We start from the raw sequence: 57671 nt of genomic DNA on the forward strand, positions 1-57671 counted from the left end.
GACTTAAGAACGGTATCTGCGGCTCTTAAGATGATTACCGACCTTGAAAGAATCGGCGATCAGGCTATTGACATTGCGGAAATGTCAACTTATTTGAAAGACTGCGAAAATATTTATTCAATGACTCATCTTTCTGAAATGGCAGAGCGTTCTTCAAATATGGTAACAACGGCTATTGACGCTTTTGTTAAAAAAGACTTGAAACTTGCAAAGACCGTAGCTACTATGGACGACGCAATTGATGACCTTTTCAATAAGGTAAAACAAGAGGTTATCGATATTATAAACGCAAACAAAGAACTTGATCAGCAGGCTATAGATGTTTTGCTTATTGCAAAGTATTTTGAAAAAATCGGCGACCACGCAGAGAACATCGGTGAATGGGTTGTGTTTTCAATTACAGGAAAGACAGTATAACCTTTGATGATTTTTGTTGCAAATCAAGACTATTGTGATATAATTAGGTTTAAGGCGGAAGTATGTCTGCCTTAAATCTATATCGGGGAGTTAGAATTATATGTTAATTTATATTGTAGAAGACGATACAGACATCAGGGAGCTTGAAACCTACGCACTGAAAAACAGCGGTTATGAGGTTAAAAGCTTTGGAGAAAGCAAGAGTTTTTTTAAAGCGTGTGCGGAAATAAAGCCGCAGCTTGTTATTCTTGATGTAATGCTTCCCGATTTTGACGGATTGTCTGTACTTGAAAAATTAAGAAAAGACAAGTCTACAAAAAATATTCCGGTTATTCTTGTTACCGCAAAGTCAAGTGAGATGGATAAGGTAAAAGGACTTGATATGGGTGCCGACGATTACCTTACAAAGCCGTTCTCCGTACTTGAACTTATTTCAAGAGTAAGGGCAATTTTAAGACGCTGTACGGTAGAAGAAAAGCCCGAAACCGTGGAACTTGGCGGAATTGTTCTTGACGATTCAAAGCATATTGTAACTTCAAACGGAGAACAGTGCAGCCTTACATATAAGGAGTACGAATTGCTAAAATACCTGCTTAACAATAAAGGTATGGCGCTCACAAGAGAGAACATTATCATTAATGTTTGGGGTTACGATTTCGAGGGAGAGAGCCGTACGGTTGATATGCACATTACAACTCTAAGACAAAAACTCGGAGAATGCGGCAATCTTATTAAAACCGTGCGTAATGTAGGATACAAGGCAGGAGAATGATAAATGAAACTAAGAAAAATTCTTTTAAAAAGATTTATAATCACCGCTGGTGTATCCATTCTTTTGACGGCTGTTTTTTCAACAGCCGCTTTCTGGTTTATTTTTTCTTCTTCGGAAAAAACAACATTAAAAGATTATGCAAATATAGCCGCAAATCTTTATAATAAAAACAGCAGCTATGAATTGCTGCACGATTTAAGTTCATCACGAATAAGAGTTACATTGCTCGACGGCAACGGAAATGTTCTTTTGGAAAGCGATGACGGCGTTGATGTTACAAAAATGGGAAATCACTCCAATCGTCCCGAATTTATAAATGCAATGAAAAACGGATACGGCGATGACAGCAGAAAATCAGAAACACTCGGCAATGTTACATATTATTATGCTGTAAAAACTTCAAACGGAAATGTTTTGCGATTGTCTGAAACTATGGAAAACGGCTACTCCATTTTTATGCACCTTGTTCCGATTTTGTTTGCCGTAATAATTATTGTATTTATTCTTTGCTGTGTGCTTTCAAAAAGGTCAACGAAAAAAATTATTGCGCCTATAGAAAATTTCGAAAGCAATGTTGACGGCAATCAATATGAAGAATTAAGTTCAATTTCCCGCACCATTTCAAGTCAGCAAAAGCAGATTAACAAGCAGGTTTCACGCTTACAGCTTGAAAAAGACAGAATAGACACGCTTATTCAAAATATGTCCGAGGGCTTTATAATGCTTGATATGGATAAGAATATGCTTATGTGTAATCATTCCGCTTCAAAATATCTCGGCACGGATTCAGAGGGCACTGTTGGCGAAAGTCTTATTTCATTTTCACGCAATGAGGTTTTGTGCGAATGTGTTGACAAGGCTTTCAGCGGTGAACGCAGCAGCAATGAAGGCAATATAAACGGCAGAGTATTGCAGATAATTGCAAGTCCGGTGTATTCCAACAGCGAACAAAAAGGTGTAATCTGTCTTATAATTGATATTTCGGCTAAACGAAAAGCCGAAAAAATGAGGCGTGAATTTACCGCAAATGTTACACACGAGTTAAAAACTCCGCTCACTTCAATTTCGGGTTATGCGGAAATTATAGAAAGCGGAATTGTTGCACCGGAAGATATTGAAAGATTTGCCGGAAAAATTCATAAAGAATCAGGCAGACTGCTTTCTTTGATTGGCGATATTATAGAGCTTTCCGAACTTGACGAAAACACAAGACCCGTAAATTACGATAAGGTCGATTTGTCGGGACTTTCAAGAGAAGTAGCGGAAGATTTACATACAAATGCAAATAAACACGAGGTTGTCATTAAAGTTAATGCGGAAGATAAAATTTTAATAAACGGCAATCGTAACCAACTTTATGAACTTGTTTATAACCTTTGTGACAATGCGATAAGATATAACCGCAAGGGCGGAAATGTTACCGTTACTGTTAAAAAAGAGGACGAAAACGCCGTTCTCAGTGTTGCGGATACGGGAATCGGTATTCCGTTAAAACATCAAAAACGAGTTTTTGAGCGCTTTTACAGAGTTGACAAAAGCCGTTCTAAAGAAACCGGCGGCACAGGTCTTGGACTTGCAATTGTAAAACATATTGCCGAAAGACATGACGGTACTATTACATTAAAGAGTAATGAAAACGGTACGGTATTTACATTTAAAGTAAAAGCATTGTAAAAATTATAAAATGTACTTTTAGCAAAATTAAATATTAATATTTAATATTACGGCTGCGTCTTGTTTAAGTCTTACTTATAAACAGGCGCAGTTGTTGTTGTGTAAAAAACTTTACATAGATTTTACAAATGCAAAATAAAACTTTGACTTAATACTAATATCATTACAAAGGAAAAGGAGAGTTTAGGGATATGGATATTTTTTCGATTCTTCAGCTGTTGGGTGGCTTGGCACTCTTTTTGTATGGTATGAATACAATGGGTGACGGCCTTGAAAAATTCTCGGGCGGTAAACTTGAAAAAACTCTTGAAAAAATGACTAACAATACTTTCAAGGGATTTTTGCTCGGTGCAGCCGTTACAGCTGTTATACAGTCATCATCCGCTACTACGGTTATGGTAGTCGGCTTTGTAAACTCCGGTATTATGAAGCTAAGACAGGCAATAGGAATTATTATGGGTGCTAATGTCGGCACAACAGTTACAGCGTGGATTTTAAGCCTCTCGGGTATTGAGGGCGACAGCGTATTTATGCAGCTGCTTAAACCGACATCTTTTTCTGCTGTTTTTGCTTTTATAGGCATAATTCTTATTATGTTTACAAAGAGCGACAGTAAGAAAAACCTTGCGTCTATTCTTTTGGGATTTGCAATTTTAATGTTCGGTATGGATTCTATGAGTTCTGCGGTAGCACCTCTTTCTGACGATCCTAACTTTGCAAGTCTTCTTACAGTCTTTAATAACCCTGTATTCGGTATTATTGCAGGTGCATTGCTCACAGCAATTATCCAGAGTTCAAGCGCATCGGTCGGAATTTTGCAGGCACTTTCAAAAACAGGTGCGATTACATACTCAATGGCAATTCCGATTGTAATGGGTCAGAATATAGGTACTTGCGTAACTGCCTTGATTTCTTGTATAGGTGCAAAGAAAAACGCTAAGCGTGCTGCTTTGGTACACCTTTATTTTAATATTATAGGTACACTTGTAATTTGTGCGCTGTTCTACGGTTCAAATTTAATATTCCAATACGGATTCCTGGACGATGTAGTTGTCGAGGCAAATATCGCTGTTATCCATACAGCATTTAACATTGCAGCAACAGCTATGTTACTTCCTTTTACACGCCAGCTTGAAAAACTCGCTTGCCTTACAATTAAGGATACGGAAGAAGAAAGTGAAGCACCTTTCCTCGACGAGCGTTTCCTCAACACACCTTCACTTGCAACAGACCGTGCTTTAAATGTTACGGAAAAAATGGCAAGACTTTCGGAGGGTACACTTCTCGGCGCACTTGAAATGGTTGGTAATTATAACGAAAAAGCGGCTGACACACTTTCTGAAAACGAAGACACAATTGATATGTACGAAGATGTAATTTCGACATATCTTGTAAAACTAAGTCAGAAAAATCTTTCTGAAAACGACAGTAAAAGTGTTCAGAGAGTTTTGCACGGTATAGGTGATTTCGAGAGAATCAGCGACCACGCAATGAATATTGTCGGTGCCGCAAAAGAGATTGAGGAGAAAAAAGCGGTTTTCTCCGAAGGGGCTATGGCGGGTCTTAATGTTATGATGGACGCTATAAAAGAGATTATAAATAATGCAACGCTTGCATTTATCAATAACGATGTAAAACTTGCGGCGAAAGTTGAACCTCTTGAACAGGTTATTGACCGCATCAGAGATAAACTTAAAGAGGCTCATGTTAAGCGTCTTACAAACGGCGAATGTACAATAGAACTCGGATTTATTTTCTCTGACCTTATTACAAGTATGGAAAGAGTTTCCGACCATTGTTCAAACATTGCGGTCGGTGTTATTGAAATCAACAACAACGGCTACGATGCACACGAATATTTGCACGAGCTTAAAAATTCCGATGATATTCAGTACAACGCAGACTATAAGGAATACAAGAAAAAATATGCACTCCCTGCATCCGCTCTTGTTAAAAAATAATTTATTTAACCCACAGCAAATTTCAGCTGTGGGTTTTTTATTATGCAGATGACAAAATGCGAATTTTGTGTTATTATATATTATTATGATTATTGTTGAATAGGAGTAGATTAGTTTGGCAAAAGCGGTCCCGCTTTTTAGCGGCAGTAAAGGTAACAGTTATTTTCTGGGTACGGCAACACAGGGCGTGCTGATAGACGCAGGTCGTTCATGCAAACAGATTGAAAATGCATTACTTACAAATTCAATAGATCCACGTATAATAGGTGCGGTATTTATTACCCACGAGCATACAGACCATTGCAGTGCCGTAAAAGTGCTTGCATCACGCTATAATTTTAAGGTGTATGCAAGTCAGGGTACACTTGAGGCGCTTGAAAGGGCAAATCGTCTGGATAAACGCTTTGAAACCGAGGTTATCGAAAACGAAGTTGCGGTAGGCGATATGCTTATTAAAAGAATCGATACTCCGCACGATGCCGCTGAAAGCTGTTGCTACTCTGTAACGCTTGCAGACGGTAAAATCGCCACTGTTGCTACCGATATGGGATATATGACCGATGATGTAAGAAATGCCGTTGCACACAGCAATTTTGCGGTTATTGAGTCAAACCACGATGTTGATATGCTGAAAAACGGCCCGTATCCGTTTGTACTCAAAAAGCGAATACTCTCTAAATACGGTCATTTGTCTAATCCCGATTGTGCCGCCGAGCTTGCGGGACTTGTGCAGTCAGGTACTTTAAGACTTATGCTCGGTCACTTAAGTGAGCAAAATAATACTCCGTCAATAGCGCTTAATACAGCTGTAAACGAACTTTCAAAGTACGGAATGAATAGGGGAATAGATTATACTCTCGATGTAGCGCCCGTAGAAACTAATGCTAAATCGGTAATTTTTTAATGGTGAAAGATGATTAGAATAAATATAATTTGTATAGGAAAAATTAAAGAGAAATATTTTACAGACGCAATTTCCGAATACGCAAAACGACTTACTGCCTTTTGTAAATTTGCGGTAGTTGAACTTGCGGAAGAAAAAATAAGAAATAACAATCCGAACGAGGCTGAAATTTCAGAGGTAATTGAGGCAGAGGGAGAAAGAATACTTAAGAAAATCGGTGCAGGTGATTATGCGGTGGCAATGTGCATCGAGGGCAAACAGCTTTCAAGCGAAGAACTTTCTGCAATGCTCGACAATGCGGCAATTACAGGAAAAAGTACGGTGGATTTTATTATCGGCGGAAGTTACGGACTTAGCAATAAGGTGAAAAACAGAGCGGATTTCAAACTTTCTATGAGTAAAATGACATTTCCTCATCAGATGGCAAGAATGGTACTGTCGGAACAGATTTACCGTGCGTTTGAAATTTCTACCAACGGCAAATATCATAAATAGAGGTAAAAGATGGCTTTAGACGGAATTTTTTTAAGATATATAAAACACGAAATAGAAACCGAGGCGCTCGGTGCCAGGGTATCGCAGATTTATCAGCCGAACAGAGATGAACTTGTATTTGCGATGCGTACCTTTAACGGCAATAAAAAACTTTTGCTTTCGGCAAGGGCAAATTCACCGAGGGTGCATTTTTGCGGCAATACACCTGAAAATCCCGCTTCACCGCCTATGTTTTGTATGCTTTTGCGTAAGCGTATCGGCGGCGGAAAGCTGGTTGCGGTTCGTCAACAGGAATGCGACAGAGTGCTGTTCCTTGATTTTGAATGTGTAAACGAACTCGGCGATACCGTTCTAATAACAGTAGTTTGCGAAATTATGGGAATGTACAGCAATATTATTATTGTGGATTCAAACGGAGTAATTATTGATTCCCTCAAGCGTGTTGACCTGACTATGAGCAGCCGTAGACTTGTGCTTCCGAATATAAAATACGAACTTCCCGAGGCGCAGGATAAACTTTCAATTCTTAAACATTCGGCAGAAGAAATAGCGGAAAAAACAGTTGATTTTGACGGCGAAATGATGCTTAACAAGGCACTGCTAAGGGCAATTCAAGGTGTATCGCCTCTTGTGTGCAGAGAACTTGAGTACAGAGTGGGCGAGGGCACAACTACCCGTATGGATAAACAGCATTATGACAGACTTATTGGTGTGCTCAATAATTTGTATGTAAATGTTAATAAATATGCAGGCAAACCGTGTATGGTTATAAGAGATGACGGCAAGCCGATTGATTTTACATTTACAGATATTGAGCAATACGGAAATTTTGCTCAAATAAAGCACTTTGACACATATTCACAACTTCTTGACAGCTTTTACGAAACCAGAGATTCAAGAGAGAGAATGAGGGTCAAATCTCAAGACCTTACAAAAATGCTTGTTAATTTAAGCGAAAGAATTTCCCGTAAACTTGCAAAGCAAAAGATTGAACTTAAAGAATGTGCAAATCGTGAACAGCTTAGAATAAACGGCGATTTGTTGCAGGCAAATCTCTACCGTATTGAGCGTGGCGCATCTTTTGCGGAAGTGGAAAATTTTTACGATGAAAATATGTCGCTTATCCGCATAAAACTCAATCCTGCAATTTCTCCGGCAGCAAATGCTCAAAAATATTATAAAGATTATCAAAAAGCGAAAAATGCAGAGCATATTTTGACCGAACAGATTGAGAAAGGCAGGTCAGAGCTTGAATACATTGATTCTGTACTTGATACGGTAAGCCGTGCGGAGAGTGAGCGTGAACTTGCGCAGATAAGGGAAGAGCTTACCGAGCAGGGATATTTACGCAAACAAAAGGGCAAGCAAAGACCGCAGGCGGCACTGCCGCCGCTTGAATTTACTTCAAGTGACGGATTTAAAATTTTGGTAGGCAGAAACAATACTCAAAATGATAAACTTACATTAAAAATTGCAAATAAAAATGATATGTGGCTGCACACAAAAGATATTCACGGTTCGCATACAGTTGTTTTTGCGGAAGGCAGAGAAATTAGCGATACCGCAATTTTAGAGGCGGCACAGCTTGCCGCATATTACAGTAAAGCAAGAGAAAGCAGTCAAGTGCCTGTAGATTACACGCTTGTGCGTTATGTAAGCAAGCCAAGCGGTGCAAGACCGGGTATGGTTATTTATGTAAATAACAAAACTGTTTATGTCACACCGAAAGCAAATATTTCCGAATAAAAAACTCGGCAATCTTTACGGTTGCCGAGTTTTGTGCTGTCAGTTAATATAATCAAGATATTTTAAGAACCGTTTTACGGCAGGTACGAATTATTTCAGAAATCAGATGGTACTTAAAGGCGAAAGCGATAAAGCGGTAAAGCCTGTTCTCAACAATCCGTCAACACCAAAGGGTGTTAAGTATTCGGGTACAATGACTTATGCGGTAGCTCTTACCGACGCTGAATAATTTACCTACACGCTGAAAAAGTTATCTAAACTTTTCCTTCCCTTACAGCAGATCGTTACACTACAGTAGCGGTCTGTTTTTATTTATAATATCTTTAATTTTCTAAAAAAGTATGTTATAATTAAGCAAAATAACAAAATTAGGAATGATGTTATGAAATTTATGCATTTATCCGATCTGCATCTCGGAAAGCGTGTAAACGGCTATTCTATGCTTGAAGATCAGAAATATATATTGATAAAAATTATAAATATAATTGACGAACAAAAGCCACAGGCTGTAATAATTGCAGGCGATGTATATGACAAACCTGTCCCTTCCGCAGAGGCTGTACAGTTGTTTGATGACTTTTTATACAAACTTACTGAAAGAAGTTTGCAGGTAATTGTAATAAGCGGTAATCACGATTCGCCGGAGCGTATTGCGTTTGGTTCTCGTTTTATGGGTAAAAGCGGAATACATATGTCACAGGTGTATAACGGCAGTACGGATTTTGTTTCGCTTACAGATGATTACGGAAAAATTAATTTTTATCTTTTACCGTTTATTAAGCCGTCAAATGTAAGAAGATTTTTTGAAGATGAAGAAATCAATACCTATACCGAAGCAATTCGTGTGGCAATATCAAATATGAACATAGATAAAAATGCCAGAAATGTAATTGTTACACATCAGTTTGTAACAGGCGCAGAACGCTCGGATTCCGAAATTATCGCAGTAGGCGGAACCGACAATGTAGATTCGTATGTTTTTGACGATTTTGATTATGTGGCGCTCGGTCATATTCACCGTCCGCAAAATGTCGGTAAATCTACTGTTCGTTATTGCGGTACACCGTTAAAATATTCGTTTTCGGAAATAAATCACGAAAAATCCGTTACAATAGTTGAAATTAAAGAAAAAGAAGATATAGATGTTACGACAATACCGCTTATTCCTTTGCATGATATGCGAGAAATAAAAGGAAGTTACGATGAACTTGTAAACAGAGAAAACTATGAGGGTACTGCCACAGAAGATTATCTGCATATTATACTTACAGATGAAGATGATGTGCCGTATGCGGTAGAAAGACTGCGCAATATTTATCATAATTTAATGAAACTTGATTATGACAATACGAGGACAAGGTCATCGTATGACATCACGCAGGCGCAGGAAACTGAAAGAAAATCGGAAATTGAATTAGTTTCGGAGTTTTTTGAAAAACAGAACGGAAAGCAAATGACAGAACAACAGCTTGAATATGCAAGTGATTTAATAGAACAGATAAAGGAGGAGTCATTGTGAGACCGATAAGACTTGTTATGTCTGCATTCGGCCCGTATGCGGGTAAACAGGAAATAGATTTTGACAAGCTTGGAGTCAGCGGTCTGTATCTGATTACGGGCGACACAGGCGCAGGTAAAACCACAATTTTTGACGGTATAAAATATGCGCTTTACGGTGAAGCAAGCGGAAACAACCGTGATTCATCTATGCTTCGTTCAAAATATGCGGATAACGATACTCCTACAACAGTTGAACTGACCTTTGTAAACGGCAACAAGCAGTATACCGTGAAACGCAATCCCGAGTATGAAAGGAAAAAGGCGAGAGGAAACGGTTTTACAAAACAATCGGCAGGCGCAGAATTGGTGTTGCCCGACGGCAGAGTAGAAACCAATAAAAAGGTTGTTGATACAAAAATTGAAGAAATACTCGGTGTAAACGACGCTCAATTTTCACAAATTGCAATGATAGCACAGGGAGATTTTCTAAAACTTCTGCTTGCCGATACCAAGGAAAGGCAGAAAATTCTAAGAAATATCTTTAAAACAGACATATATCTTGAATTTCAGGACAGAGTAAAATCCGATTTCAGCAAAATAAAAGACGAACTCAAAATAAAAAAAGTAAGCGTAGATAACGATATAAAAAATATCGGATGCAGTGAAGAAAATGTGCTGTATATAGAAACCCAAAAGGCTAAAAACGGCGAATTATCGGTGGTTGAGGTAATTGAACTTATAAACAAAATTATTGACGAGGATACGCAAAAATCAAAATTATTATATCAGCAGACCGAAAAATCAGAAGAAAAAATCAGCAGTATTACTGAAATAATTTCAAAAGCCGAGGAACAGAATAAAAACCGTGAATTGCTTGCAACGGCAAAAAATAAGTACGAGCAGGCATTGCCGAAATCTGAAGAATTAAAAAAGCTCTATGATATTGAAAAGCAGAAAGAGCCGATTACACAGGAACTTGAAAAGAATGTAACTATACTTGAACAACAGCTTAATGATTATGATGAACTTGATTTGTTGGAAAATAAAATCAAGAGTAATTCAAATAATCTTGAAAAATGCAAAATCGACTGTCAGACAAACGAAACTAAACTTGCGGAATATAATTTAAGTTTAAAGTCATATGAAAAAGAGAGTTTTGAACTTGAAAATTCATCAGAAAATAGAGTGAAATTCAGTACTGAACTTGAAAAAATCGCTGCCAAAGAAACTGAATTTATAAGTCTGCAAAAAGAGATAAAAAATCTTGAAATAATTAAAAAAGCATTTTTAACTGCTCAAAAGGAATACAGCGCCGCTCAAGAAAAAGCTACTGCCAAAAAAGAAATTGCAGATAAAATGCGCCTTGAGTTTAACAGTGAGCAAGCGGGTATAATAGCAGAAACATTGGTTGACGGTGAGCCTTGCCCCGTATGCGGTTCTTGCACTCATCCGCATAAGGCAGAAAAGGCTGTGAACGCACCTACCGAATCAGAGGTAAAAAAGTCCGAAAAAGACGCAAAAGATTTACAGGATAAGGCAAATGTTTTAAGCAGTAAAGCAGGCGAGAAAAAAGGCATTTACGACAATGCAAAAAACACTGCGGAAAATAATTTCGAAAAGTTAAAAACAGATGCTGATTTTGAAAATGCCGAAACGGTAATATCGGAAAAACTCAAAGAAATATCCGAGCAAAAACAGGATTTAAATTTAAAAATTGCCGAAGAAAATAAAAAATTAAGACGAAAAGCCGAAATTTTAAAATTAACGGAAGATACAAAAGAAAAAATCAGCAAAATTAATGAATCAATTACAAATCTTAAGACTGATATATCTTCATATTCTGCGGCTATAGATGAGCAAAATAAACGAAAGGAAAATTTACGGGGAAAACTTAAATTTGAAAACAAAACAGCGGCTTTAAACGAGAAATCGAAACTTGAAAAGAAAATTGAACAAAACAAAGCCGAATTGTTAAAAGCCGAAAATGCGTATAAAGAGTGTGAAAAATCAGTCAATGAATTTAAAACGCAAATAACACAACTAAACGATATTTTAAAAGATGTTGAAGAGATTAACATTGACGATAAAAAACAGGAGAGAGATACTGTTGCAAAAGAGAAAAAACAGATTACGGATTTAAACAATATAATCACACAGCGTATAATAGCAAATAATACCGTTCTTAAAAATCTTTCTGCTCAAGCGGCAGATCTTGCAAAGCTGGAAGAAAGGTGGAAACTTATAAATTCACTTTCCGATACGGTAAACGGCAACATAACGGGTAAGCAGAAAATCACTCTTGAAACTTATATTCAGACTGCATTTTTTGATAAAATAATAGCTCGTGCAAATGTTCATCTTATGAAAATGTCGGGAAGTAAATACGACCTCAAACGAAAAGATGTTGCGGATAATTTAAGTAGTAAAAGCGGACTTGACTTAAATGTTATTGACCATTACAACGGTACGGAGCGAAGTGTAAAAAGTTTATCGGGCGGCGAATCCTTTATTGCATCGCTTTCACTTGCGCTTGGACTTTCCGATGAGATACAGGCATCGGCAGGCGGCATTAAAATGGAAACAATGTTTGTTGACGAAGGATTCGGTTCGCTTGATGAAGAAACTTTAAGACAGGCAATGCAAGCACTGTCGGGACTTTCAGAAAATAATCGACTTGTCGGTATCATATCTCATGTGGCTGAACTTAGAAGTGAGATAGACAAACAGCTTGTCGTAACTAAAGAAAAGTCAGGCGGCAGCAAGGTTGAATTGAAACTTAATTAGCAATTTGCAGGTTTGACATTTTTACACTAAATATGTTATAATCAATTGTAAATATCGGGGAATTGTACGCTGTTTACAATTCCTCTTTTCTATTAAAAAAAGAGGCGGTAAGATGAAAAAAATTATTGCACTTCTGCTTGTTGTGTTAACTGTTTTGCTTTGCGGTTGTTCGATGGGGGACGGAAGTATTCGATTCGGAGCGGCAGGTTTGGGCGGTGTTTATCATCAGGCGGCAACTTCATTAAAACAGCTTGCCGAAAATGACAGCGCTCTTAAGATTGAAGTAAAGACCACAGCAGGCTCTGCGGCAAATGTTCGTTTGCTGTCACAAGGTTATCTTGATGCGGCAATTGCTCAATCTGATATTATAAGCGACGCATATAACGGAGAAAATTCATTTAAAACAGCATATAAAGATTACAGCGCTGTTGCGGCTCTTTACACCGAAGTGTGCCATATTATAGTAAGGGCAGATTCTGACATTAACAGCGTTCATGATTTACTCGGTAAAACGGTCAGCGTCGGTGAAGAAGAATCGGGTTCACAACTCAATGCAAAACAGATTTTATCCGCATACGGTTTGAATGAAAAAATGGTTAAAGAGGAAAACTTTAATTATGCGGATTCAGCCAAGGCACTCGTATCGGGTGAGGTTGACGCTTTGTTTTGGACAGTCGGCATAAACGCCACAGTTGTGGAAGAGCTTTCAAGACAGTGCGACATAAAACTTCTTAGCATTGACAAAGAAGCGTCAGACAAGCTTAAATCAGCGTATTCGTACATTGACTGCAAGGTTGACGGAAACACATACAACGGTCAGACTAAGGATGTAAATACCGTTGGAGTAAAATCGGTACTTATTGTAAGTGACAGACTTTCAAATGATAAGGTGAAAACACTTACAAAACTTGTGTTTGATAACGCAAACGAACTTCAGCTTACTGTTTCGGCTGACCTTGATATTATAGAAAAAGATGCCGTAACAGGTGTAAATATTCCGTTCCACAGCGGTGCGGCAGAATATTACAGTGAAAAAGGCATTGAAGTAAAAACAGCAGAATAACTGCGAAAGGAATGTAAACATTGAGCATTACACTTGATATGTATCAGACAATCGCAGTTGCTGTAGTTGTACTGATATTAGGAGCTTTCCTTAAAAGAAAAATTTCTTTTCTTGAAAAATTCTGTATTCCCGCACCGGTAATTGGCGGATTGATATTCGCAATATTTACTTTGATTTGCTATTCTACAGGAATACTTGAAATTGATTTTGACGATACTTTAAAAGAAGTATGTATGGTATTTTTCTTTACCTCGGTAGGTTTCCAGGCAAACTTAAAGGTACTTAAAAGCGGTGGAAAACCGTTGCTTATTTTTCTTGTACTTGTAATTGTTCTTATAATAACTCAGAACTTCACAGCCATAGGACTTGCAAATCTCCTCGGACTTGATTCGCTTACGGGTATGACAACGGGTTCAATCCCAATGGTAGGCGGTCACGGTACGGCAGGTGCATTCGGTCCGGTGCTTGAGGACTTCGGTATTAGCGGAGCAACAACTGTATGCACTGCGGCGGCAACATTTGGTCTTGTTGCAGGTTCGCTTATGGGCGGGCCAATCGGCAACAGACTTATTAAAAAGCACAATCTTCTTGAAACAATCAAAAATGATGACGATACTCTTCTTGTTGAAGAAGAAGAAAAGCACGAAAGACATTTTTCGATGTATGCGCCGGCTGTATTTCAGCTTATAATTGCGGTAGGTATCGGCACGATATTTTCAAAATTGCTCTCGCTCACAGGTATGACATTTCCAATCTACATCGGAGCAATGATTGCAGCGGCAATTATGCGTAATATCGGCGAATACACAGGCAAAATTACAATTCATATGGGTGAAATTAACGACCTCGGCGGTATTTGCCTTTCGCTTTTCCTCGGCATTGCAATGATTACACTAAAACTCTGGCAGCTTGCTGACCTTGCACTTCCGCTTGTTATATTGCTTGCAGGACAGGTAGCTCTAATGTTCCTATTCTCTTATATTGTGGTTTTCAATGTAATGGGCAGGAATTACGATGCGGCGGTATTAGTAGCCGGTACTTGCGGATTTGGTATGGGCGCAACTCCTAACGCTATGGCAAATATGCAGGCAATCTGTGAAAAGTATGAGCCTTCTGTAAAAGCATATCTGATTATTCCTATAGTAGGCAGCTTGTTTGCAGATTTTCTTAACAGCCTTACAATTACATTCTTTATTAATCTGTTGTAAAATGGAGGTAATATTATGAAGGATAAGGATAAATATTTTGTAGAAACCGAAAACCTTGCTTTTCCTGAAATTCACACAGGTAAGGTAAAGCAAATATCAAGCGAAAAACCTAATGCCGACGAATCTGTTATTTATGATACAGTGGCAGTTCCCGAAATTCATATAAAAAAGAAAAAAGATAAGCACAGCAAATAATAACAAAGAGCCGTACATTAATTTGTGCGGCTCATTTTGTCAGTCTTTAAATAAAATTTGATAATTTAGCATATATGACAAAAAGTGATTGACAATGCTTGTTATATATAGTATAATGATAGTCTAAAAACAGGCTAAACTTTGTTTATATCCGGGGATGTAAAGGCTTCGACGGGGAGCGTGAACCTCGGTAAGCGAGCAGTGGTGCGGAGAGCCACTATAAAATCCGCAACTTTTAAAATAACTGACAAAACTACAGTTAGATTAGCAGCGTAAGCTGCTCGTTCCTGCACAGAGTACCACGGCTGTGTAAGGGGCGTCGATTAGTGGTAAATGTGAATACAGCAATGCTTCGGGCTGTGTCACACATTAGAAGCTACCGAGCCGTATAACCCGTTGTCGGGTGCTGCGGTAAGGGAATTTTAAAACGACAACTACGCTCGTAGAAAGCCTTGGCAAATACTTTTCGGACAGGGGTTCGATTCCCCTCATCTCCACCAAAACAAAAATCCAGCAGATAAGCCATTTTAAAAATTATTGGCTTGTTTGCTGGATTTTTTAGTTTGTGTATTTAATTGTAAAAAACAGAAATTAGCGGTAAAAATAGGTGTTTTGAGTATAAATGCAACACGAAATGCAACACGAATTTATAGAAAAAAGTGGCTGTAAATCGTGTTGCATTACTGTTATTGAATGATTAAGTTTTTTGTTTTTGGATAGCTTGTTGCCTTAAATACTTAACTTAGAATTATGCTTGGTTTTGTAGATTGCTTGAATCAGCGGTAAAATTATTCTGAAAAATGTTTATGATTTTCTTATTCATTTCTTTCTGCTTATCTCTTAGAGTGTGCTGATAGATATTTTGCAGTACTGCAACAGATTTCCAATCTCAGATTTGAGCTATGTGCTTGTCTGGGATACCGCAGGCGTGGAGTTCGGAAGCAAAGTAATGGCGTAGTTTGTGAAAGGATATATGCGGCACTTTACATTGTTGTACAAGTCTGTTGAATGAGTCAGATAGCTTTGCCGGAGAGCAACCAAAGTATTTCCATTCTTTGACCTCTTTTATGATGTGAGGAGGCAAGGGAACAAAGCGATTACCTGCATTCGTTTTTGGCGGCTTTATTACGACATTATTGTTTTTGTCATAGACAGCTGCTTTATTTACCGTTACTCCGAGGTCGCTTACATCGTTAAGAGTTAGGGCACACACCTCGGAACGGCGAAGACTGCCGGAGCTTGCAAGCAGAATTGGCACTCTTATGAAATCGTTTGCGTTGGCGAGCAGAGTATTGATTTCTTCTGTAGTGGGAATTGTGTATGTTGGCTCTACTTTTTGCGGTAGGCGAGTAGTAAGAATTAGCTGGGGCTTGTATGCACGCAGAACCGCAGACAACAGTCCGTGGGAGTTGCGTACTGATTTAGGAGATTTTGTTGCTGACATCTCGTTGACGGCAAGCTGAATATGCTCTTGATTTATATTACTCAGCTTCATAGGCATTAGCATTTTAAAATCATTTCGCAAATTTTTTTCATAGCCGTCTATTGTTGAAGGGGCAAGAACCGATGATTTGCTGTCTATGTAACAGCGGTATGCTTCCTGCAAGGTGAGGTCATTGTATGTTTTAGCACCTCTTTGCTTGTTATGACTGTATTCCTTTGCCATATATTCTGCCTCTTTTTTAGTTGAGGCGGTAAATGACTTGTAATGCCTTTTATTGTTTTCGTCTGTATAATCATATTCAAGTACTCGCCAGTTGCCTGATTTTAATTTTTTTGCGTTTGCCATGATCATCCCTCCTGCAATTGGTATCGGCTCTTGAAGTAAAAATGCCGACACCTTTCAATTTTCCTTGTACTGTTCCAGCAGTACGAGGATTTTTTTATTTTAATTGTTATTTCGCTTTTTTCTATATATAGTGATTTGCAACAGATTTACAACAGAAATCAATAAACCCTGCTGTAAAACCCTACGGCTTTGCCGAGGATACGGACTTTGTTCATTTCTTCTTCCTTTGGCGGTCAAGCTCCTCAAGTTCGTCATCTTAAAATCATAGATAATGATACTATTATTTTTCATATTTATGGACTGCGTAATAATAAAGTGCACCTAAAACAAACCATAGAATAATGGTAATAATGCCAAGATACATATACATATCATAGTCATAATATGATTTTGGCATAAAAAAGAGTGTGTTAATTTCTGCAATTGCTATTGAAACACCGCTGTAAATTGACGGGATCCAATATAAATAATACTCTTCTGTCAGGTGCTTTCCTATTACCGCTAATAATACAGGAATAATTAACCACAAATTTTTTATATCAAAGTATGAACCTATAAGAAAACAAGGAGAGCACAACGAACCATATAAATAGAATCCGCTTACAAAACTTAGAAACATTTTAATTCCTCCGTGTATTATTATAATTGCTATTTCCTTTTGTCTATGATTAGTAATATCAATATTTAAAGGAGTATTATAAAAATGCAGTTTATTATACATTCATTTATAATTGATTAAATCATATATGAATTAATGCCTTGAAAGCTGTCGTCTACATAATAGCCTTCTTTTTCTTCCCTTGTGAGGTTATTATCTCGCCAAAAATTTTGTAATTTTTTTGCATTCGTTTCATCTCTATTATATATACTATAATCAAAAGCAAAACGGATAAAACTGTTAAAAGATAATTTTTGCTTATGAAAGACTGTGAAAGATATGTAAGTTGCAAGCATTTTTTCCATATCATACGGTCTAATAGTGCTTGACTTACTTTTATAATAATAATCAGTTAAGTAGTCTGATACAGTATTACTTATATACTGGCTCGTTAATTGGATTATTTTTTCTTGATTAACAGGATATTCCTTGATTGAATACTCTTGGCAATAAACAAAAAGAGTATAAAACTCACAAAAGCGATAAAGAGAATATTCTTTTGCCGCAAATTCATATTGAAACTTATCGGTTTTACATTTGTCGGAAATAAAGTATTTTGCCATGAACGAATAGTTCATCTTTTCAAAAGAAATAAATCTTTCGTATTCTGCCACTACATAAGAAGCGGAAGCAGAAGAATTAATTGCATTAAGGATAACCTGTACATTTTTTTCGTTAAACCAAAACTTTTGGTATTTGTCGTTTTTAATATTTGCAAATACTCCGAAGACAATCCATGGGACGATTGCAAGAAAAATAATTAATGTACCTGAAAAGTTAAATGCAATTATGTTACTGAATATTATATAGAGTAACATAAATTCGAGTAATGCTAAGAATGCTCCTAAAACGAATTTATATTCATACTTAAAAAAATAAACTATGTTGCCAATAATATTTGAAAAAATTTTTTTCATAATAAAATTCCTTTTTAAACAAATTTGTTAATTATTTGCACAGTAAGTTGTAAAATAAAAAGCTACTTAAAGCTTATATACATAATTTTGCCGACACGCCTATCTTAACGGTAAAAGAAAGAACGACATTGAGGAGTATGCCAAAATCTGTGATGCACTTAATGTGACATATGATTTATTCTTAACCCAAGAACAGACGGCATAAGAATGCAGGTAAGCAGATGTTTACGGAGGCAAGCGAGGAGGGATTAACCACTATTGCCAATACTATGACAGACTGTATTATTAACGGTAATATGTCATCTATAGCACTTGAATACCAGGGGTACATTGATGAGGGTTATACAAAAGATGAAGCAACAGCAAAATGTGCAGAGAATTTTGGAAAACAGGTGTTACTTGATGCAGCAGGCGGTGCTGTAAGCGGCGGCGTGCTCGGCGGTACGGTAAGCGGCATTAGTTATGCCAAAGGCAAAATAAACACCAATATTGATATGAAAAAGAGTGCGGAAGAGATTGGCAAAGAGGTTATGTCAGATGAGAACTTTGACATTAATCTGCTTTTGGAACAAGCAAAAAACAGTAGTAACGAAAAAGCTGAGAATATTGCTAAGTCGATTGAGAAGAAGATGAGCAAAAATGAGAATTACAAGGTTGACAGTGTAGATGTGGGAAACCTTGTTAAGCTGCTCGAAACGGAGAACATCAGCGGTGTAGTCAGCGAGAATACAGACGAAAACAAAGGGGAGAATACCGGTACAGAGGAAAAAGCAGCGGCTAATACCGAGAACAACGAAACTATAAGCAAAGAAAAAATTGAAGAACATAGCAAGTACAAATTCGGAAGTAACCATAAAAACGGCTTGAACGCTACTGACAGAAAAGGAAACAGGGTAGTAATAGTAGGTGTGGAAAGCAGTTCAAGAGCTTATGGTGAAGCAGATAATAAGGTGCGTGTTATTGCAAGTGACGGCAGGGTATATAACACCGACAGCCTTACATTTAACTTGCCTGAATATAATATTCTTATGAATGCAGCAAAGAATTTTGACACGAACGGAGCAGGCACGCTTGTGCAGGAATACGGCGATTATGTTAATTTTAAAGGCAAAGAAAGCAATATTAATAATTATATAGATACATTTACACAATTATACGAAGCGGGAAAAATGGGAGCCCGTTATAACAGAGTAGCCGCAATGAAATATTACGGGAAATATATTGACGCAATCGGTCCGCAGAGAGCAATGCTTGCGGTTGAGGCGGGCAATAAAGATTCTGATTTATTCTTCAACAATGAAGAAAAACTTGCGAGAATAGACAGAAGTTCAAATGTAAAGGCTAATGTGTATGTTGAGAAGAGTGCCGAGGAAACGGTAAACCTTGATGAGGGTACAAGACTTGCACTTGAAAAATTAAGTGAAATGACAGGCAAGGAGATTATACTCACTGCCGATATGGACGAAAACGGAAGAATTGATTTTAGAAACGGTAAAATATACATAAGAGCAAGCCTTAACGGCAATTATATTTTACCTGTTGCAATGCACGAAAGCATGCATTCGTTTCGCAGGGAAAGTCCGAAAGATTACAGGCTTATAAGAAACTTTGTTGTGGACTATCTGTATGCGAGCGGTCACGATGTAATGAAAATGGCTGATAATGTTAAGATTAATTACGGTGACAGATTGACCACAAACGAGGATTGTATAGAAGAAATTGTCTGCAACTCCATTATGGCTATTGCAGGTGATGAAAGTGCAATGCATAAGGCTTTGCAGGTTGCAAAGGCAGATGAGGGGGTTCTTCAAAAACTTGCAAATGCAATAAAAAATCTTGCGAGCAAAATTAAAGAGTTTATCATTACTCATACAACAAACGAAGCAGCTCAAGCATTTGTAAATGATGTAAAGGCGCTTGACAAACTTGCAGAAATGTTTAGCGATGCAGCGGATAACATTAAGGCAAAAAGTGAAGAAGTAATTACAAATGAGCAAAAAAATAACACCGACAAGGGTGTTGAGAGTGGAGATGTTAAGTATTCAATTAAAGAAAATGTAAAAAATAAGGTTTCAGGTGAAATATATGATAAGGTGGTTGTTCTTGATACAAACATATTTAAAGGGATTCCACCACGCAATTGGGGTAAAACTTTTAGAAATTTTATTTCAAAACATCTTACAGGAAAAAAGTTTTTAACATTTGACGAGAACGGTAAAGAAGAAATTATAGAATTTGCAAAGCCGAATGAACGAGTAACTAAAAATGGTGCTAACAACAGTCATAAAGTTATTGATAAATTATCAAGAAAGTCAGACAGAAACAGTAAGTTAGTAATCGTTCATTCTGATGAAGTAATAAATATTTCAGAAAAGCAAAATGAAAATGCAGAACATTCACATCAATGGTTAGATGAAAACGGATGGGAATATAGAAATGCTATTGTAATGGATAAGTATGGCAAGCTATATTCGGTAACATTAAATATTGCAAAGTCTAAAGATGGGCGAAATATACTTTACGATATAAATAAAATAAACGAAGTTGGGTACGGCGTCGTGCTCTCAAATGCCAAAGGCAAGAGGAGCTCGCACATAAACCCCAACTTCGTCACTAACAGTATATCCGAAAACAGAAATAATGTCAATACGAAAAATGACGAAAGTAGCAATGATATCAAATACAGCATGGGAGGATTGAAAGCAGAAACTGCGGACAAGAGTGCACTTGAGAAAGCTATGGAGCTTGAAAAGGACGGTACAGATTCCGAGAAAATCCGTAAGGAAACGGGTTGGTTTAAGGGATATGACGGCAAGTGGCGATTTGAGATAGATAACAGCGAATTAGAGTTTAAAACAGATATCGAAAAGAACAGAGCTGCCGCAATTGAACTTGCGAAAATGAAAGTTAAAAGTGCAGAGCTTGAAGAAAAGATTGTAAATGATACAGCAACAAAAGCAGAGGAAAATGAATACTACAATCTTGACGAAAAAATGATTGAGTACAGAAAAGGAGTGAAATTGAGTGATGTAATAAATCATCCAAAACTTTTTGAAGCGTATCCGCAACTAAAGAATGTAGATGTTTATTACGAGATTTCTTCGGTTAATCGAGGTGTATACAGTTCAAACGGTAATGTGATAATGTTAAATCCGATGCATACGATTGATGAGCAGAAAGAAGCGATTATTCACGAAATTCAGCACGCAATACAGGGAATAGAAAATTTTGCGAACGGAAGTAATTTGGAATACTGGAAAAATCTCGGATACAGCGATGAAGAAGCAATGGCAATGTATTATAACACTGGCGGAGAAAGAGAAGCAAGAGATGTTTCTGCAAGAAGAGATTACAATGCAGAGCAAAGAAAAAACATCCGTCCGGACATTGACAGGAAAGATGTTGTATTTGCTAATAGCGGTGATCCAGTGTATTCGGCGGATGAAAATATAATGCAAAATGATTTTGAGGAGAAAGTTGACCAAATAGAGAATAACACATACAATTCAAATGATGTTGTTATTATGGGCAGAACCCCAAAGGTGTTACAGGATATTGGATTTAATTCGTTGCCTGTTGCGATGACGAAAAATCATATATATTCTGTTGCAGTATCAGAAGCGAGGGCGAAAAATGAGGGGAGATATAAGAAAAACACTAATTATCATGATTTAGGTTTCAATACGGTTAAGCAAATTTATAATAAAATTTCTGATCCGCTTATGGTAATTGCTCACCCTGATTTTACTAATAAAGAGAGCAGGGACAGTACTCATAAAGTTATTGCATTGGTTGATTTATCCGTAAATAATAAGCAGGTAATTGCGCCTATCGTGGTAGATTTTGAAAGTAGATATAACAAAAAAATAATTGATGTCAATCTTGTAGCAACATACTTTAATAAAAACAATATTCATGATTTAATAAAAGAAGCAATAGCTTTAGAAAATAATAATCAAGTTGGTTTTTATTATTTAGACAAAAAAAGAACTCAAAGTATAATTAAGCAGAAAGGGTACCAATTACCCAGTGTACTTAATAACTTGAGTTCCAATATTATTATACGCAAAATTGATAGCAATGTCAATAAAAAAATTAATAAAATTACCCAAAGCAAGCAGTTTGTAAGGTGGTTCGGTGATTGGCAGAATAAGCCGAAAACTGCAAGCAAGGTTGTGGACGGCAACGGTGAGCCTCTTGTAGTGTATCACCAGACGGGAAATGATTTTACAGTATTTGATACTAAGCATACCGGTGCGGGTGAGTTTGACAGCGAAATGCCGACAGGAATATTTATGAAGCCGACAAATAGTAATATAGGTCTTAGTGGTAATAAGCAAATGGCTTTGTATGCAAATATTCGCAATCCGTTTATTGCGAACAGCAGGAAAGAGCTTGTTGACTTCTACATTAAGAATATTGACGGTTACAGTGACGCTAAAAATGAGGTAAAGAGGATTGACAGCGAATACAAGCAAAAATTTCAGGACGAAATGAAGAGGGAAAATCAAGAATATCAGAAGCTATGGGTTGCAAGGAAGAACGGAGAAATCTCTGAGGAGGAATATCAGAAGGCGGTATCAAGGGACGCACTTGATGATTTACTTGAAGAGTGGCACAACAAGGTTAATGAAGCAAGTAAAAAGGCAAAGTCGCTTATTGATGACTATTTCAGGAACAGTAATTATGACGGCGTGATTGTAAACAATGATGTCGGCAGCTTTGGCAGGAGCACAAAAACATATATTGCATTTGAGAACACTCAGGTTAAATCTGCAACGAATAACATTGGAACTTTTGACGGAAAAAATCCCGATATAAGGTATGCGATTGACGATACTCTGAATGACTGGTTAGATGATTTACCCGAGGGTATTGACTATGAAAAAGTAGTTGAGAAAAACCCGGTTGTTGCCGTTGCTAAGATTTACAACAGTGCGTCAAAGACAGCGGAAAGTGGGTTAAGACAGAGCCAAAATGTAAGACTTGAGGAAAAGGATTATCTTAGAATTGCCGATAAAATTATGGATAAGTACGGCATTAAGGGAAAATATAATCCTAATTATAAGCAAGAACTTGCAGAACAGCTTACGGGCTTTATTGAGCACATAGGAGAGAAAGGCTCAAACTTTACGGATGTGTTTGAGGAAATGGTAAATGACTGCAAGGGCGGTATTTTGCTTAGCGGTGAGTATGACACAACGCTTATGAAAGACGAAAGAGAGTTTGTACTTGACTTAATTCATGACAAGACTTTGTTCATAAGACCACGAGATATACAGCAGATTGAAGAGGATTACGGTTCGGTAGCAAAATACAGGAAGAAAATGTTTGGCAAAACAAATGTTGCTATAAAGACCAAGGAAAGCGGCAGGGGGTATTACATTGAAGATGTGATTGCCCTTGTGGAAGAGTATTATCCGTATTTGCTGGATGAGAATGCTGACGGTGATATGGGATACTTATGGCTTGAAAATCTTGTTAATAATGTGTTGAAACCTAAATACAAAAATCCGTACTTTGACGGCGAAAACTCATTCTATGAAACTCCGGAAACTGCTGCTGTGCAAATGGCATTTGACTGCACAACTGAGATTATTAATCAGCAAACTTCAAGGTTTAAAGCAGACAAGAATATGCTCATCGGTATGATAATCGTTGTGACTTTTCGTTCTGACGGTTTCGGTAAGCAGATTCACCCTGTCGGCACAGCGGCGCAAGGCAATTTCACGAAGCGCCGTTAGATTTTCCACGGTAAAGAAATTCTCTGTAGCACGCTCAGCTTGAGTCGGGCTATAAACTTTGCCCGCTTGCAGCCGTTCAATCAATTCCTGCGGCTCAATATCCACAAGCTCAACCTGACTTGCGTTGTCAAACACCGAATCGGGGATTCGCTCATGTACCATAATGCCCGTTATAGATGCAACGGTGTCATTTAGACTTTCAATATGCTGAACGTTTACCGTGGTATAAACGTCTATTCCCGCATTAAGTAACTCTTCAATATCCTGATAACGCTTTGTATGTCGGCACACGGGGGCATTATTTCATCCATATAAACGCCCCTGTAAGTCTCATATTTCAAGTTGGAAAAATTAAAAGAATTTCTTCTTTTTGAAGTAGATGATTTCTCCTATTGCGATAATAAGAGAAACAATAATCACCGACAGATAACCGTATCGCCACTTCAGCTCCGGCATATAAGCAAAGTTCATTCCATACCATCCAGTAATTAAAGTAAGAGGCAGGAAAAAGGTGGTGACGATTGTGAGAATCCCCATAATCTTATTTTGCCGCGCATCCTGCATAGACTGATAAAGCTCACGAAGTTGAAGCATATTTTCACGAAGCAACTTTACATGGTTTTGCAATCTCTCGGCACGATGGGTAAATTTATCCCAGTCCTGCGTATCGTTTGCAAATGGAGAACACGCGCGGGATTGAAACAACTCTCCGATATCTGTCAGTTGTTCATAGTAAGCATTTAATTCGGACAGCTTTTGCCTGTGTTTTGTGAGCAGAGGGAAAAAGTCTGTCGAACCGCCGGAGCCGATATTTTCTTCCATTTTTTCTGTTTCTGACTCGATGTGAGAAAGATAGAGAATATCATCCTCTATCATTTGCTCCATAAACTGCAAAAGAAGCTGAGCCGGACTGTTCAGCTCCTGAAACATACTTATCCGTTTTTCTACAAATAATTTCAAATTGCCTACATCTTCCACAAATAAGAGCGACTGTCCCGTCAAATAAAAGCTGAAGGAAAGCTGCGGTGAACGCTGTTCACTTTTTTGAGGCAGGCGTAATGTTCCGATGATGCAGTTTTTGAAAACCTCTGCCTTACAATAACGAATTGATCCAAGACAGTGAAGAAGTTCTTTATAATACGGTAGTTGTTCTTTACATTTGTGAAATTCCGCCGTACTCATAAATGTAAAAAACGGCTTTTTATCGCCGCAGTTTTGGGCGGCTTGCAGACTCCCGTCTTTTGAATTTATAAAGTATTGCATTACAACTCCCCCTTTCTACTTTTTATTATATCACATATATCACAAGTATAAAAGTATTTTCTACTTTACATATTCCGCATTGATCACCGCTTGATTTGAAAAGAGAAAATCAGAGAAGCTATTTGCAAAGGCATTATTTGAAGCCTTTTTCCATATCACAGCGGTCTGAATTACGGAAGAATCCGGAGGTTCTATCGTACATCCTGCTTTCTCACAGATAATACTATTTTGCTTTGTAGAAATGATAAGACAGCGGTATGTATCGTCATTTGCAGAAGCATTGTTTTCAATAAAGCCAAAGTCAATGCGATTTTTGTTTAGCTTATCATATATATCCTCTGTATTTCCAAACAGGAAATGAAGCTGACAATTCGGCTTTCCTTTTGAAAACTTTTCAAATAGCGGTATCAGCGAATCCAAGATCATAGGATTATCAAACGCAATAAAAAGGCTGTTTTCTGCAATTTCTTCGTCAATTAAGTGGTGGTTATTTGCTAAAAAATCGTCAAGCTTTTTCATTATAAAGTAACCGAACACAATAATGACAGCCACTGCGCACACTAACAATAATTCTTTCATGCTTTCCGTCTTCTTTCGGAATTTATATGTGAAAACACTTTTGTATGTTTTTGGTATCACCCAGCACCAAAATAGTGTCACCCGGTATAAAGCTTGTTTCAGGCGCAAAATTTAGATTCATTTTACCGTCGCGTTTAATCGCCATAATATTGATACCGTGCTTTTTACGCACATCTGCTTCAATAACGGTTTTTCCGATCCATTTTTCGGGTACGGCAATTTCAAAAATTGCATGATCGCTGTCCAACTCTATGTAATCGAGGATATGGTCGGCAGTATAGCGGATAGCCGTCCAATCCGCAAGCTGCCTTTCGGGATATACGATTTCATCCGCACCGTTTCGCAGAAGGAATTTTGCGTGTACTTCCCGTGCCGCACGGGAAACTATCTTTTTGGCATCCAATTCCTTTAATAGAGATGTCGTTTCAAGCGAGCTTTGAAAATCGTCCCCGATTGCAACGATGCAAACATCAAAATTATTTACGCCCAAAGACTCCAAAAACTCCTCATTTGTTGCATCACCTATTTGCGCGTTCATAACAAAGGGCAATACCGCATTTACTCTTTTTTCGTCTTTGTCTACAGCCATAACCTGATGCCGCATCTCGTGCAGAAGACTTTGTTATGAAACCTTGCGAGCATTACCGCCGCTATCTGATTCGACAGCGTGACCAAGAACGATGAGGTGAGCCTATGAAGAAATATACAAGGATTGATTATACCAAGGTAGAGTTACCCGAAGAAATGCTCACTTCTTTTGCAAAGGCATTAGCGCCAGAGATTAGGAAGTTCTATGATAGTGACGAGGGCAAAGCTTACTTTGAAAAATGGCTTACCAAACACCATGAATATGATGAACGGACTCCTGATGCAACTGCATCGGGCGTCTGAGTTTTCGCACATTCGACAGCAAATAAAGGATGCTGCCATTGAAAACCTTTGAAAAGGTATTGAACAAGGACAATCGGTTGATATGCTGACTGAGCGTCTGCATAAACGACAAGCAGAAAAAGAGGAATTGGAAACTCAGCTTGCTATTGAGAACAACAAGAAAATCTGCCTATCCGAAGCGCAAATTTTAGCCTTTCTTGATTATGTGTGCGAAATGCCGTTTGATGATTTTAATAAGCGCAGAGCGATTATCAATATATTCGTTCAATTCATCTACTTGTATGGCGATCATTTCACCCTAATTATCAACGCAAGTAAGAAGCCTTTGAGCATCGACAATGTCCCGCTTGATGATATTGAGGAAGCTTTTGAGGACGAAAATACCGAAACGGAGGGGTGTTCATCCTTGATGACACCCGCTCCACCATTATAGTCACGACTGCATATGCAGTCGTGACTTTTTTAGTATATTGTTATTCTTGTATTTATGCGTTTTTTATAGCAAAACAAGAATCATTTATGAAGTATAAAACAACACAATATAAATTATGCAACCGTACACAGAATTTTATGGGATGCCTTTATTTTGCATTATTTCTTTTTAATACAGTTTTTAAAACATTTTTTATCAAATGACGGGTTGAATGCGTAGAAATTCTTTTCGTCAAGTTTGTCGGTCATAAGTCTCAGATTTTCACCGAAGCGTTGATAGTGTACTACTTCACGCTCACGCAAAAATCTTATTGCGTCTTTTACATCGTAATCATCGCAAAATCTTAAGATATTATCATAGGTCGATCGCGCTTTTTGTTCGGCCGCCATATTTTCGTGTAGATCTGTAATTGGATCGCCTTTTACCTGCATAGATGCGGTTGTATAAGGTGAACCTCCTGCCGATTGCGGATATACGCCTGTTGTATGGTCAACAAAGTAATCTTCAAAGCCTTGCTTTTTGATTTCATCTTCCGTGAGGTCTTTTGTAAGCTGATATACAATTGCACCTATCATTTCAAGGTGATTTAATTCCTCGGTACCGATGTCGGTTAAGGTGGCTTTTAATTCCGGCAGCGGCATTGTAAATCTCTGACTTAAATATCTGAGTGATGCACCGAGTTCTCCGTCAGGTCCACCGTACTCCGAAAAGTGATAATCAGATATAAAGAAATATATCAACCGAAGAAGTTGAGCGGTTAAAGACTATGCAATCTACAAAGCCTTTTAGTATTTCGTTCTTTTCTCTTTCGCTTATTGCAGGGCTTTTTAGAGTTGCTAAAAAGTTTTTCTTTTCTTTTATATTTTCTTTTCTTGGTTTAGTTTTTTCTTGTTTTAATTGAACTTGACGGGAAGAGAGGTTTTTTATTTTATCTTCTACAGACTTTTTGTATTCTTTTACTTCTTCAACGGTGTATATTCCTTCAAGATATGCGTTTTTTATTCGTTGTATTTTTTGATTTTCTTTTTCGATTAAGTTAGTGTAATCAATGCAGTCAGCAACAGTTTGAGATAAAGACTTGACCGAAAGTTTAAAATCTTTGTTTTCAAAAACCTGTTCAAGTCCGAGTATTACAAGATTATTAATATTGGTAAGGCTGATGTAATGTGACTGTTTACATATTGATTTTGAGTATTTAATGCATTGCAGTCCTTTGTTTGAATATGCTAATGCAGAGCCGCAGTTGCTGCATTTTATTAAACCGTGCAGCATATATTCTTGTTTAATATTATTGTGTATGCCTTTTCTTTGTTTACGACCGTTAGTTTCTATCAAATTTTGAACTTTATAAAAAATTTCATCGCTGACAATAGATTTATGTACTCCTTGAGTGTACACAATATCTTTGTTGTTTGAATATCTGTAATCTGTTTTTCTGTTTTGATTCCAACGAATTTTTCCTATATAAACGGGATTTTTCAGGATATAATCTATTGTTCTGTTTTCAAAAGGATTTCCTCTTGTAGTTTTGACACCGATTTCGTTTAATTCGGATGCAATTTGCATACTGCTCTTTCCGTCTATATAATCGGTAAAGATTTTACGAACAATTGCTGCTTTTTCTTCGTTGATAACATATTGTTTATCGACTATATCATAACCGAAAGAGGGAATAGTCACAGGCTGACCTCGTTTGACTTTTTCTGACATTCCTCGCAGCACTTCCCCGGAAAGGCGGATTGAATAATATTCGTCCATCCATTCTATGATACGCTCAATAAGTGAAGAAAACGGATTTTCTTCATCAAGAGTTTCGGAACAGCTTATTACCGAAACATCATTCTTTTTAAGCATAGATTTATATACAATGCTTTCTTCTTGATTCCGTGCAAATCGACTGAACTTCCACACAAGTATTGCACTAAACGGAGCAGGCTTTTGCTTTGCAAGCCCTATCATCTCGATAAATTGCGGCCGTTTTTTGACATATTTGCCTGACAATCCGTCTTCTCGAAATATGTACTCTGACGGGATATTGTAACCGTTTTGTTTTGCGTATTCTTTTATTATACGCAGTTGACTGTCAGGAGAAAGCTCGGTTTGTCGGTCTGTAGATACTCTGATATATGCCGCAGCGGTTTTAAGTTCTTTTTCCATAATAATCACTTTCTATCGCTTAATCTAAGTGAATTTGCTATAAGTCATAATATGTTTCAGAGATAAAAATGTGTTGATTTTTGCTATATATGTTGCTTGGCATCTATTAATTGATTTTGCAGAGCACATAATATATATGTAGGAATAGAATAAAGTTAGGGGGTGGTTATAAATGCCAAAGAGGCAAAGTTTTATGGTTAGAATACATTTACCGATTAACGGGAAATATTATTTGTGGTATGAAGTTGACGAAGAGAGAAATGTGAAATGGTATTTGCCTCGTGACGAGGCAGAGGCACAAGAGGCTGTACAGAAAATGCTTGAAAATGTCGGAAAACATATGAGTAATTTTTACTCAAACAATTCAGAGTACATTAAAAATCTGTAAATATTGATATTTAAAAAAAATCAGGTCAATCTTTTATCGGATTGACCTGATTTAATATAATAGAATTTTGTATAAATAGTTTTATTTAGAAAAATCCCAATCAAGGAGTCGGTTACCTTTTACGATAAATGCCTTTTCGGAAATTTTAGCAAGTGGAGTGTCACTGTAGCTGTCGGAATAAAATTCGTGAATTTTTGTGTCACCGAACATTTCTCTGTATCGCCTTACTTTTTCTTCACCGTGGCAGTTTATACCGCTGTATTTGCCTGTATGTTCATCAACGACAGATGCCATAAGATAATTTATTTTGAGAGTTTTGCATATTGGTGCAAGTAAAAATTCTGGGGAGGCGGATATTATTACATCATCTTTTTGTTGTTGATTTTTATAAAACGGCTTGATTTTGTCAATATTAATATTCCAAAAGTCGTTTATGTCTTTTTGTATGTCGCAGTATTTTAAAAATTTATACATTTTTTCTTTAAACTGCGTTTTTGTGCCAATTTTAAAAACATAGAATTTAAGAAAAGCACCGATAAGTGAGGGGGCAAGCAATAAAATTTTTTTATGCCTTTTTAGAGAAAAAATATAGAAATCGGCGGTTGAGTCGCCGTCATATATTGTTTTATCAAAGTCATATACATTCATAAATAAACCTCTTAGTGAATTATTAGCTTTATAAATACTTATATTTTTATATTTTATAATTAATTATAGATTTTTGCAATACCCTTGTTCACCTAATAATCACTTATTTTCGGCATACTTACTGTTGCTTTTTACCCTGAAATATAGTATAGTATAATGTGAGTAATAATATAGGAGTAATACAGTGTTCGGTTATTTACAGATTGAAAAAGAGGAACTTCTTGTAAAAGAGTTTGAAACATATAAGGCTGTTTACTGCGGACTTTGCAAGCAAATGGGTAAAGATTATTCTTTTTTAACCCGTCTTACATTGAGCTATGACTGTACTTTTTACGCAATGCTTTTGATGTCATTACATTCTTCGTGCGGCGGTTTTAAGAAAGGCAGATGTACCTGCAATCCTCTTAAAAGATGTAATTTTGCTTACAGCAAAAATGACGATTACCAAAAGGCTGCGGCTTTTTCAATTATTACCGTTTACTACAAACTTATTGATGATATAAATGACAGCGGATTTTTTAAATCTCTGTTTTCGAGAATGATTAAGCCGTTTTTCTCACATCAGAGAAAGAAAGCTAAAAAGCGTTATCCGTGGATTGACGAATATGTGGCTGAAATGATGGAAAGACAGGCTGTTATTGAACAGGATAAAAGCTCTTCCGTTGATATTTCGGCAGACCCGACAGCCCAAATGCTCGGAAAAATCCTTGCAAAAGACGGTAATGACGAAACCGAGAGCCGAGTTTTATACGAATACGGATATAATATAGGCAGATGGATTTATCTTATGGATGCGGCAGACGATATAGAAAAAGACGCTAAGTCATTAAGTTTTAACCCTTTTATACAAGAGGACGGTTTAACTTTAGACAACAATATTATTTCGCTCACTCTTAATCAGTGCCTTGCAAGGGCATATGATGCGTATAATTTACTTGATATAAACGGTTTTAAGGGGATACTTGACAATATGATGCTTAGAGGATTCCCGAAAATTCAGAATAAAATTACAGATAAAACCCAAAAGGACTCGGACAAATCTTTTGAGTCGCAGAAAGGAAGTAAAGATGAATAATCCTTATGAGGTTCTTGGCGTATCTGAAAATGCCAGCGATGAAGAAATTAAAGCAGCGTACAGAAAGCTTGCCAAAAAATATCATCCCGACAATTATGCGGACAGTCCGCTTGCAGATGTTGCCGAACAAAAAATGAAGGAAATCAATGAGGCTTACGATACAATAAATCAATTAAGGCAAAAGGGCAGAGGCTCTGGTTCAACTTCAAATGCAACCGGCGGATATTCTCACCAATCCACAAGATTTCACGGTGTAAGAATTTATATTCAGCGCAATATGATTAACGAGGCCGAACAGATTCTTGATAATACAGAGCAACAGTACCGTGACGCAGAATGGCATTACCTTAAAGGTATGTGTGCATATCGCAAGGGTTGGGCAAATCAGGCTTATTCTTACTTTACACAGGCTGTAAATATGGACCCTAACAATCAGGAGTACCGTGCGGCTCTTAATAATATGAATAATCAGAGGGCTTATAATTACGGCGGCTACACTCAAGGTACACCAAATACAGGTGACGGTGCTATGTGTGATTACTGCACCACATGTCTTTGTGTAAACTGTCTTACAAACTGTCTTTGCAACTGTTGCAGAATGGGCTGTTAATATGAAAAAGTCATCTTCAAGTACGTTAAAAACAACCTTTAAAGTTACAATTTCGGGTGTGTTGTCGGCACTTTCGCTTGTCTTTATGATGCTCACATCATTAGTGCCGCTTGGTACTTTTGCCTTTCCTTGTATGGCAGGAATTGTGCTTATGGTGATTGTAGTCGAAGCAGGTCATAAGTGGGCGTGGGGCGCATTTATATGTGTTTCACTGCTTTCGCTTTTCCTTGCGGGCGACAAGGAAGCTGTTGTATATTACATTATGTTTTTCGGTTATTATCCGATAATTAAAGGTGCAATAGAGGGAAAAATAAAAACAAGAGCCGTACAGCTTGTGCTTAAATATGCGGTATTCAATGCAGCGGTAATAGGAGCATTTTTTATAGCGGCTTTTTTACTTGCCGTGCCTGCAGAGGAATACACTATAGGCGGAATGTATGTACCGTGGATTTTCTTGCTTGCAGGAAATATATTCTTTACAATTTATGACTTGGCGGCAACAAAACTCGTTACATATTATATAGTTGTACTCAGAAACAAGCTTATAAAACCAAAATACAGAAAATGACAGAGGGTAGTATCATGAGAAAAGTAAGCGCAAAAAAATTAATAGTCCCGATTCTTGCCGCCGTATTGTTGCTTTTTTCACTTCCCGTAAATGCGGCTGAACTTTCACAGACAGAGCAGGCTGTGAGCGCAAGTGTGACGGCAGGAGCGTCAGGTTATGTAAATGGTGACGGAGTAAATCTTCGTTCGGGAGCGGGTACAAGCTACAGTGTTGTGACTGTTATGGAATACAAAACAGAATTTACCTTTGATGACGGAACTCTGTACAACGGCGAGTGGTACAAAATCACTCTTTCGGACGGTACAAAGGGATATATTTACTATGAATATGCTGCCGCAAAAGAGGTTACAGATACTCTCGGAACGGGTTACATAAATGCAAGTGATGTAAATATGAGATCGGGTGCGGGTACAGATTATTCTGTTATTACTACTCTTGATTACGGTACAAAAATTACCGCCGTTTCAAAAAGCGGTAATTGGTATTACATTGAACTTAGCAGCGGTACAAGGGGATATGTTTATGCGGATTATGTAACGCTTAATGCCGATGAACCGCAAAAGTCGGGACTTTCAAAGACAAGTCTTAGTATGTACAAAGGAAACTACAGCACTTTGTATGTAAACGGCGCAAAAGGTAATGTAAACTTTACTTCATCAAATTCTAATATTGTATCTGTAACTTCGGACGGACTTTTATATGCAAAAGCTGCGGGTTCGGCAGTTATTACCGCAAGATATGACGGAATATCAGAGAGTTGCTATGTAACGGTTACAAGCGGAAGTTATGTAGGTATTTCCGATTCTGCGGTTCAAATAAATAAAGATAAATCTGTTTTTCTTACCACAGATTCATATGTAGATTGGAAAACTTCAAATTCAAATGTAGCTACAGTCAGCGACGGTGTTGTATATGCCAAGAGCGAGGGTACTGCCGTAATTTCGGCAGAAACAAGCTACGGTGCAGGTACCTGTATTGTAACTGTAGAAAAAACTGCGCCTGTTCGTTTCGTATATGCCACACCTAATTCGGCGCCTCTTAACAGCCTTGTTACTTTGAATGCTATAACCGATAATACAAAGCGTGGTTTGTATTTTACGATATCCAATGAAAAAGAAAGCTATACGCTTCACGCCGATTCAATAGAGAAAGACGGCGACAATATTATTTGGTCTGCAAAAACTGTGCTTGATACTTCGGGTACATGGAACTATACAGCGTATTCGCTCGCAGAGGACGAAAACTATTACAGAACTGTCGAAGATGATGCAGAGGGCGAAGTTTTTGTTACAACTTCAACCGATACTACAACTGCGGTTCTCGGTGAACGCCGTGCAAGCGATGAAATAATCTCTCTTATCGCAAATTATGAGGGATTTTTGCCTACGGTAACACCTGACTATATTACGGGTGACGCAACATTAGGTTATGGCAAGGTTGTGTGGTCCGGCGAACAATTTTACAATAATCTTTCAAAAACCGAGGCATATGCTTATCTTTGCCAAACCGTAAACAGTGGCGGATATACTTCTCGAGTTAATAAGTTTATGATTTCAAATAATGTAAAGTGTAACCAACAGCAGTTCGATGCACTTGTGTGCTTTACATATAATGTAGGAGCATATGCGCTTGACAATGACAGCGATTTGTCGGACACTTTACTTAATACAGCATATCAGCCTGCATTAAAACCGTCTGCAAATGCTCAAGGCTATGTAAGCGGTGACAGCGTAAATTTGAGAAGCGGAGCGTCAACATCTTATTCTGTTGTATCCCTTATGTCTTACGGTACAACCTTTACTTTCGTTGACGGCAGTCTTTATAATGATAATTGGTATAAAATTAAATTGAGTGACGGCACGGTGGGATATATTTATTCCGACTATGCCTCTGTAATGTCAGCAAGCAGAAGTCTTGATAATGTAAGTCAGTCTGCATATGCTAAGAATTTCTTTGCATATCACCATGCGGCAGGCGATTGCTATGAGGGACTTTTATACAGAAGAGTTGATGAGGCTGAAATATTCTTTTACGGTGATTACATAAGGGACGGTTACGAAAACAAGTACGGTTTCAGTTATACTTGCGCCCGTAACCCGAGCTTTGGATTGTGATAAATATTTAATTGGTATTACTTATTTGAAAGGGAGTATTATAATGAAGAAAATCGGTTTTATTGGTGCAGGAAATATGGCAACTGCAATTATCGGCAGTCTTATGGGACAGAATGACGGCAAGGCTGATTTTATTAATGTTTTTGACCTTGACAAGGAAAAATGTGATATTATGAGCAAAAAAGGCATTAATATTAAAAAATCCGCCGCTGATGTTATGCTTGAAAGCGACATTACCGTTCTCGCTGTTAAGCCGCAGAATTATCCCGAAGTGCTTGAGGCATTAAAGTCACAGGTAACAGCTGACAAAGTTTTTGTTTCAATTGCGGCAGGTATTTCTATTGCATATGTGCAGAATCTTCTTGATTGTAAATGCCCTGTAGTAAGAGTTATGCCGAATACTCCGCTTTTGCTCGGCAAGGGTGCGTCTGCACTTTGCCCGTCAGATAATATCTCTGAAGAAGACAAACAGATTGTTTATAATATGTTTGCGGGCAGCGGTGTTTGTGAATATATTGCAGAAGAGCATATGAACGAGATTATATCTGTAAACGGAAGCAGCCCGGCATATATTTATCTCTTTGCAAAAGCAATGGCAGATTATGCTCAAGAATGCGGCATTGATTATGACAAGGCAATGAATCTTATTTGTGCAACTCTTGAGGGTTCGGCTAAAATGCTTAAAGAGAGCGGCGACAGTGTTGATACACTCATTGAAAAAGTAAGTTCAAAGGGCGGTACTACCATTGCTGCTCTTGATGCAATGAAAGACCTCGGCTTTTATGATGCCGTTAAAAAAGGTATGGCTGCCTGCACAAAGAGGGCAGAAGAGCTCGGTAAGTAGTAATTACATTAATAGATAATTAGCATACAAGCAAAATATTCCGCATATTTTTATTAAGGATAATTATATGGAGGAATGTTTTGTGAAAGGCTTTATATTTTCGATAAAAGAAAAAACAGATTTAATCAGAACAGGCAGATTTTCTCTGACAACACAAGATATAAAATATTACATAAAGAGATACGGAATTTATATATTGTTTATTTCAATGTTGATTGTCGGACTTGCCTGCGGAACTGTGTATGCAATGTCTGCCGACAAGGAAATGCTTGCTTCTCTTGATTTTTTGTTTTTTACAAATCTTGACGCACGGCTTTCACAAAATGTAATTAACACATTTTGTGCCTGCTTTGCATCTGATTTTATATTTTTGTTCGCAGTATTTTTACTCGGATTAACCCCTTGGGGAATCCCCGTACTGCCTTTTATTGTGTTTTTAAAGGGCTTCGGTACGGGAATTACTGCCGGATATTTGTTTTCGGTTCATTCGTTAAAAGGTATAGTTTTTTATCTTTTTGTACTGTTGCCCGGAACATTTTTATTTTGTCTGGCACTTATTTTATTTTCTTCCGCCGCTTTTACCGCATCGGGAAATATGTTTTGGCAGATTATAGCGGATAAAAAAATGGGCGGATCTTCGCACAGGTATATATCGGACTTTCTTTCAAGGGGAGTGAGTTGCCTTATACTCGCTTTTCTTTCTGCCGTGCTTGACGCTGCATTATGGGGAGTTTTTGCGGGGAATTTTAATTTTTAACCTATGGAGGTCGAACAATGGCAGGGAAAAAAGCAAAGTTCGCTTTGACTGATTTTTTCAACAACCTATTTAATAATTTCGGTAAAATAGTTTTTACAAACCTATTGTTTGCCGTACCGCTTGCGGTGTTGGTTACGGCTTTTTATTTTCTTGACAGTGCATTAAAACTTAACGGATATTTTATTCTTATGCTTTCGATTATTCCGCTTTCACCTTTTTTTGCAGGCGTAACCCTTGTTACCTCAAGACTTGCAAGAGGAAAAGAAAATGTGGATGTTTTCAAAACATTTATTGAGGGCATAAAAAACAATTGGAAAAGATTTTTAATTCACGGTGTAATTACATACTTTGCGGTTATATTCAGTTATTTTTCAATAAGGCTGTACAGCGCATTAATTTCACAGCCGAATGCAGACTCGTTTTTCCTTGTAATGCTCTATGTTTGCCTGATAATTTCAATTATTATTGCAGTTGCATTTCTTTTTATTTTCTTTTATGTACCGTCAATGACAGTTACATTTGATTTGTCACTTAAAAATATTTATAAAAACAGTGCGCTTATGTCATTCGGTGAGTTAAAGCATAATATTATTGCAACATTCGGTCTTTTTATAATTGTGCTTTTTTGCGCTACAATTCTTATTTTTGTAGGCAATACAGACAGCAGTATTGCGCTTATAATTACAACCGCAATTCTTATGTTTGTACTTGTGCCTGCGCTTGCTTCTTATGTTATAAATGCCTCGGTTTATCCCGGAATGTATAACCTTATGACAGAAAAAGAAAAACGCTCTAAAAAAATTGATAAGAAAATGGACAACAGAAGAAAAGGTCAGTTTATTGACGAGGAAGATGAGGAAAACAATATAGCCGAGGAATTTCTTGACCTTGATGTCGAAGAGAATAAAGACGGCGATGAATATATTTTCTATAACGGAAAAATGGTTAAGCGAAGTGTAATTATTAAGATGAAAAAGGAAAGAGAGAAAGCAGAGGGGAAATCTGATGAAAGCAAAACACGCTGAAAAACGACCTAAAATAACAATAAGTCTGTGGCTTTTTATTGCTATAATTGCGTTTTTGGTGCTTTTGATTATCGGTATTACTTTTTATTCGGTACAGCGAGAACTTAATTCCGATAATAAAAACAATAACACAACGATTGCTGCAACAGAACAGATGACGGCAGCAGAAACCACACAGGCTGTTACAGAAGAAACAACCGAGCAGTCGATACAGAAAACTACAGAGGAAAGCACTGAAAAGGAAGAAGCTGCTGTTGAGCCGACCACACAGGCAATTGTAGTAAGCGGTGCAGAGAGTGCGGACAAAAATCTGAATTTTGACGCAGAGATGTATCCGTATAAGGCTTTTGACAATGTAGGCAAGCGTGATGCATCTGTAAAAGAAGTTTTCGGCTCGGTATATGGCGGAGAGGGAATTACCTTTGATAAAAACGGACTCTTTTCCGATAATATAACCCAGTCGGAGTATAACTATGGTGCATATACCGTAACTGACGGCGTAATTAATATGACATACTCAAATGACAAAAATAAATCTGCGGAAATTATCTCGTACAAAGGCAATGTTCCAAGCGAAATAAAGATTGATTATGTCGGATATGATGTTTATTTTAAAATTGGAAGTGCAAATTAATGAGCAAAAGCAAAAAGAATAAAAAAAGAAACAAAGTAAATCATACCGATAATAAAAATAAATTTAACCGTAAAAAGGCAATTACAGTCACTGTTGTTCTGCTTGTAATTGTCGTAGCGGTAGTAGCTTTGATTTTTACAATGCATAATAAAGCGAATGATATTGTCGGTACAGATTGGGTATCATCGAGTGCTGTAAATGCAAGCGGCGATGAAGTGGAAATGGCAGAGGTTTATAATACAAACTATACTTCGTATCAAGGCTCGCTTTCATTTAAGGATGACGGTACTTTTTCGCTTTGGCTCACACCCGGCACATCAGAGGACGGTACGCACTCTGGAAAGTATACTGTAAACGGCGATACAATTACCGCCGCTTTTGATGACGGAGAAACTACAACAAGTTTTTATATTCACCGTAACGGTGATAAAATTGAATCAATTTCATTGAATTATGAAGATTACGAAGTTTATTTCACTTTAAATAATTAATATCAAAGCAACAGGCTGTCGCACTTTTATAGCGGACAGCCTGTTTTTTATATGTTTTGGAGTATGCACCACCGTACTGCGTAATAATGATTTTAGCAAGTTTTGCATTGGTTTGTTTGATGTTTACGGGATACTGCAATTTTTTTTCATATACAAACATTACAAATCCTCCTCGTTATCCCACGGCCAAGGATTTTTAACCCACTGCCATTTATTAGCTGTATTTGCCTCTTTGCGTAAAGGTCCGTATTTTTCTTCGTATTCTTCAATCAAGGGCAAAAGTTTTTCTTTACATTCTTTTATCTGCGAGAGTACCTGTTGGTCGTATGGGTGAGTGTCAAGAAAAATCTGTAAATCAAGGATTGAGAATTGATATGTTGATATTTTCTTTAAAAGAATTTCTCTCTCAGTCATTTTTTACACCACCGCATTTATTACCGTAAAAAGGCTTGTTCAATTCCGGAAAAACTGTGCCTGCGTCAAGCGCCTGAACAGGGGAGTAGGTTTTTGGATTACTTTCCTGAAATGGAACATATGCCATTGCCGGAGGTGTTTTTTCAGGAAATTTTGATGTTGCGTATATTGAAATTACTGTATTGATAATGTCCACATAAATTTCTCCTTTCCGAGCTTGTTTACTCAATAACATATTATGCACTTGTATAAAATTAGTACCAAACTGCTTTTACGGGAATACTTTTTATGCCAAAAACTTGAATTGTCAGTGAAATTTTGATAAAGTATATAGGGAAGTTTTGTGTACGAAAGGATGATTTTATGAGCTGTGTTTATTTTGTAAGACACGGTGAAACCGTATGGAATGTTGAAAATAAAATTTGCGGTTCTACGGATATTGACTTAACGCAAAAGGGTCATGAACAGGCTATAGAAACAGGTAAAAGAATTTTAAACAATAACATAAAGGCAGACAAAATCCTTTATTCTCCGCTTATCAGAGCTAAAAAAACGGCAATGCATATTTCAGAAATAACAGGCATTCCTGCTTTTGAAGAGCCAAGACTTACAGAACAGAATTTCGGAAAATTTGAGGGAACTCCAAGAAACGGTGATGAGTTCAGAATTGCCAAAGGTGAGTTTGTTTGCAGATATGACGGCGGCGAATCTATGTTGCACCTTGCGCAAAGAATTTATAATCTGCTTGATGATGTAAAAGCGAGCGGTGAAACCTGTATTCTTGTTGCACACAACGGAATATCAAGGGTGATTAATTCATATTTCTATGAAATGACTAACACTGAATATGCAAATTTCGGAGTTAAGAACTGTGCTGTTTTAAAATATGAATTTGAATGATTTGTGGAGGCAAATTTAATTGGATAGGGTAAAGAAAAAAGAATTGGATTTCGGCAATGATAAAATATTCAGTATATTGTTAAGACTTGCACCGCCTGTTATGCTTGCCCAACTTATACAGGCATTGTACAATATAATAGACAGCTTTTTTATAGGTAATTATTCAGAATCGGGACTTACGGCGCTGTCAATAATTTATCCGATACAGTTGTTGATGATTGCGCTTGCGGTCGGTACGGGCGTTGGTATAAATACTCTCATGGCGCATTTTCTCGGTGTTGACAACAAGGAAAAAAGTGATGAAACCGCAGGCGTAGGAAATTTCCTTGCGTTTGCAATGTGGTTTGTTTTTGCTCTTATATGTTGGTTTATAATGCCGTTTTATGCACAAATATCGACAAATTCGCAGGAAATTATAGATGAAGTAATTGTGTACGGCAGAATAGTTTGTGTATATAGCTTTGGTTTGTTTTTTGAAAGCATTTGGACAAAAGTTATGCAGGCGACGGGAAATATGAAAATACCTATGATTGCTCAAATTGCGGGTGCTTTTGTTAATATTGCTCTTGACCCATTGTTAATTTTCGGTATCGGATTTTTCCCCGAATTGGGCATTGCAGGTGCAGCTATCGCTACAGTAGTAGGACAGATTGCGGCGGCTTTAATTGTAATGAAAAAAGGCTGCAAAAGATCGCCGAAAATATCCAAATACAAAGAATACATAAAGAGAATTTACCACTTAGGTTTTCCGAATATTCTTATGCAGTCTGCATACACATTGTATATATTCGGATTAAATCTAATATTAAAGGGATTTTCCGATCAGGCAGTCACCGCTTTGGGTTTATATTATAAATGGCAGACAATATTTTTTATTCCTCTCGGTGCAATGCAGACCTGTATAGTGCCTGTTATCAGTTTTAATTACAGTGCAGGAAACAGAGAAAGATGCGGAAAAACTCTAAAAGATTCGGTTATACTTGGAATGGTACTTATGCTTATCGGTGTACTGTGCTTTGAAATAATGCCCGATGTACTTATGGGTACATTCTCAAAGGACAGCGAGGTAATCAGAATAGGCTCATATGCGTTAAGGGTAATTGCCGTTTCTTTTATACCAATGGTTACATCACTGATTTTTCCTGTATTTTTTCAGGCAATCGGTTCGGCTTTTAAAAGCTCCACACTTACAATTCTGAGAACAATTGTGCTTTTTGTACCGCTTGGTTGGGTGCTTGCACATTTTGGACTTGAAAGTTTTTGGTTTACATTCCCGATAACCGAAGTTATTACAACCGCAGTAGGTTTTATTATGTACAGTAAAAGCAGATTTGGCAGAAGGTTAAGTAACGGATATACGATATAATGCTTACAAATTATACAAATTGCCCTGTAATGTTATTGACAAATTTCGCATAATGTGGTATTATAATAAAAATATAATCTTACAAGGAGTATGATTTTCTATGAAAAGAATTAAGACTATTGAAACTCGTGACCTTAAGAAGAGCGTTAAAACAGGCGGTTGCGGTGAGTGTCAGACATCTTGTCAGTCAGCTTGCAAAACATCTTGCGGCGTTGCTAACCAGCAGTGTGAGAAGTGCCTCAGCGAGAAATAATTTAGCTGTGCAAATTTTGCATTAAAAAGGATTTTCAGCCGTTTCACCTTTTGGAGAACGGCTTTCCTTTTGTCTATAAAAAGGATTTGGAGAAAATATATGATACACCAGTATAAGTTAAACGGATATAACATAGTGCTTGATGTTTTCAGCGGCAGTGTTCACTGCGTAGATGACCTTGCGTATGATGTTATTGAAATGTACGAAAATTCCGATAAAGAAAATATTATCAAGGCTATGCTTGAAAAGTACAAAGATATCCCCGAAATAACAGCAGAAGAAATTTCGGATTGCTATGATGATGTTACAGAATTAAAGGATAACGGCAAGCTCTTTACTGCTGATAAATATGAGGACCTTGCATTTGATTTTAAAAAGAGAAACACTGTTATTAAGGCTTTGTGCCTACATATTGCTCATACCTGTAATCTTAATTGCGAATACTGCTTTGCAAGTCAGGGTAAGTACCACGGTGACAGAGCTTTAATGAGTTTTGAAGTAGGCAAGAGAGCTATTGATTTTCTTATTGAAAATTCAGGCAGCAGAGTAAACCTTGAAGTTGACTTTTTCGGCGGCGAACCGCTTATGAATTTTGATGTAGTAAAGCAGATTGTCGCTTACGCAAGAAGTATTGAAAAGGAAAAGAACAAGAATTTCCGTTTTACTCTCACAACAAACGGTATGCTTGTTGATGATGATGTAATTGAATTTGCAAATAAAGAATGTCATAATGTTGTACTTAGCCTTGACGGCAGAAAAGAAGTACATGACCACCTTAGAAAAACCGTAAGCGGCAAGGGCAGTTACGATATTATTGTGCCAAAGTTCCAGGAATTTGTTAAAAAGCGTGGTAACAAAGGTTATTATGTGCGTGGTACTTATACACATAACAATACTGATTTTACAAATGATATTTTCCATATGGCAGACCTTGGCTTTACAGAGCTTTCTATGGAGCCTGTTGTTTGCTCGCCAGATGATCCGTATGCGCTTACATATGATGATTTACCTGTTCTTTTTGAGCAGTACGAAATTCTTGCAAAGGAAATGCTTAAGCGTGAAAAAGAGGGCAGACCGCTCACTTTCTATCACTATATGATTGACCTTACAGGCGGCCCGTGCATTTATAAGAGAATTTCGGGTTGCGGTTCGGGTACAGAGTATATGGCAGTTACACCGTGGGGTGAGTTATATCCTTGTCATCAGTTCGTAGGCGACCCTAAATATAGTCTTGGAAACATTTATGAAGGTGTTACAAATACTGCTATTCAGGACGAGTTTAAACTTTGCAATGCGTACGCAAGACCGAATTGTAAAGATTGTTGGGCAAAACTTTATTGCAGCGGCGGCTGTGCTGCAAACGCGTACCATGCTACAGGCTCAATTACAGGCATATATGAGTATGGCTGTGAGCTTTTCAAAAAGCGTATGGAATGTGCAATTATGATGAAAGTTGCCGAAGCAGAGCTTTAATACAATAAATTCAGCGGTATGGGTTTTCTCATACCGCTTTTTGGTGAGTGATTTTATAAATGAGTAAAATATTTACTTTTTTAAAAAAAGAGATTGTGCTTACTGTATCGTTCGTGCTTGCGCTGAGTTCAATGTTCTTTGTGCCGCCGAGTGAAAAATATTTTGATTATATAGATTTCCGCACGCTTGGACTTTTGTTTTCTCTGATGACAGTAATGGTTGGGTTTAACAAAATGGGTGTATTCAAAGTGATTGCTGAATATCTGCTTAATAAAGTCAATACAATGCGAGGTGTTACGCTGTCGCTTGTACTGTTATGCTTTTTCAGTTCCATGATAATTACAAATGATGTTGCATTGATAACATTTGTGCCGTTTACAATAGTGCTGTTAAAACTTGCGGACAAGCAAAGCCGAGCGATATATGTTGTAACGCTTGAAACAATAGCCGCCAATCTTGGCAGTATGCTGACTCCGATAGGCAATCCGCAAAATTTGTACTTGTTTTCGGCTTATAATATGAATATATCTGATTTCTTTAAGACGATTTTGCCGTATGCCTTGATTTCTCTTGTTATGCTTGTATGTTGTTCACTATTTTCAGGTAAATCTCCAATTGTATATAATGAAAATAGGGAAGAATTAAATTTTGATAAAAGACTTATAGCAATGTATATTGCATTGTTTGCAATTGCTCTATTAAGTGTTTTTCGAGTATTAAACTATCTTATACTCCTTGCTGTTGTAATTGCTTTTGTACTTATATTTGACCGCAAGGTGCTTTTAAAGGTAGATTACAGTTTGCTGTTTACTTTCATATTTCTTTTTGTATTCATAGGTAATCTCGGTAATATAAGTCAAATTAACGGTTGGCTTTCGAGTGTAGTTAATGGCAATGAAGTGCCGGTTGGAGTGCTTGCAAGTCAGGTATTTTCAAATGTGCCTGCCACAATTTTACTTTCAGGTTTTACAAATAATGCTACAGATTTAATGATTGGTGTAAATATCGGAGGCCTTGGTACATTGATAGCATCAATGGCAAGTCTTATATCGTTTAAATTTATTCAGAAAGAAAATGTAAGTATCGCAAAATACTTTGGATTATTTACTTTATTTAATGTTTTGTTTTTGGCGGCAAATATAATATTATGGCTTGTGATTAAATGATTTTTGCGTTCTGTTTTTTATGTTTGATAACATTAAAAATTGTGGTTTAGCGGAGTGTCGGTCGGGCATTGAAATTTAGCTAACGCTAAACTATCCTCCCAAAAGCAAAAAAGTTTACTCAATTTTTTCAAAAATTGCGGGTATGGGCAGCGCCCATAAAAATCTTCCGATATAACAATTTATCAGGCGCAAACAGCCACGCTGTTTGCGTGCTTGCACCGAGTTTGAAAAAACAGGCGACAGCCTTTTATAAAAGAAATGATTAACTTTTCATTATATATCGAATGGCTTTCTTGTTGCTATCGCAACTTTTAAAGGCTAACGCCGTTGTGTTCAAGCCGCCAAACAGCGATCTGTTTGGCTATCGTCAGATTGCGTAAACGGAAAGTATTTGTGGGCTTTGCCCACACCCACGACCTTTGAAAAGGTCGACCAAACTTTTATAATTGATTTTCCAATTTATTCCGCTAAACCATAATTTATTCAACTATTGATAAAAATTTTCCCTTAAAATAGCAAAATCCCACTCTGATTTTTTTCAGAGTGGGATTTTTTTAAGCATTTTCTGCTTGTGTTTGTTTTTCTTTTTCAGCCTGTGCTCTTTTTAGTTTTGTTCTCTTAATAACCTTAAGACGGCTGAATTCTTCTCTTTCCTTTTCATCAAGAGCATCGGAAATAAACTTTACGGTTTCTTCAAATTTAGGAATCATAATGTTCTTAAGAGCGTTGGCCCTCTTCTGTGTTTTCTTGATTGAAACCGCAAGACGGTAAACACTGTTTTCTATCTCGGCAAGCTCTGCGGTAAGATACTTAACTTCGGTGAATTTCTCGTAAGTTTTATCAATACCTGAGTTTGTAAGTCGCAGTCCGTAGTGCAGGTAGGTTTGAGGTTTTTTCTCGCCAATGGTGAGAATCGGAATTTCAACACCCATTACACTTCTTGAATCAAGTTTTAATGAGTCTTCTTCAGGAATCGTGTTTGAAAGGTCATCGCAAAAGCCGTTTGTAACATTGGCAGTCTGAAGTGCTATGTAAGCTTCTTCATATGCATTGTCGATCTTCTCCTGAATTGCATTGGCGTGGTCGATAAGCGTCATCATTTCTCTTATAAGAATATTACGCTTACGGTCAAGCAGTTCATAGCCGTTTTTGGCAAGAGCAAGCGACTTTTTGGTGTTCATCAGATTACCTTTTGTAGGTACAGCCTGTACAGCCATAGATGCTCAGCACTCCTTTCTGACGGTTATTTCTCAACATAATACTTGTCAAGAATCTGATCGTCAACACGGTCAAGTTCTGATTTCGGAAGTGTAGAAAGTAATTCCCAACCGAGGTCAAGGCTCTGTTCAATACTTCTGTTTTCGTTGAATCCCTGATTAACAAACTTTGATTCAAACAGTCTGCCGAATTCAATATATTTCTTGTCGATAGGGGAGAGTTCTTCCTCACCGATAACAGATGCAAGTGAACGAGCGTCAATTACCTTTGCATATGATGCAAAGAGCTGGTTTGCAAGTGCCTGATGATCTGCTCTTGTGTAACCCTCACCGATACCGTCCTTCATAAGACGGGAAAGTGAAGGAAGAACGCTTACAGGCGGATAAAGACCTTGTCCCTGTAATGAACGGTCAAGTACGATCTGACCCTCTGTGATGTAACCTGTAAGGTCAGGAATCGGGTGAGTAATATCATCGTTAGGCATTGTAAGAATAGGAATCTGTGTAACAGAACCGTTCTTGCCTTTAATCATACCTGCACGCTCATAAAGTGATGCAAGGTCTGAATAAAGATAGCCCGGGTAACCTTTTCTTGCAGGAATTTCACCCTTTGATGATGAGAACTCACGAAGAGCCTCGGCATATGAGGTCATATCTGTCATAATAACAAGAACATGCATCTCAAGCTCAAATGCAAGGTACTCGGCAATAGTAAGAGCACATCTTGGAGTAAGTGTTCTTTCGATAATCGGGTCATTCGAAAGGTTTAAGAGCATTACAACTCTTGAAAGTACGCCGCTTTCTTCAAAACTCTTTCTGAAGTATTCGGCAACATCTTTCTGAACACCCATTGCTGCGAATACTACGCAGAAGTTATTAGCATTCGCACCGCTGATTTTTGCCTGACGAACAATCTGTACTGCAAGGTCGTTGTGCTTCATACCTGTACCTGAAAAGATAGGAAGTTTTTGACCTCTGATAAGTGTCATAAGTGTATCAATGGTAGAAATACCTGTGTTGATGTAGTTCTTAGGATAAATTCTTGAAACAGGGTTGATAGGTGTGCCGTTAATGTTAGCACGCTTTACAGGGAAAATATCTCCGAGTCCGTCAATAGGTCTGCCTGCACCGTCAAGTACACGACCGATAATTTCAGGAGAAAGAGGCATTTCCATTGGGTGACCTGTAAGTCTTGTTCTTGTATTTGTAAGGCTGATTCTTCTTGTGCCCTCAAATACCTGAACAACAATCTTTTCGCCCTCAATCTGTACGACACGGCCCTGTCTTACTGTGCCGTTATCAAGGCGGATATCAACAATTTCCTCGTTGGAAACGCCTTTTACTCCGTCAAGAACTATGAGTGAGCCGTTAATTTCTTTAACGCCGACATAATCTATAATCATTGTGCGTTTCCTCCTTACATAATTGAGTCAAGCTTTTCATCAATTTCCTTGATATATTCATCAAAGAGTTCAGGCTTGCTGTTAGGAATATCATATTTCATCTTTGTAAGTTTATCGAACAAACCAAGCTCAATAACCTTTGAAATAGGAATTTCCTTGGTAACAACCTTCTTAGCCTTATCGTAAAGGTGAAGAATTGTTTTCATCATAAGTTTCTGCTTTTCAAGCGGAACATAAGTATCATCAGCGTGGAAAGCATTTTGCTGTAAGAAACCTACACGAACTACTCTTGCAGCTTCAATGACAAGTTTCTGGTCATCAGGAAGTACATCGGAACCGATAAGTTTTACGATTTCCATAAGCGAGCTTTCTTCCTGAAGAAGTGCGCTGATTCTGTTACGATACTCAATAAAGTCTTTACCGAGGTTTTCTTCAAACCAAGGGTCAAGGTCGTTAAAGTATTCGCTGTAGCTGTTCATCCAGTTAATAGCAGGATAATGTCTTGAATAAGCAAGCGACTTATCAAGTGCCCAGAAACAACGGGTAAATCTTTTTGTGTTCTGTGTAACAGGCTCGGAGAAGTCTGAACCCTGCGGAGAAACCGCACCGATAAGTGTTACAGAACCCTCACCGCCTGAAAGAACTTCCGCACGGCCGCCACGCTCATAGAACTCGGCAAGTCGTGAAGGCAAGTAAGCCGGGAAACCTTCCTCGGCAGGCATTTCCTCAAGTCGGCCCGAAATCTCACGAAGAGCCTCGGCCCAACGAGAAGTTGAGTCAGCCATCATAGCAACATGGTAACCCATATCTCTGTAATATTCGCCAAGTGTGATACCTGTGTAAATTGATGCCTCACGGGCTGCAACAGGCATATTTGATGTGTTGGCAATAAGAACGGTTCTGTCTGTCATAGGACGCTGTGACTTAGGATCGATAAGTTCAGAGAATTCTTCGAGTACCTGGCTCATCTCGTTACCACGCTCACCGCAGCCTACATAAATAATAATATCAGCGTCGCACCATTTTGCAAGCTGGTGCTGTGTCATAGTTTTACCTGTACCGAAGCCGCCCGGTATAGCGGCTGTACCGCCCTTAGCAATAGGGAAGAGAGAGTCAATAACTCTCTGACCTGTAATAAGCGGAATTGAAGATGCAAGTCTGTCCTTTACAGGACGAGCGGTTCTGATAGGCCATTTCTGGCAAAGTGTAAGGTTGTGCTCAACACCGTTATCATCTTTAATAACAACAATTGTGTCAAAAAGCTTGTATTGACCGTCAGGCATAACCTTGGTAACAACGCCTGAAAGTTCAGGGTGAACCATAAGTCTGTGTTCAATGATTGGTGTTTCGGGAAGTGTAGCGTAAATCTGACCACCCTCGAGTTTGTCGCCAACCTTTACTTTCATTGTAACATTCCAGAGCTTTTTGTCATCAAGAGAAGAAACAGATGCACCTCTGTCAATGAAAGCGCCTGCCTGTTCCTCAATAGCCTTAAGAGGACGCTCAATTCCGTCAAAAATATTATCAATAATTCCCGGTCCGAGAAGTACATTCATAGGTGCGCCTGTACCTGTAACAACATCTCCCGGTTTAAGACCGGTTGTTTCTTCATATACCTGAATTGTGGTAAAATCAGAAGTTATACCGATTACTTCACCGACAAGGTTCTGTTCACCTACATGAACCATTTCCATCATTTCAAAGCAATCAGCATCTTTTACGGTAACAACAGGTCCGTTAATTCCATAAATAACATTATTTTCCATTTGTATTACCATCTTCTTTCGGATAAAATCAAGAAGGTCAATTAGTTAAGAACGCTCAGACCTGAGTTCTCAATAAACCATTCTCTCTGTGCAGCGAGCTTTGTGTCGAGTGTTTCATCGGCAACAATTCTCATTGATTTGCAGTAGCCTTTAAGACCGCCGATTTTGATTGAGTTGTCTTTAACAAGTTCCGCCATTCCGTGGAATGCGGCAAGGATTTCTGTTGAATACTTCATATCCTTTTCATTTATATAAACAACACAACGGTTATCGTCAAAAAGTTCTGCAATCTGTCTTGCACTGTCAACAAGTTTTAATTTATATTCTTTGGTTTCTGTGTATTTAATAAGCTTTTGTGCAGCCATTTCAAATACTTCGTCAGTCATTTTTGCTCTTTCTCTAAAGAGTTTTTTCTGACTTTCCTGAACAAGTCTGGCAAGTTTGCTTGTTTCTACATACTTTTTAGCTTCAAGCTGCTGCTGTATGTAGTGTTCGCTGTCACGCTTGCCGTTTTCTTCGGCTTTTTTGAGTTTTTCTTCCTTTAAAAGCTCAACTTCAGTATTGGCAATAGACTTTTGTTCTTCGGTGTATCTTTGTATGGCTTGCAAAAAGTTATCGGTTTTTGTGGTATTTTCCATATTAATAACCTCTCAGCTCATTCAGAGTTTTACGCCAATAGCGTCCTGAACATATTTTGTGATACTGTCTTTGGTGCGTCCGTTGCCATGACGGTCGGGAATTTCTACAATCAAAGGCTTTTTGCGGTTGAGCTTTAAGTCATAGATAAGGTCAGGGCAGAGAGAAACAAGAGTTTCTGTCATAAGAATAACAGCCACATCTTCTCTCTCCATAGCCTTAGTAAGCTCTCGTGTAACCTCTTGTTCCGTATGAACAACTACACCGTCAATACCTGCAAAACGCATACCCATTTTAGTATCAACATTATCGCTTATAAGAAAAAATTTCATTTTCCGTCATATCCTTTATTTCTTCAATTAGCTGAAGAGAATCAAGATTGAGATAAGCATACCGTAAAGGGCAACACCTTCACCGAGAGCAACGAAGATGATTGCTTTACCAAATGCCTTTGGATCTTCACTTGTTGCGCCGATAGCTGCAGGAGCTGCGTTACCTACGGCAATACCACCGCCGATACATGAAAGACCAACTGCGATAGCTGCGCCGATATATGCAAAGCTCTTAGATGACTGCTGAGCAACCTGTACTGCCTCTGAAACTGTATTTGCATCTGCTGCACCTGCTACGATTGGGCAAAGAAGGCAAATTGCAAATACTGCTGCGAATGAAGCAATCTGCATTAAAACTGTTTTCTTTCTGTTATGACCTTTTTCGTAAGCCTTTACAGCTACAACTACTGATGCTACAAGAAATACAACAGGGAGTGCCAACATAACTAAATTTAAGATGCTCATAATGATTTACCTCCAAAAATAAATAAACAATAAAATATATAATTAAGTTTTTCAACTTAACTGTTTTGTGTAAGTTTTAGCTTGACAGGTTCGTATGGTCTGCCTTCGCCTGAATAGAAACGGCTGAAAAGCTCATAGTATTCAAGTCTTAATACCTGAATTGCTACGAGGAGAGCCTCAAGTACCATTACTATAACATTACCTACTACAACAATTGGCCAGTAGGCAATAGGACCTGCGGTTTCGGCAAGAACAAATACAACCATCATCATACCTGCGTGAACAAGAACGAATGCGCCTACACGCAAGAAACTCATTGTGTTTGTTACATAGCTTAAAAGAACTTCAATTGATTCAAAAATATTTTCAACAATGTAGTCCTTCCAGCTTTCCGGTTTCCAGTCAGGTTCTTTGTTTACCAATCCGCCAAGCGGCTCGGCAAAGAAAATTAAGATAAACGGAATTACAATCAGGAATATAATGTACGGAGCGCTGAATACGGGAAGTCCGAACAAAAGCTGACCTGCAATACCGAATACTATTGCGCTGTAGAAAATTATACCTGCTACACCGCTCGTGCTGAACAATGCTCTGCCATAATCCTTTTGACGGATTGATGTGTAGACATTGAGGAACATTGCGGTAATTAAAAGGAATACGCCAATGCCTATGGCTATAAGAATAATCTTTGTTGCCATTTCGGAGCTCATTACCTCAATAGGCTTTTCTTCAAGTCCGAAGAGAGCTTTGTACATGGGGTCGAGCAAATGCTCAAATCCGAACACACTGCCGAATACAAGTCCGAAGAATGCGGATGAAATACCGCACGGTGCAAGTATTTTACCAATTGCCATCTTTTTGATTTTATACATCAATATACCTACAACAGTAAGGCAGATACCCTGACCGACATCGGCAAACATAATACCGAATATAATAATGTAAGTTATTGCAACAAAAAGTGACGGGTCAATTTCATTGTATTTTGGCACGCCGTACATTGAAGTATAAAACTCAAACGGTCGTGCAAGGAAACAGTTTTTGAGTTTAACAGGCGGAGATTTTTTAATCTCGTTCTTTGCGTCTGAAAATTCAACTGTAACGCTTCTGTGTTTGCAAAGTCGTTTTTTAAGCTGTTTTGCAAACTCTGTCGGCACCCAGCCTACAATAATAAAGCTCTTGTTGTACTGCAAAGCTTTAGTTCTTATAGTTGAGTACAAAGAAAGTTCTTCAAGTTTTGACAAATATTTTAAAATTCTTTCTTTGTTAATGGAAAGATAATCGTCAATACGCTTTTCGGTATCTTTGTAAACATCCTCAAGGTGGGGAATAAGTGCCGTAAGTTTTTTCATATGCAGAGTTGGCGTTGAATTAACACCGATTATGTCGCATCTCTCAAAGAAAAGACTTGAAAAAACTCTGTCAATTTCTTCTGTCTTATCAGCTGGAGCAAGATAAACGCCCCAATAATAAGCTTTATCTTCTGTACACACCGAAAAATCAATATAAGGGTCATCCTTATAATTTTCCAGTTTTACATAGCTGTCCTTAGGAAGTCTTCCGAATCTTGCATTTACATATTTAAGCTCAAGCAGCTTTTCTATTTCAATGTCAAGTCCGACAAAGTGCTTTGTTTCGTCAAGATTTTGTTTTGCCTCAAGCAATTGCTCGGCGGCAAAATCTCTGTCTTCAACAAGCTCGTTTAGTTCATCGCAAATCTTATTGCAAAACAATTGAATATCCTGATATGTCGGATTAAAATTGCTTACATCGACAAGCGGGAACTGCCTTTTTGTAAGTCCTAATGAAGCCTTGAGGTTAGTGAGATGTTCGGCATAAATATTTTTGGTCTGAAGATGTGAAAAACCTTGGGTATTGTTGTAAAAAACAGACACATCATCGGGATGAAAAACTCCCGATTCTCCCAAAACGGTAATAACATCGTCAATCTCATCCATAAAGCCGATTATATTAACAGCTTGCATGGTTGATACAGCCAAATAAAATCACCTCTTTGTTAGTGGTACTGCTTACTAAACGATAAGCAGGGACTGTATTTTTTTAGAATCAAGTTTATATCGTGTACCTTCAATCAAGGTTATAATATTCATAAGCTCGGTTTCGGCAACGAACATATATGAAATCATCACAACAGAAGGATTGTTTGAGAAATACATATTCTTTCTTGCAAGTTTGTATTTTACTCTTGGGCTGATGTCACTTGCGTAAACATAACCTATTTGTTCAATCAACTTACCGGTGTGAGTTTCCTGCATTACGGAGAATACTTCTCCGGAGGATTCCGCACGGCACATTCTGTCGAGAGTTTTTTCACTGATGCTTGAGAAAGGGTAGAGCAGGTTGTTTTTTATTTGCTCCGGTGTAAGGTTATAATACTTTTTAAGACGAAGTACACGGGAGAAATTATTGTAATCGTTGATTACGGTAAAAAGCTCCATAAGCTCTTTTCTTTCAGTGCCTTTTGTTTTGCTCTTTATTACCTTTTTGAGGTTGGAGAAAACAAAAGTATAAAGATCATTTTCAATATCCGATATAGGCAAAAGATTGTTTTCGTCGGGCTTGTATTTTTCAAATATTTGAGAATACTTTGTATTGCTCAAAATGGTGAGAAATTCATCGTAATTTCTTGCAAGCGCAAGTTTCTGCAAATCAATCTCCGTATGTTTTGCAAAATATGTCGGATACTGATAAATAAACTTTTCAGTAGATGAAGTATTCAGCAAAGTGAGAAAGCGCATTATCTGTTCAATCTCGGTTCTGCTTATAACATAAGCTGAAAAGCCGGTGCTCATCTGGGAATCATATCTGCAAAGCGAGTCAAACTCATAGAAAAGATGTTGTCTTAAAAGAACCTCAAGTCTGCCACGGTGAACATCACGCTCATTTATATCACGCAATGCCTCCGCATAGTGCGTATATGACTTAAGATAAGACATTACTTCTGCAACACTGTTTGAGTTAAGCAAACTGTTGTAGTCCTTTTCGGTAAGTCTTTTACCAAACTTTGCTCTTGCCTTTGCAAGCACCGCAAACGAAGTGGAAGACACAGCTTTCGCACCTCCTTTAAAATAATATGCTTAATAAATGGATAGTTATCCGATAGTTCGTTTAGCAATTTCATCTGACCATTTGTCAGCATTTGCCTCGAAATCAGATTTAAGTTTAATTAAAACAGATTTATGCTTCTGACGAGTATCCTGCCACTGATGTCTGATGTCCTTGTCAATATAAGCACTCTGGCGCTCAATGGTTTCGTCAGCTTTTGACATATAGGAATCGTAGATTACCTTTGCCTGAGCGTCAATCTCTTTGGCAAGAGCTTCTTTGTTTTTTTGATTTTCTTCATCGAAGGCTTTTGCCTCAGCGTCTGCTTCAACAATCTGTTTAATCATATCCTTCAAAAAATCACCCCCTGAAATTAGTTCTTGAGAGCCTGAAGCGGTGCAGGAATTCTTCCTCCTCTGTTGATAAATTCAGCCGGTGAGCCTTTTCTTAGCGGCATTACAGGACCGTAGCCGAGAAGTCCGCCAAAGTTAAGTGTTTCGCCTGCTTTTTTACCAATAGCGGGAATAAGTCTTACAGCGGTTGTCTTAGTGTTTACCATACCGATAGCGGCCTCATCTGCAATAATAGCAGAGATAACCTCGGCACTTGTGTCACCCGGTACAATAATCATATCAAGGCCAACTGAGCAAACGGCTGTCATAGCCTCAAGCTTAGTTATGTCAAGATATCCGTTTTCAGCTGCATAAATCATACCTGCATCCTCAGACACCGGAATAAAAGCACCGCTAAGTCCGCCAACATGTGACGAAGCCATTACGCCGCCTTTCTTAACAGCATCGTTAAGAAGTGCAAGAGCAGCAGTTGTACCGTGACATCCGCATACTTCAAGTCCCATTTCTTCAAGAATATGTGCAACACTATCGCCGACAGCCGGTGTAGGTGCAAGTGAAAGGTCAACGATACCAAAAGGAACGCAAAGTCTTTTGCTTGCTTCTTTTGCTACAAGCTGACCCATTCTTGTGATTTTAAATGCGGTTTTCTTAACCATATCGGCGATTTCGGCAATATTTTTGCCTTTGCCGCCCTTAGCAAGAGCAGCTCTTACTACGCCCGGTCCCGAAACACCGACATTGATAACGGTATCAGCCTCGCCGACGCCGTGGAAAGCTCCTGCCATAAACGGGTTATCTTCAGGAGCGTTACAGAATACTACAAGCTTTGCAGCGCCGATGCAATCACGGTCTGCTGTAGCTTGAGCAGTCTGAACTACAGTTTTACCCATCATTTTAACTGCATCCATATTGATACCGGCTTTTGTTGAACCGATATTTACCGAAGAGCAAACAAAATCGGTAGTTGCAAGTGCTTCGGGGATACTCTCTATAAGCGCATAGTCACCGCTTGCGAAACCTTTTTGTACAAGAGCGGAATAACCGCCAATGAAGTTTACGCCGAGTTCTTTTGCGGCTTTGTCGAGTGCGTGAGCAAATTTTACTACCTTTTTACTCTGGCATGGTGCAGCTACCATTGCGATAGGGGTAACTGAAATTCTCTTATTTATAATAGGAATACCGTACTCCCTCTGGATATCCTCGCCTGTTTTTACGAGGTCTTTGGCAGAACGGCAGATTTTGTCGTATACCTTTGTGCAGGCTTTGTCAATATCGTCATCAATACAGTCTAAAAGTGAAATGCCCATTGTAATTGTTCTTACATCGAGATTTTCGTTATCAATCATATTGATAGTTTCAAGTATATCTTTTGTTTCGAGCATAGGTGTTTATCCTTTCAATCCATATTTAAGGGCAAATTAAATTCTGTGCATACTGTTGAATATATCTTCGTGCATTACATGAATCTTAGTTGCAGTAGCTTCTCCGACAGCGTCAAGGTCGGTTCTTAACTTTTCAAAATCAATTTTCTCTTCATTGAATTCAATAAGCATAACCATTGCAAACATATCCTGAAGAACACTCTGTGTTACCTCAACGATGTTTGCGTTGTCAGCAGCACAAGCAGCTGATACCTTTGCAAGTATTCCGACTGTGTCCTTACCGATTACTGTAATTATAGCTTTCATAAGTTACCTCCGTATTTGCAAGATTTTAATTTTATTCCTGCAAAAGAATTATAAAAGAATTATATGATTGTTTATTATCATTACCTTATTATATAACTAAAATCTAAGAAAGTAAAGCCTTATATTGCATAAATTTGGCGAATATGGTATTATTTATTACGGAGGCTTGATAACTATGATTTTATGTGATGTTCATACTCATTCAAACAATTCTTTTGACGCTGAAAATACAGTGGAAGAAATGTGTAAATCTGCCCTAAATAAGGGATTTTACGCAATAGCAATTACCGACCATTGCGAAGCACCTTTTATCAAGTTTGCCTATAACAAAGAATTCGGAGATTTTAACGAAAGAATACCTTTGTCATTTTTGCAAACCAAAAACGCACAGATAAAATATAGACAAAAACTCAAGGTTTTATGCGGAATAGAGCTCGGCGAGCCTATGCACGATCCGGAATGTACCGAAAAAGCGCTTTCTTTTGGCGATTTTGACTTTGTTTTAGCGTCTTTGCACAATTTAAAAGATATGGAAGATTTCTATTTTATCGACTTTAATAATTGTAATATTTCCGAAATTTTGAAATTATATTTTAATGAACTTGCAGAAACAGCGACCTTCAGTGACTTTGACAGCCTTGCTCATCTTACATATCCTTTAAGATATATTTTTGAAACAACAGGGGAATATCCCGACCTTACACCTTATCAAGATGTTATTGACGATATATACAGAACACTGATTTCAAACAAGAAAGCTCTTGAAATTAATACTTCGGGTTTATTCAAACCCATCGGCAGAACTTTGCCCGATGAATTTCAGCTAAAGCGCTATCGTGAACTCGGCGGAAAGCTTATCACTATCGGAAGTGATGCCCACACAAGCACTGCTGTCGGAAACGGAATAGATGAGGGAATAAGACTTGCACATAAGTGCGGATTTAAGTCGTATACTATCTTTGAAAAGCGCCGCCCGATTACTATACCGATAGAATTTTAATTAAACTATATCGTATATCTTAATAGATATTGTGTTGTTTATCATATTATAACGCAAGTTTAAAATAATTCAACCACTAATTTCGGTTACTGTATCTATTAATGTACAAAACTATAAATATTGTTTAATAAACCGAATAAAAACAAATAAAAAACAGACATTTCTCAAAAGTTGGAAATGTCTGTTTTGTGCTTTAGCTTAATTATATTATGTCAAGACAGCTTATTATAATGTCTTTGCAAGTTCTTTTATGTATTCTCTTAATTGGTCTTTAGTTTCGGGATGTTCAAGACCTACTTCGATTTGAGCCTGAAGAATACCAAATTTATTGCCCATATCGTATCTTCTGCCCTCAAATTCAACGGCTGTCATACCGTCTGTAACAGCGATTTCACGCATTGCGTCTGTAAGCTGAATTTCACCGCCTATGCCCGGCTGTGTTCTTTCAAGAATTTCAAAAATTTCTGACGGAAGAACACATCTGTCTATGATAGAGTAAAGTGAGAGAACTTCCTCCGGAGTTTGCGGTTTTTCTTTCATATCTGTGCATTTAAATACATTGTCGTAAATATGCTCAACTTTAAGTGAACCGTATTTATGAATGTCTTTTGCATCAACTTTTTTAACGCCGACAACACCTTTGCCAAACTCGCCGTAATGTTCAATAAGCTGACCTATGGCTGGTTTTTCGCCTACGATTGCGCCGTCGCCGAAAAGTACGGCGAAAGGTTCATTACCTACAAAAGACTTTGCTTTTAAAATAGCGTGGCCTAAACCCTTCATTTCTTTCTGACGAATGAAAGTGATATTTGCAAGATTTGAAATACCTCTTACTGTTTCAAGAAAATCAAGTTTGCCGCTTTTTTCAAGGATTGCCTCAAGTTCAGGGGATGCATCAAAATGGTCTTCGATAATGCCTTTACCTCTGTTTGTAACGATAAGAATATCTGTTATTCCGGCTGCAACTGCCTCTTCAACGATATACTGAATGGTCGGTTTGTCTACGATCGGGAGCATTTCCTTTGGCATTGATTTTGTCGCTGGAAGTACTCTTGTGCCGAGTCCTGCTGCAGGTATAACTGCTTTTGTAATTTTCATATTTTCCTCCGATATTTGTTTTTAAACGAACAGCGGCATATAAGCGATTGCTAAAAATACAAATGTTGCCACAACTGCTATGGCAAGGTTTACGCCACCCTTGTTTTCAATCTGCTCGTTAATTTTTGACTTAGTGATTGCTGCTTCTTCGTCTGATTCTTTATCAAAACTCGAAGCGTAGTTTTTAATTGATGAAATTTTCTTTATGCAGTGTTTAAAATACATTCTGTTTGTTCTGAAACCGCAGATAAGCATAATGGCAAATCTGATTGCTCCGAGAATGTACGGAACAGCAAAGTACAAAAGATTTGTAGAGGACATACCGGCAAATAAATCGCCGACATTAGCACCGCTGTATCCGCTTTGAAGTATGGCAGAGTAATTATCCATATAAATGTTATATGCCTCTGTAAATTCAGGTGTTGATTGTATAATAAGTGTGCCTGCAAGCAATCCTACCACGATTACCGATATAACAATGCCGATTGCGTACATTTTCCTGTAAAGCATATATGCACCGGGTAAAATAGCGGATACAAAGCTGAATCGTGATTTATTTGTTCTTAAGATTGAACCGAAAACACGCATAAAGTAGTTTGTATTTTTGCCGACAAATTTTGAAACCTCACCTGCGGTTACATTATCTGCCATTTTTTCGTCTGCCTTAAAACCTGCCATCGGATCAAACGCAATAAAAGGTATTCCGCCGTTTTGCGGATTTTGACCGAAAGGAAAACCGTTCATATCCGGCGGAACATTATTATTTCCGTT

Annotated in this window: 56 protein-coding genes, 1 other RNA gene and 2 pseudogenes (2 of these 59 running past the window's edge); 33 read left to right on the forward strand and 26 right to left on the reverse strand. The window is 37.9% G+C overall.

Annotation, left to right across the window (positions count from 1 at the left end; translation table 11 throughout):
• From phoU to ssrA, 14 genes are all read left to right on the forward strand, one after another.
• Positions 1 to 417: the 3' portion of a phosphate signaling complex protein PhoU gene (gene phoU / locus KGF34_RS01310; RefSeq protein WP_195411265.1), read on the forward strand. Its footprint begins 225 nt before the window's first position; only the last 417 of its 642 coding nucleotides appear in the window; its start codon lies beyond the left edge, outside the window; its stop codon occupies positions 415 to 417.
• Positions 418 to 517: 100 nt separating this feature from the next.
• Entirely contained in the window at positions 518 to 1189 is a 672-nt protein-coding gene (locus KGF34_RS01315; protein ID WP_022234603.1) for a response regulator transcription factor, read from the forward strand.
• 3 nt (positions 1190 to 1192) lie between these two features.
• Positions 1193 to 2863: an ATP-binding protein gene (locus KGF34_RS01320; RefSeq protein WP_252559580.1), complete on the forward strand. Its 1671-nt coding sequence runs from the start codon at positions 1193 to 1195 to the stop codon at positions 2861 to 2863.
• A gap of 191 nt (positions 2864 to 3054) precedes the next feature.
• Complete coding sequence (locus KGF34_RS01325) at positions 3055 to 4824, forward strand: Na/Pi cotransporter family protein (RefSeq protein ID WP_252559581.1); 1770 nt, start codon at positions 3055 to 3057, stop codon at positions 4822 to 4824.
• A gap of 115 nt (positions 4825 to 4939) precedes the next feature.
• On the forward strand, positions 4940 to 5728 hold the full coding sequence (locus KGF34_RS01330) for an MBL fold metallo-hydrolase (RefSeq protein ID WP_249376377.1): 789 nt from the start codon (positions 4940 to 4942) through the stop codon (positions 5726 to 5728).
• A 9-nt stretch (positions 5729 to 5737) separates the two neighbouring features.
• Entirely contained in the window at positions 5738 to 6223 is a 486-nt protein-coding gene (gene rlmH, locus KGF34_RS01335) for a 23S rRNA (pseudouridine(1915)-N(3))-methyltransferase RlmH (protein ID WP_022234607.1), read from the forward strand.
• A 9-nt stretch (positions 6224 to 6232) separates the two neighbouring features.
• Positions 6233 to 7969, forward strand: coding sequence for an NFACT RNA binding domain-containing protein (locus tag KGF34_RS01340; RefSeq protein WP_252559582.1), 1737 nt, complete (start codon positions 6233 to 6235; stop codon positions 7967 to 7969).
• A gap of 106 nt (positions 7970 to 8075) precedes the next feature.
• Positions 8076 to 8198, forward strand: a complete 123-nt coding sequence (locus KGF34_RS11710; RefSeq protein ID WP_271229648.1) for a hypothetical protein — start codon at positions 8076 to 8078, stop codon at positions 8196 to 8198.
• Between the two features lie 153 nt (positions 8199 to 8351).
• On the forward strand, positions 8352 to 9488 hold the full coding sequence (locus KGF34_RS01345; RefSeq protein ID WP_252559583.1) for an exonuclease SbcCD subunit D: 1137 nt from the start codon (positions 8352 to 8354) through the stop codon (positions 9486 to 9488).
• Entirely contained in the window at positions 9485 to 12253 is a 2769-nt protein-coding gene (locus KGF34_RS01350) for an SMC family ATPase (protein WP_252559584.1), read from the forward strand. The genes KGF34_RS01345 and KGF34_RS01350 overlap by 4 nt, the downstream gene beginning before the upstream one ends.
• A 112-nt stretch (positions 12254 to 12365) precedes the next feature.
• Positions 12366 to 13316, forward strand: coding sequence for a TAXI family TRAP transporter solute-binding subunit (locus KGF34_RS01355; protein WP_252559585.1), 951 nt, complete (start codon positions 12366 to 12368; stop codon positions 13314 to 13316).
• A gap of 20 nt (positions 13317 to 13336) precedes the next feature.
• A complete protein-coding gene (gene gltS / locus KGF34_RS01360) occupies positions 13337 to 14524 on the forward strand; it encodes a sodium/glutamate symporter (protein WP_186936255.1) in 1188 nt (395 codons plus the stop codon).
• Between the two features lie 15 nt (positions 14525 to 14539).
• Positions 14540 to 14719, forward strand: a complete 180-nt coding sequence (locus tag KGF34_RS01365) for a hypothetical protein (protein ID WP_022234618.1) — start codon at positions 14540 to 14542, stop codon at positions 14717 to 14719.
• Positions 14720 to 14872: 153 nt separating this feature from the next.
• Positions 14873 to 15219, forward strand: a transfer-messenger RNA (tmRNA) gene (gene ssrA / locus KGF34_RS01370).
• Between the two features lie 389 nt (positions 15220 to 15608).
• Here ssrA and KGF34_RS01375 read toward each other — a convergent pair.
• The 3 genes from KGF34_RS01375 to KGF34_RS01385 form a co-directional block, all read right to left on the reverse strand.
• A complete protein-coding gene (locus KGF34_RS01375) occupies positions 15609 to 16508 on the reverse strand; it encodes a site-specific integrase (protein ID WP_252559586.1) in 900 nt (299 codons plus the stop codon).
• Between the two features lie 280 nt (positions 16509 to 16788).
• Positions 16789 to 17127 carry a hypothetical protein gene (locus KGF34_RS01380; protein WP_252559587.1) on the reverse strand — a complete coding sequence of 113 codons (339 nt, stop codon included), beginning with the start codon at positions 17125 to 17127 and terminating at the stop codon, positions 16789 to 16791.
• 116 nt (positions 17128 to 17243) lie between these two features.
• Entirely contained in the window at positions 17244 to 18083 is an 840-nt protein-coding gene (locus KGF34_RS01385) for a hypothetical protein (RefSeq protein WP_252559588.1), read from the reverse strand.
• 2687 nt (positions 18084 to 20770) lie between these two features.
• Between KGF34_RS01385 and KGF34_RS01390 the strand changes: the two genes are divergently transcribed.
• Positions 20771 to 23827, forward strand: a complete 3057-nt coding sequence (locus tag KGF34_RS01390; RefSeq protein ID WP_289780778.1) for an LPD23 domain-containing protein — start codon at positions 20771 to 20773, stop codon at positions 23825 to 23827.
• Here KGF34_RS01390 and KGF34_RS01395 read toward each other — a convergent pair.
• The 4 genes and pseudogenes from KGF34_RS01395 to KGF34_RS01410 all read right to left on the reverse strand — a co-directional run.
• Positions 23708 to 24130, reverse strand: a pseudogene (locus KGF34_RS01395) (histidine kinase); the annotation flags it as partial. The gene KGF34_RS01390 and the pseudogene KGF34_RS01395 overlap by 120 nt on opposite strands.
• A 48-nt stretch (positions 24131 to 24178) precedes the next feature.
• Positions 24179 to 25090: a CorA family divalent cation transporter gene (locus tag KGF34_RS01400; RefSeq protein WP_022234639.1), complete on the reverse strand. Its 912-nt coding sequence runs from the start codon at positions 25088 to 25090 to the stop codon at positions 24179 to 24181.
• Between the two features lie 60 nt (positions 25091 to 25150).
• Positions 25151 to 25669, reverse strand: coding sequence for a hypothetical protein (locus KGF34_RS01405; protein ID WP_252559589.1), 519 nt, complete (start codon positions 25667 to 25669; stop codon positions 25151 to 25153).
• 22 nt (positions 25670 to 25691) lie between these two features.
• Complete coding sequence (locus tag KGF34_RS01410) at positions 25692 to 26273, reverse strand: TrkA family potassium uptake protein (protein WP_333780929.1); 582 nt, start codon at positions 26271 to 26273, stop codon at positions 25692 to 25694.
• Positions 26274 to 26362: 89 nt separating this feature from the next.
• Here KGF34_RS01410 and KGF34_RS01415 point away from each other — a divergent pair, with 89 nt between their 5' ends.
• Positions 26363 to 26560, forward strand: coding sequence for a hypothetical protein (locus KGF34_RS01415; RefSeq protein ID WP_252559590.1), 198 nt, complete (start codon positions 26363 to 26365; stop codon positions 26558 to 26560).
• Between the two features lie 82 nt (positions 26561 to 26642).
• Positions 26643 to 26993 (forward strand): hypothetical protein, encoded by a 351-nt coding sequence (locus KGF34_RS01420; protein WP_252559591.1) that lies wholly within the window; start codon positions 26643 to 26645, stop codon positions 26991 to 26993.
• 158 nt (positions 26994 to 27151) lie between these two features.
• On the opposite strand, the gene KGF34_RS01425 is transcribed toward KGF34_RS01420, so the two are convergent.
• Together KGF34_RS01425 and KGF34_RS01430 are read right to left on the reverse strand one after the other, a co-directional pair.
• Positions 27152 to 27733, reverse strand: coding sequence for a manganese catalase family protein (locus KGF34_RS01425; protein WP_252559592.1), 582 nt, complete (start codon positions 27731 to 27733; stop codon positions 27152 to 27154).
• Positions 27711 to 29150 (reverse strand): recombinase family protein, encoded by a 1440-nt coding sequence (locus KGF34_RS01430; RefSeq protein ID WP_252559593.1) that lies wholly within the window; start codon positions 29148 to 29150, stop codon positions 27711 to 27713. The genes KGF34_RS01425 and KGF34_RS01430 overlap by 23 nt, the downstream gene beginning before the upstream one ends.
• A 193-nt stretch (positions 29151 to 29343) precedes the next feature.
• Here KGF34_RS01430 and KGF34_RS01435 point away from each other — a divergent pair, with 193 nt between their 5' ends.
• The gene (locus tag KGF34_RS01435) at positions 29344 to 29538 is read left to right on the forward strand and encodes a hypothetical protein (RefSeq protein ID WP_186934941.1); all 195 of its coding nucleotides are present in this window, start codon (positions 29344 to 29346) and stop codon (positions 29536 to 29538) included.
• 81 nt (positions 29539 to 29619) lie between these two features.
• On the opposite strand, the gene KGF34_RS01440 is transcribed toward KGF34_RS01435, so the two are convergent.
• Complete coding sequence (locus KGF34_RS01440) at positions 29620 to 30186, reverse strand: HAD-IB family phosphatase (protein WP_252559594.1); 567 nt, start codon at positions 30184 to 30186, stop codon at positions 29620 to 29622.
• Positions 30187 to 30370: 184 nt separating this feature from the next.
• Between KGF34_RS01440 and KGF34_RS01445 the strand changes: the two genes are divergently transcribed.
• The 9 genes from KGF34_RS01445 to KGF34_RS01485 all read left to right on the forward strand — a co-directional run bounded on the left by KGF34_RS01445 (position 30371) and on the right by KGF34_RS01485 (position 38304).
• Positions 30371 to 31261 carry a DUF5685 family protein gene (locus tag KGF34_RS01445; RefSeq protein WP_022234648.1) on the forward strand — a complete coding sequence of 297 codons (891 nt, stop codon included), beginning with the start codon at positions 30371 to 30373 and terminating at the stop codon, positions 31259 to 31261.
• Positions 31254 to 31871, forward strand: a complete 618-nt coding sequence (locus KGF34_RS01450; protein WP_186934939.1) for a DnaJ domain-containing protein — start codon at positions 31254 to 31256, stop codon at positions 31869 to 31871. The genes KGF34_RS01445 and KGF34_RS01450 overlap by 8 nt, the downstream gene beginning before the upstream one ends.
• Position 31872: 1 nt before the next feature.
• Complete coding sequence (locus KGF34_RS01455) at positions 31873 to 32439, forward strand: hypothetical protein (protein ID WP_252559595.1); 567 nt, start codon at positions 31873 to 31875, stop codon at positions 32437 to 32439.
• Positions 32440 to 32453: 14 nt separating this feature from the next.
• The gene (locus KGF34_RS01460) at positions 32454 to 34553 is read left to right on the forward strand and encodes an SH3 domain-containing protein (RefSeq protein ID WP_252559596.1); all 2100 of its coding nucleotides are present in this window, start codon (positions 32454 to 32456) and stop codon (positions 34551 to 34553) included.
• A gap of 43 nt (positions 34554 to 34596) precedes the next feature.
• Entirely contained in the window at positions 34597 to 35397 is an 801-nt protein-coding gene (gene proC / locus KGF34_RS01465; protein WP_252559597.1) for a pyrroline-5-carboxylate reductase, read from the forward strand.
• Positions 35398 to 35479: 82 nt separating this feature from the next.
• Complete coding sequence (locus KGF34_RS01470; protein ID WP_186934935.1) at positions 35480 to 36154, forward strand: stage II sporulation protein M; 675 nt, start codon at positions 35480 to 35482, stop codon at positions 36152 to 36154.
• Positions 36155 to 36171: 17 nt separating this feature from the next.
• Positions 36172 to 37179, forward strand: a complete 1008-nt coding sequence (locus tag KGF34_RS01475; RefSeq protein WP_252559598.1) for a DUF624 domain-containing protein — start codon at positions 36172 to 36174, stop codon at positions 37177 to 37179.
• Positions 37160 to 37813 (forward strand): hypothetical protein, encoded by a 654-nt coding sequence (locus KGF34_RS01480; protein ID WP_252559599.1) that lies wholly within the window; start codon positions 37160 to 37162, stop codon positions 37811 to 37813. Before KGF34_RS01475 ends, KGF34_RS01480 begins: the two co-directional genes overlap by 20 nt.
• Positions 37813 to 38304, forward strand: a complete 492-nt coding sequence (locus tag KGF34_RS01485; protein WP_249376323.1) for a lipocalin family protein — start codon at positions 37813 to 37815, stop codon at positions 38302 to 38304. Before KGF34_RS01480 ends, KGF34_RS01485 begins: the two co-directional genes overlap by 1 nt.
• Positions 38305 to 38371: 67 nt before the next feature.
• Here KGF34_RS01485 and KGF34_RS01490 read toward each other — a convergent pair.
• From KGF34_RS01490 to KGF34_RS01500, 3 genes and pseudogenes are all read right to left on the reverse strand, one after another.
• Positions 38372 to 38464 (reverse strand): annotated as a pseudogene (locus KGF34_RS01490) (manganese catalase family protein); the annotation flags it as partial.
• Positions 38464 to 38718, reverse strand: a complete 255-nt coding sequence (locus tag KGF34_RS01495; protein ID WP_186934931.1) for a spore coat protein CotJB — start codon at positions 38716 to 38718, stop codon at positions 38464 to 38466. The pseudogene KGF34_RS01490 and the gene KGF34_RS01495, both read right to left, overlap by 1 nt.
• Positions 38711 to 38914, reverse strand: a complete 204-nt coding sequence (locus KGF34_RS01500; protein WP_252559600.1) for a spore coat associated protein CotJA — start codon at positions 38912 to 38914, stop codon at positions 38711 to 38713. Before KGF34_RS01500 ends, KGF34_RS01495 begins: the two co-directional genes overlap by 8 nt.
• Positions 38915 to 39081: 167 nt before the next feature.
• Between KGF34_RS01500 and KGF34_RS01505 the strand changes: the two genes are divergently transcribed.
• The 5 genes from KGF34_RS01505 to KGF34_RS01525 all read left to right on the forward strand — a co-directional run bounded on the left by KGF34_RS01505 (position 39082) and on the right by KGF34_RS01525 (position 43876).
• Positions 39082 to 39618, forward strand: coding sequence for a histidine phosphatase family protein (locus tag KGF34_RS01505; RefSeq protein ID WP_252559601.1), 537 nt, complete (start codon positions 39082 to 39084; stop codon positions 39616 to 39618).
• A gap of 19 nt (positions 39619 to 39637) precedes the next feature.
• Positions 39638 to 40984, forward strand: a complete 1347-nt coding sequence (locus KGF34_RS01510) for an MATE family efflux transporter (protein ID WP_252559602.1) — start codon at positions 39638 to 39640, stop codon at positions 40982 to 40984.
• Positions 40985 to 41084: 100 nt separating this feature from the next.
• Positions 41085 to 41237 carry a six-cysteine ranthipeptide SCIFF gene (gene scfA / locus KGF34_RS01515; protein WP_022234662.1) on the forward strand — a complete coding sequence of 51 codons (153 nt, stop codon included), beginning with the start codon at positions 41085 to 41087 and terminating at the stop codon, positions 41235 to 41237.
• 99 nt (positions 41238 to 41336) lie between these two features.
• The gene (gene scfB / locus KGF34_RS01520; protein ID WP_252559603.1) at positions 41337 to 42710 is read left to right on the forward strand and encodes a thioether cross-link-forming SCIFF peptide maturase; all 1374 of its coding nucleotides are present in this window, start codon (positions 41337 to 41339) and stop codon (positions 42708 to 42710) included.
• A gap of 59 nt (positions 42711 to 42769) precedes the next feature.
• Positions 42770 to 43876, forward strand: a complete 1107-nt coding sequence (locus KGF34_RS01525; protein WP_252559604.1) for an SLC13 family permease — start codon at positions 42770 to 42772, stop codon at positions 43874 to 43876.
• Between the two features lie 554 nt (positions 43877 to 44430).
• Here KGF34_RS01525 and KGF34_RS01530 read toward each other — a convergent pair.
• The 11 genes from KGF34_RS01530 to KGF34_RS01580 are packed head-to-tail and all read right to left on the reverse strand — an operon-like array spanning position 44431 to position 54802.
• Positions 44431 to 45093 (reverse strand): V-type ATP synthase subunit D, encoded by a 663-nt coding sequence (locus KGF34_RS01530; protein ID WP_252559605.1) that lies wholly within the window; start codon positions 45091 to 45093, stop codon positions 44431 to 44433.
• 26 nt (positions 45094 to 45119) lie between these two features.
• Positions 45120 to 46496: a V-type ATP synthase subunit B gene (locus tag KGF34_RS01535; protein ID WP_022234483.1), complete on the reverse strand. Its 1377-nt coding sequence runs from the start codon at positions 46494 to 46496 to the stop codon at positions 45120 to 45122.
• 14 nt (positions 46497 to 46510) lie between these two features.
• Positions 46511 to 48262 carry a V-type ATP synthase subunit A gene (locus KGF34_RS01540; protein ID WP_022234484.1) on the reverse strand — a complete coding sequence of 584 codons (1752 nt, stop codon included), beginning with the start codon at positions 48260 to 48262 and terminating at the stop codon, positions 46511 to 46513.
• A 41-nt stretch (positions 48263 to 48303) separates the two neighbouring features.
• Positions 48304 to 48900 (reverse strand): FliH/SctL family protein, encoded by a 597-nt coding sequence (locus tag KGF34_RS01545; RefSeq protein WP_252559606.1) that lies wholly within the window; start codon positions 48898 to 48900, stop codon positions 48304 to 48306.
• 21 nt (positions 48901 to 48921) lie between these two features.
• Positions 48922 to 49230, reverse strand: coding sequence for a V-type ATP synthase subunit F (locus KGF34_RS01550; RefSeq protein WP_022234486.1), 309 nt, complete (start codon positions 49228 to 49230; stop codon positions 48922 to 48924).
• Between the two features lie 27 nt (positions 49231 to 49257).
• Positions 49258 to 49695, reverse strand: coding sequence for an ATP synthase subunit C (locus KGF34_RS01555; protein WP_022234487.1), 438 nt, complete (start codon positions 49693 to 49695; stop codon positions 49258 to 49260).
• 56 nt (positions 49696 to 49751) lie between these two features.
• Complete coding sequence (locus KGF34_RS01560; protein ID WP_252559607.1) at positions 49752 to 51695, reverse strand: V-type ATPase 116kDa subunit family protein; 1944 nt, start codon at positions 51693 to 51695, stop codon at positions 49752 to 49754.
• 33 nt (positions 51696 to 51728) lie between these two features.
• Positions 51729 to 52763, reverse strand: coding sequence for a V-type ATPase subunit (locus KGF34_RS01565; RefSeq protein ID WP_186934924.1), 1035 nt, complete (start codon positions 52761 to 52763; stop codon positions 51729 to 51731).
• Positions 52764 to 52808: 45 nt separating this feature from the next.
• Positions 52809 to 53117, reverse strand: coding sequence for a hypothetical protein (locus KGF34_RS01570; RefSeq protein WP_022234490.1), 309 nt, complete (start codon positions 53115 to 53117; stop codon positions 52809 to 52811).
• Positions 53118 to 53134: 17 nt separating this feature from the next.
• Complete coding sequence (locus KGF34_RS01575; RefSeq protein WP_252559608.1) at positions 53135 to 54496, reverse strand: PFL family protein; 1362 nt, start codon at positions 54494 to 54496, stop codon at positions 53135 to 53137.
• A 36-nt stretch (positions 54497 to 54532) separates the two neighbouring features.
• Positions 54533 to 54802, reverse strand: coding sequence for an ACT domain-containing protein (locus tag KGF34_RS01580; protein WP_195410495.1), 270 nt, complete (start codon positions 54800 to 54802; stop codon positions 54533 to 54535).
• A 175-nt stretch (positions 54803 to 54977) separates the two neighbouring features.
• Here KGF34_RS01580 and KGF34_RS01585 point away from each other — a divergent pair, with 175 nt between their 5' ends.
• Positions 54978 to 55802, forward strand: coding sequence for a histidinol-phosphatase HisJ family protein (locus KGF34_RS01585; RefSeq protein WP_252559609.1), 825 nt, complete (start codon positions 54978 to 54980; stop codon positions 55800 to 55802).
• A 225-nt stretch (positions 55803 to 56027) separates the two neighbouring features.
• Here KGF34_RS01585 and galU read toward each other — a convergent pair whose 3' ends face one another.
• Together galU and KGF34_RS01595 are read right to left on the reverse strand one after the other, a co-directional pair.
• Positions 56028 to 56900: a UTP--glucose-1-phosphate uridylyltransferase GalU gene (gene galU, locus KGF34_RS01590; RefSeq protein ID WP_022234494.1), complete on the reverse strand. Its 873-nt coding sequence runs from the start codon at positions 56898 to 56900 to the stop codon at positions 56028 to 56030.
• A gap of 21 nt (positions 56901 to 56921) precedes the next feature.
• On the reverse strand, positions 56922 to 57671 hold the 3' portion of the coding sequence (locus KGF34_RS01595) for an RING finger protein (protein ID WP_252559610.1). 333 nt of this gene lie beyond the right edge of the window; 750 of the gene's 1083 nt are visible here — the last part of the coding sequence; its start codon lies beyond the right edge, outside the window; it ends in the stop codon at positions 56922 to 56924.

Origin of the sequence: Ruminococcus sp. FMBCY1 (assembly GCF_023921805.1) — a bacterium.
GTDB lineage: Bacteria > Bacillota > Clostridia > Oscillospirales > Acutalibacteraceae > Ruminococcoides > Ruminococcoides intestinale_A.

What these genes read in the sequence shown, in the direction of transcription:
- KGF34_RS01475 (WP_252559598.1), top strand. Translation starts at nt 36,172, where the DNA reads ATGGCAGGGAAAAAAGCAAAGTTCGCTTTGACTGATTTTTTCAACAAC.
- KGF34_RS01450 (WP_186934939.1), top strand. Translation starts at nt 31,254, where the DNA reads ATGAATAATCCTTATGAGGTTCTTGGCGTATCTGAAAATGCCAGCGAT.
- KGF34_RS01400 (WP_022234639.1), bottom strand. Translation starts at nt 25,090, where the DNA reads ATGCAATACTTTATAAATTCAAAAGACGGGAGTCTGCAAGCCGCCCAA.
- KGF34_RS01410 (WP_333780929.1), bottom strand. Translation starts at nt 26,273, where the DNA reads ATGCGGCATCAGGTTATGGCTGTAGACAAAGACGAAAAAAGAGTAAAT.
- KGF34_RS01390 (WP_289780778.1), top strand. Translation starts at nt 20,771, where the DNA reads ATGGGAGGATTGAAAGCAGAAACTGCGGACAAGAGTGCACTTGAGAAA.
- KGF34_RS01545 (WP_252559606.1), bottom strand. Translation starts at nt 48,900, where the DNA reads ATGGAAAATACCACAAAAACCGATAACTTTTTGCAAGCCATACAAAGA.
- galU (WP_022234494.1), bottom strand. Translation starts at nt 56,900, where the DNA reads ATGAAAATTACAAAAGCAGTTATACCTGCAGCAGGACTCGGCACAAGA.
- scfA (WP_022234662.1), top strand. Translation starts at nt 41,085, where the DNA reads ATGAAAAGAATTAAGACTATTGAAACTCGTGACCTTAAGAAGAGCGTT.
- KGF34_RS01495 (WP_186934931.1), bottom strand. Translation starts at nt 38,718, where the DNA reads ATGACTGAGAGAGAAATTCTTTTAAAGAAAATATCAACATATCAATTC.
- KGF34_RS01580 (WP_195410495.1), bottom strand. Translation starts at nt 54,802, where the DNA reads ATGAAAGCTATAATTACAGTAATCGGTAAGGACACAGTCGGAATACTT.
- KGF34_RS01440 (WP_252559594.1), bottom strand. Translation starts at nt 30,186, where the DNA reads ATGAATGTATATGACTTTGATAAAACAATATATGACGGCGACTCAACC.
- KGF34_RS01530 (WP_252559605.1), bottom strand. Translation starts at nt 45,093, where the DNA reads ATGGCTGTACAGGCTGTACCTACAAAAGGTAATCTGATGAACACCAAA.
- KGF34_RS01505 (WP_252559601.1), top strand. Translation starts at nt 39,082, where the DNA reads ATGAGCTGTGTTTATTTTGTAAGACACGGTGAAACCGTATGGAATGTT.
- KGF34_RS01415 (WP_252559590.1), top strand. Translation starts at nt 26,363, where the DNA reads ATGAAGAAATATACAAGGATTGATTATACCAAGGTAGAGTTACCCGAA.
- KGF34_RS01575 (WP_252559608.1), bottom strand. Translation starts at nt 54,496, where the DNA reads ATGCTCGAAACAAAAGATATACTTGAAACTATCAATATGATTGATAAC.
- KGF34_RS01525 (WP_252559604.1), top strand. Translation starts at nt 42,770, where the DNA reads ATGAGTAAAATATTTACTTTTTTAAAAAAAGAGATTGTGCTTACTGTA.
- KGF34_RS01380 (WP_252559587.1), bottom strand. Translation starts at nt 17,127, where the DNA reads ATGTTTCTAAGTTTTGTAAGCGGATTCTATTTATATGGTTCGTTGTGC.
- rlmH (WP_022234607.1), top strand. Translation starts at nt 5,738, where the DNA reads ATGATTAGAATAAATATAATTTGTATAGGAAAAATTAAAGAGAAATAT.
- KGF34_RS01435 (WP_186934941.1), top strand. Translation starts at nt 29,344, where the DNA reads ATGGTTAGAATACATTTACCGATTAACGGGAAATATTATTTGTGGTAT.
- KGF34_RS01355 (WP_252559585.1), top strand. Translation starts at nt 12,366, where the DNA reads ATGAAAAAAATTATTGCACTTCTGCTTGTTGTGTTAACTGTTTTGCTT.
- KGF34_RS01430 (WP_252559593.1), bottom strand. Translation starts at nt 29,150, where the DNA reads ATGGAAAAAGAACTTAAAACCGCTGCGGCATATATCAGAGTATCTACA.
- KGF34_RS01405 (WP_252559589.1), bottom strand. Translation starts at nt 25,669, where the DNA reads ATGAAAGAATTATTGTTAGTGTGCGCAGTGGCTGTCATTATTGTGTTC.
- KGF34_RS01340 (WP_252559582.1), top strand. Translation starts at nt 6,233, where the DNA reads ATGGCTTTAGACGGAATTTTTTTAAGATATATAAAACACGAAATAGAA.
- KGF34_RS01485 (WP_249376323.1), top strand. Translation starts at nt 37,813, where the DNA reads ATGAGCAAAAGCAAAAAGAATAAAAAAAGAAACAAAGTAAATCATACC.
- proC (WP_252559597.1), top strand. Translation starts at nt 34,597, where the DNA reads ATGAAGAAAATCGGTTTTATTGGTGCAGGAAATATGGCAACTGCAATT.
- KGF34_RS01535 (WP_022234483.1), bottom strand. Translation starts at nt 46,496, where the DNA reads ATGATTATAGATTATGTCGGCGTTAAAGAAATTAACGGCTCACTCATA.
- KGF34_RS01365 (WP_022234618.1), top strand. Translation starts at nt 14,540, where the DNA reads ATGAAGGATAAGGATAAATATTTTGTAGAAACCGAAAACCTTGCTTTT.
- KGF34_RS01540 (WP_022234484.1), bottom strand. Translation starts at nt 48,262, where the DNA reads ATGGAAAATAATGTTATTTATGGAATTAACGGACCTGTTGTTACCGTA.
- KGF34_RS01480 (WP_252559599.1), top strand. Translation starts at nt 37,160, where the DNA reads ATGAAAGCAAAACACGCTGAAAAACGACCTAAAATAACAATAAGTCTG.
- KGF34_RS01320 (WP_252559580.1), top strand. Translation starts at nt 1,193, where the DNA reads ATGAAACTAAGAAAAATTCTTTTAAAAAGATTTATAATCACCGCTGGT.
- KGF34_RS01585 (WP_252559609.1), top strand. Translation starts at nt 54,978, where the DNA reads ATGATTTTATGTGATGTTCATACTCATTCAAACAATTCTTTTGACGCT.
- KGF34_RS01315 (WP_022234603.1), top strand. Translation starts at nt 518, where the DNA reads ATGTTAATTTATATTGTAGAAGACGATACAGACATCAGGGAGCTTGAA.
- KGF34_RS01550 (WP_022234486.1), bottom strand. Translation starts at nt 49,230, where the DNA reads ATGAAATTTTTTCTTATAAGCGATAATGTTGATACTAAAATGGGTATG.
- KGF34_RS01455 (WP_252559595.1), top strand. Translation starts at nt 31,873, where the DNA reads ATGAAAAAGTCATCTTCAAGTACGTTAAAAACAACCTTTAAAGTTACA.
- KGF34_RS01385 (WP_252559588.1), bottom strand. Translation starts at nt 18,083, where the DNA reads ATGAAAAAAATTTTTTCAAATATTATTGGCAACATAGTTTATTTTTTT.
- KGF34_RS01325 (WP_252559581.1), top strand. Translation starts at nt 3,055, where the DNA reads ATGGATATTTTTTCGATTCTTCAGCTGTTGGGTGGCTTGGCACTCTTT.
- scfB (WP_252559603.1), top strand. Translation starts at nt 41,337, where the DNA reads ATGATACACCAGTATAAGTTAAACGGATATAACATAGTGCTTGATGTT.
- KGF34_RS01420 (WP_252559591.1), top strand. Translation starts at nt 26,643, where the DNA reads ATGCTGACTGAGCGTCTGCATAAACGACAAGCAGAAAAAGAGGAATTG.
- KGF34_RS01460 (WP_252559596.1), top strand. Translation starts at nt 32,454, where the DNA reads ATGAGAAAAGTAAGCGCAAAAAAATTAATAGTCCCGATTCTTGCCGCC.
- KGF34_RS01345 (WP_252559583.1), top strand. Translation starts at nt 8,352, where the DNA reads ATGAAATTTATGCATTTATCCGATCTGCATCTCGGAAAGCGTGTAAAC.
- KGF34_RS01555 (WP_022234487.1), bottom strand. Translation starts at nt 49,695, where the DNA reads ATGAGCATCTTAAATTTAGTTATGTTGGCACTCCCTGTTGTATTTCTT.
- KGF34_RS01375 (WP_252559586.1), bottom strand. Translation starts at nt 16,508, where the DNA reads ATGGCAAACGCAAAAAAATTAAAATCAGGCAACTGGCGAGTACTTGAA.
- KGF34_RS11710 (WP_271229648.1), top strand. Translation starts at nt 8,076, where the DNA reads ATGGTACTTAAAGGCGAAAGCGATAAAGCGGTAAAGCCTGTTCTCAAC.